This window comes from Bacteroidales bacterium (genome assembly GCA_029210725.1).
In the GTDB taxonomy this organism is placed as follows: domain Bacteria; phylum Bacteroidota; class Bacteroidia; order Bacteroidales.
Map to the genome: position 1 here is coordinate 1 of JARGFM010000007.1, position 57,671 is coordinate 57,671.

General features: G+C 50.0%; 47 protein-coding genes (1 of these 47 running past the window's edge). 24 read left to right on the forward strand and 23 right to left on the reverse strand.

Going from position 1 to position 57,671, the window contains the following annotated elements; genetic code table 11:
• The 3 genes from P1P86_05270 to P1P86_05280 all read left to right on the forward strand — a co-directional run.
• On the forward strand, positions 1-266 hold a 266-nt coding region (locus tag P1P86_05270; GenBank protein ID MDF1574583.1), incomplete at its 5' end, for a hypothetical protein.
• 166 nt (positions 267-432) lie between these two features.
• The gene (locus tag P1P86_05275; protein MDF1574584.1) at positions 433-879 is read left to right on the forward strand and encodes a radical SAM-associated putative lipoprotein; all 447 of its coding nucleotides are present in this window, start codon (positions 433-435) and stop codon (positions 877-879) included.
• Complete coding sequence (locus P1P86_05280) at positions 876-1,967, forward strand: TIGR04133 family radical SAM/SPASM protein (GenBank protein ID MDF1574585.1); 1,092 nt, start codon at positions 876-878, stop codon at positions 1,965-1,967. The genes P1P86_05275 and P1P86_05280 overlap by 4 nt, the downstream gene beginning before the upstream one ends.
• A 69-nt stretch (positions 1,968-2,036) precedes the next feature.
• On the opposite strand, the gene P1P86_05285 is transcribed toward P1P86_05280, so the two are convergent.
• The 11 genes from P1P86_05285 to P1P86_05335 form a co-directional block, all read right to left on the reverse strand.
• Complete coding sequence (locus P1P86_05285; GenBank protein ID MDF1574586.1) at positions 2,037-2,417, reverse strand: hypothetical protein; 381 nt, start codon at positions 2,415-2,417, stop codon at positions 2,037-2,039.
• Positions 2,418-2,452: 35 nt separating this feature from the next.
• On the reverse strand, positions 2,453-3,472 hold the full coding sequence (locus P1P86_05290; GenBank protein ID MDF1574587.1) for an HmuY family protein: 1,020 nt from the start codon (positions 3,470-3,472) through the stop codon (positions 2,453-2,455).
• Positions 3,473-3,478: 6 nt separating this feature from the next.
• Positions 3,479-5,725: a TonB-dependent receptor gene (locus tag P1P86_05295; protein MDF1574588.1), complete on the reverse strand. Its 2,247-nt coding sequence runs from the start codon at positions 5,723-5,725 to the stop codon at positions 3,479-3,481.
• A gap of 11 nt (positions 5,726-5,736) precedes the next feature.
• The gene (locus P1P86_05300) at positions 5,737-6,711 is read right to left on the reverse strand and encodes a hypothetical protein (protein ID MDF1574589.1); all 975 of its coding nucleotides are present in this window, start codon (positions 6,709-6,711) and stop codon (positions 5,737-5,739) included.
• A 271-nt stretch (positions 6,712-6,982) separates the two neighbouring features.
• On the reverse strand, positions 6,983-9,223 hold the full coding sequence (locus P1P86_05305) for an OmpA family protein (protein MDF1574590.1): 2,241 nt from the start codon (positions 9,221-9,223) through the stop codon (positions 6,983-6,985).
• Positions 9,224-9,355: 132 nt separating this feature from the next.
• Positions 9,356-10,093 (reverse strand): MBL fold metallo-hydrolase, encoded by a 738-nt coding sequence (locus P1P86_05310; protein MDF1574591.1) that lies wholly within the window; start codon positions 10,091-10,093, stop codon positions 9,356-9,358.
• A 50-nt stretch (positions 10,094-10,143) separates the two neighbouring features.
• On the reverse strand, positions 10,144-13,233 hold the full coding sequence (locus P1P86_05315) for an efflux RND transporter permease subunit (protein MDF1574592.1): 3,090 nt from the start codon (positions 13,231-13,233) through the stop codon (positions 10,144-10,146).
• A complete protein-coding gene (locus P1P86_05320) occupies positions 13,230-14,282 on the reverse strand; it encodes an efflux RND transporter periplasmic adaptor subunit (GenBank protein ID MDF1574593.1) in 1,053 nt (350 codons plus the stop codon). The genes P1P86_05315 and P1P86_05320 overlap by 4 nt, the downstream gene beginning before the upstream one ends.
• Positions 14,266-15,648 carry a TolC family protein gene (locus P1P86_05325; protein ID MDF1574594.1) on the reverse strand — a complete coding sequence of 461 codons (1,383 nt, stop codon included), beginning with the start codon at positions 15,646-15,648 and terminating at the stop codon, positions 14,266-14,268. The genes P1P86_05320 and P1P86_05325 overlap by 17 nt, the downstream gene beginning before the upstream one ends.
• Positions 15,645-16,277, reverse strand: coding sequence for a TetR/AcrR family transcriptional regulator (locus tag P1P86_05330; GenBank protein ID MDF1574595.1), 633 nt, complete (start codon positions 16,275-16,277; stop codon positions 15,645-15,647). The genes P1P86_05325 and P1P86_05330 overlap by 4 nt, the downstream gene beginning before the upstream one ends.
• A 122-nt stretch (positions 16,278-16,399) precedes the next feature.
• The gene (locus tag P1P86_05335; protein MDF1574596.1) at positions 16,400-16,930 is read right to left on the reverse strand and encodes a nitroreductase family protein; all 531 of its coding nucleotides are present in this window, start codon (positions 16,928-16,930) and stop codon (positions 16,400-16,402) included.
• Positions 16,931-16,967: 37 nt separating this feature from the next.
• Between P1P86_05335 and P1P86_05340 the strand changes: the two genes are divergently transcribed.
• Positions 16,968-18,302, forward strand: a complete 1,335-nt coding sequence (locus P1P86_05340; protein ID MDF1574597.1) for a sugar porter family MFS transporter — start codon at positions 16,968-16,970, stop codon at positions 18,300-18,302.
• 84 nt (positions 18,303-18,386) lie between these two features.
• On the opposite strand, the gene P1P86_05345 is transcribed toward P1P86_05340, so the two are convergent.
• Both P1P86_05345 and P1P86_05350 read right to left on the reverse strand, forming a co-directional pair.
• Positions 18,387-19,385: an ROK family protein gene (locus P1P86_05345; protein MDF1574598.1), complete on the reverse strand. Its 999-nt coding sequence runs from the start codon at positions 19,383-19,385 to the stop codon at positions 18,387-18,389.
• 146 nt (positions 19,386-19,531) lie between these two features.
• On the reverse strand, positions 19,532-20,878 hold the full coding sequence (locus tag P1P86_05350) for an MFS transporter (GenBank protein MDF1574599.1): 1,347 nt from the start codon (positions 20,876-20,878) through the stop codon (positions 19,532-19,534).
• Positions 20,879-21,180: 302 nt separating this feature from the next.
• Between P1P86_05350 and P1P86_05355 the strand changes: the two genes are divergently transcribed.
• The 6 genes from P1P86_05355 (at position 21,181) to fmt (ending at position 27,686) form a co-directional block, all read left to right on the forward strand.
• On the forward strand, positions 21,181-21,558 hold the full coding sequence (locus P1P86_05355) for an START-like domain-containing protein (GenBank protein ID MDF1574600.1): 378 nt from the start codon (positions 21,181-21,183) through the stop codon (positions 21,556-21,558).
• A gap of 68 nt (positions 21,559-21,626) precedes the next feature.
• Complete coding sequence (locus P1P86_05360; protein ID MDF1574601.1) at positions 21,627-23,120, forward strand: LptF/LptG family permease; 1,494 nt, start codon at positions 21,627-21,629, stop codon at positions 23,118-23,120.
• Positions 23,069-24,316, forward strand: coding sequence for a glycosyltransferase family 4 protein (locus P1P86_05365; GenBank protein MDF1574602.1), 1,248 nt, complete (start codon positions 23,069-23,071; stop codon positions 24,314-24,316). Before P1P86_05360 ends, P1P86_05365 begins: the two co-directional genes overlap by 52 nt.
• Complete coding sequence (locus P1P86_05370; protein ID MDF1574603.1) at positions 24,313-25,485, forward strand: glycosyltransferase; 1,173 nt, start codon at positions 24,313-24,315, stop codon at positions 25,483-25,485. The genes P1P86_05365 and P1P86_05370 overlap by 4 nt, the downstream gene beginning before the upstream one ends.
• On the forward strand, positions 25,451-26,713 hold the full coding sequence (locus tag P1P86_05375; protein ID MDF1574604.1) for a bifunctional 3,4-dihydroxy-2-butanone-4-phosphate synthase/GTP cyclohydrolase II: 1,263 nt from the start codon (positions 25,451-25,453) through the stop codon (positions 26,711-26,713). The genes P1P86_05370 and P1P86_05375 overlap by 35 nt, the downstream gene beginning before the upstream one ends.
• Positions 26,706-27,686, forward strand: coding sequence for a methionyl-tRNA formyltransferase (fmt, locus tag P1P86_05380; GenBank protein MDF1574605.1), 981 nt, complete (start codon positions 26,706-26,708; stop codon positions 27,684-27,686). Before P1P86_05375 ends, fmt begins: the two co-directional genes overlap by 8 nt.
• On the opposite strand, the gene P1P86_05385 is transcribed toward fmt, so the two are convergent.
• Together P1P86_05385 and P1P86_05390 are read right to left on the reverse strand one after the other, a co-directional pair.
• Positions 27,658-28,110, reverse strand: coding sequence for a phage integrase N-terminal SAM-like domain-containing protein (locus P1P86_05385; GenBank protein MDF1574606.1), 453 nt, complete (start codon positions 28,108-28,110; stop codon positions 27,658-27,660). The genes fmt and P1P86_05385 overlap by 29 nt on opposite strands.
• A gap of 96 nt (positions 28,111-28,206) precedes the next feature.
• Complete coding sequence (locus tag P1P86_05390) at positions 28,207-29,187, reverse strand: glucosaminidase domain-containing protein (protein ID MDF1574607.1); 981 nt, start codon at positions 29,185-29,187, stop codon at positions 28,207-28,209.
• A 196-nt stretch (positions 29,188-29,383) separates the two neighbouring features.
• Between P1P86_05390 and P1P86_05395 the strand changes: the two genes are divergently transcribed.
• Entirely contained in the window at positions 29,384-29,866 is a 483-nt protein-coding gene (locus P1P86_05395) for a cytidine deaminase (protein ID MDF1574608.1), read from the forward strand.
• On the opposite strand, the gene P1P86_05400 is transcribed toward P1P86_05395, so the two are convergent.
• Together P1P86_05400 and panB are read right to left on the reverse strand one after the other, a co-directional pair.
• Positions 29,844-30,548 (reverse strand): RluA family pseudouridine synthase, encoded by a 705-nt coding sequence (locus tag P1P86_05400; protein MDF1574609.1) that lies wholly within the window; start codon positions 30,546-30,548, stop codon positions 29,844-29,846. The two genes, P1P86_05395 and P1P86_05400, sit on opposite strands and share 23 nt — an antisense overlap.
• 33 nt (positions 30,549-30,581) lie before the next feature.
• Positions 30,582-31,397 (reverse strand): 3-methyl-2-oxobutanoate hydroxymethyltransferase, encoded by an 816-nt coding sequence (gene panB / locus P1P86_05405; GenBank protein MDF1574610.1) that lies wholly within the window; start codon positions 31,395-31,397, stop codon positions 30,582-30,584.
• A gap of 215 nt (positions 31,398-31,612) precedes the next feature.
• Here panB and dnaK point away from each other — a divergent pair, with 215 nt between their 5' ends.
• From dnaK to xseB, 5 genes are all read left to right on the forward strand, one after another.
• Positions 31,613-33,523, forward strand: a complete 1,911-nt coding sequence (dnaK, locus tag P1P86_05410; protein ID MDF1574611.1) for a molecular chaperone DnaK — start codon at positions 31,613-31,615, stop codon at positions 33,521-33,523.
• A 175-nt stretch (positions 33,524-33,698) separates the two neighbouring features.
• Positions 33,699-34,442: a toxin-antitoxin system YwqK family antitoxin gene (locus tag P1P86_05415; GenBank protein ID MDF1574612.1), complete on the forward strand. Its 744-nt coding sequence runs from the start codon at positions 33,699-33,701 to the stop codon at positions 34,440-34,442.
• A gap of 6 nt (positions 34,443-34,448) precedes the next feature.
• On the forward strand, positions 34,449-36,077 hold the full coding sequence (locus tag P1P86_05420) for a S8 family peptidase (protein MDF1574613.1): 1,629 nt from the start codon (positions 34,449-34,451) through the stop codon (positions 36,075-36,077).
• Positions 36,077-37,339, forward strand: coding sequence for an exodeoxyribonuclease VII large subunit (xseA, locus tag P1P86_05425; GenBank protein ID MDF1574614.1), 1,263 nt, complete (start codon positions 36,077-36,079; stop codon positions 37,337-37,339). Before P1P86_05420 ends, xseA begins: the two co-directional genes overlap by 1 nt.
• The gene (gene xseB / locus P1P86_05430) at positions 37,320-37,514 is read left to right on the forward strand and encodes an exodeoxyribonuclease VII small subunit (GenBank protein MDF1574615.1); all 195 of its coding nucleotides are present in this window, start codon (positions 37,320-37,322) and stop codon (positions 37,512-37,514) included. Before xseA ends, xseB begins: the two co-directional genes overlap by 20 nt.
• A gap of 30 nt (positions 37,515-37,544) precedes the next feature.
• On the opposite strand, the gene P1P86_05435 is transcribed toward xseB, so the two are convergent.
• Entirely contained in the window at positions 37,545-41,108 is a 3,564-nt protein-coding gene (locus tag P1P86_05435) for a PAS domain S-box protein (GenBank protein MDF1574616.1), read from the reverse strand.
• Between the two features lie 119 nt (positions 41,109-41,227).
• Here P1P86_05435 and P1P86_05440 point away from each other — a divergent pair, with 119 nt between their 5' ends.
• Entirely contained in the window at positions 41,228-42,664 is a 1,437-nt protein-coding gene (locus P1P86_05440) for an HD domain-containing protein (GenBank protein MDF1574617.1), read from the forward strand.
• On the opposite strand, the gene P1P86_05445 is transcribed toward P1P86_05440, so the two are convergent.
• Both P1P86_05445 and P1P86_05450 read right to left on the reverse strand, forming a co-directional pair.
• Positions 42,636-43,640: an endonuclease gene (locus tag P1P86_05445; GenBank protein ID MDF1574618.1), complete on the reverse strand. Its 1,005-nt coding sequence runs from the start codon at positions 43,638-43,640 to the stop codon at positions 42,636-42,638. The genes P1P86_05440 and P1P86_05445 overlap by 29 nt on opposite strands.
• A gap of 35 nt (positions 43,641-43,675) precedes the next feature.
• Positions 43,676-45,115, reverse strand: a complete 1,440-nt coding sequence (locus P1P86_05450) for a hypothetical protein (protein ID MDF1574619.1) — start codon at positions 45,113-45,115, stop codon at positions 43,676-43,678.
• A gap of 69 nt (positions 45,116-45,184) precedes the next feature.
• Here P1P86_05450 and P1P86_05455 point away from each other — a divergent pair, with 69 nt between their 5' ends.
• On the forward strand, positions 45,185-46,831 hold the full coding sequence (locus P1P86_05455) for an amidohydrolase (GenBank protein MDF1574620.1): 1,647 nt from the start codon (positions 45,185-45,187) through the stop codon (positions 46,829-46,831).
• A 12-nt stretch (positions 46,832-46,843) separates the two neighbouring features.
• Here P1P86_05455 and P1P86_05460 read toward each other — a convergent pair whose 3' ends face one another.
• From P1P86_05460 to P1P86_05470, 3 genes are read right to left on the reverse strand one after another with little or no spacing between them, the layout of a single operon-like run.
• Complete coding sequence (locus P1P86_05460; GenBank protein ID MDF1574621.1) at positions 46,844-47,413, reverse strand: hypothetical protein; 570 nt, start codon at positions 47,411-47,413, stop codon at positions 46,844-46,846.
• A 51-nt stretch (positions 47,414-47,464) separates the two neighbouring features.
• Positions 47,465-48,823, reverse strand: a complete 1,359-nt coding sequence (locus P1P86_05465) for a TolC family protein (GenBank protein MDF1574622.1) — start codon at positions 48,821-48,823, stop codon at positions 47,465-47,467.
• 10 nt (positions 48,824-48,833) lie between these two features.
• Entirely contained in the window at positions 48,834-50,108 is a 1,275-nt protein-coding gene (locus tag P1P86_05470) for an HlyD family efflux transporter periplasmic adaptor subunit (protein ID MDF1574623.1), read from the reverse strand.
• A gap of 263 nt (positions 50,109-50,371) precedes the next feature.
• Here P1P86_05470 and P1P86_05475 point away from each other — a divergent pair, with 263 nt between their 5' ends.
• The 6 genes from P1P86_05475 to P1P86_05500 all read left to right on the forward strand — a co-directional run.
• Positions 50,372-51,748: a sigma-54 dependent transcriptional regulator gene (locus tag P1P86_05475; GenBank protein MDF1574624.1), complete on the forward strand. Its 1,377-nt coding sequence runs from the start codon at positions 50,372-50,374 to the stop codon at positions 51,746-51,748.
• On the forward strand, positions 51,738-53,090 hold the full coding sequence (locus tag P1P86_05480; protein ID MDF1574625.1) for an ATP-binding protein: 1,353 nt from the start codon (positions 51,738-51,740) through the stop codon (positions 53,088-53,090). Before P1P86_05475 ends, P1P86_05480 begins: the two co-directional genes overlap by 11 nt.
• A gap of 80 nt (positions 53,091-53,170) precedes the next feature.
• On the forward strand, positions 53,171-54,694 hold the full coding sequence (locus P1P86_05485) for a hypothetical protein (GenBank protein MDF1574626.1): 1,524 nt from the start codon (positions 53,171-53,173) through the stop codon (positions 54,692-54,694).
• The gene (locus P1P86_05490) at positions 54,691-55,299 is read left to right on the forward strand and encodes a hypothetical protein (GenBank protein MDF1574627.1); all 609 of its coding nucleotides are present in this window, start codon (positions 54,691-54,693) and stop codon (positions 55,297-55,299) included. Before P1P86_05485 ends, P1P86_05490 begins: the two co-directional genes overlap by 4 nt.
• Positions 55,300-55,352: 53 nt before the next feature.
• Complete coding sequence (locus P1P86_05495; GenBank protein MDF1574628.1) at positions 55,353-57,140, forward strand: hypothetical protein; 1,788 nt, start codon at positions 55,353-55,355, stop codon at positions 57,138-57,140.
• 30 nt (positions 57,141-57,170) lie between these two features.
• Positions 57,171-57,671 carry the 5' portion of an alanine/glycine:cation symporter family protein gene (locus P1P86_05500; GenBank protein ID MDF1574629.1) on the forward strand. Its footprint extends 894 nt past the window's final position, so the window shows 501 of its 1,395 coding nt (coding positions 1-501); the start codon lies at positions 57,171-57,173; the stop codon falls past the right edge of the window.

Genomic DNA, 57,671 nt, shown 5'->3' on the forward strand with positions numbered 1-57,671 from the left:
GTTTTGTTGCTGCCTATGAAGAAGCATTGCGTCAGTTGGAGGTCCTGGCTCAAAAAGGATTCACTGCGCCCGGTGAAATGGCAATCAGGTATATGATGGTGGATCAGCCGGATAAAGCCATGGATTGGATCGAAAAGGGCTTTGAAGTGCGCGATCCTGTTATGCCTTATATAACGACGCAGATGTTTTTTCTCGATCCATTATTCGACAACCCTAGGTTCATTGAAATTGTTCAGAAAATGAACCTGCCTCTGCCGGAGGTATAAAGGAGATCAAAAATCAGGTGGGCTTGGATTCCAATATGACAACCAGGGCAATTGGATGCATTCTGCCAACAAGTATGGCCAGGTACATTCCGCCTCATTTAGAAGAAACAGGCTGGTAAAAGCAACCAAAACAAGAACACAGGCATCTTCTGTAAAACTGATGATAATGAAACGGACCCTGTTAAAGAAGTACAATACCTTAATAAGCTTGCTGTTATCCATACTGGGTTTTGGGGCGGCCTGCAGTTTAACTGGCTGTGAGTATGGTCCGCTCGCTGTAGAATACGGGACTCCGCATGCGTTTTTTAAAGTAAACGGGAATGTCAAGTCGGAGATGACTTCCACCAATTTGCCAAACATAAGGGTGGTTTTGGGGGTGGACACAGCTTACACCGATGAACAGGGTAACTACCAGGTTGGAACCATGGATTTTCCTGATGACCAGGCTTATCTGGTAGAGTTTAAAGATATTGACGGCGGAAGCAACGGAGCCTATCAGCCCCTGGATACGATCGTCGAATTTATTGATCCTGAATTTACAGGGGGCTCCGGAGGATGGGATCAGGGAGAGACGGAAAAAGAGTTACATGTGAAACTCAGGGACACAGAATGAGCGTCAGGAATATCCCGTTTAAAAAAAAGCTTGCATTAAAACTTCATAAGCGGTATCGCGCGAATGAAATAAAGATTCATGAACTGAGTTACATTTTTTGGGAATGTACACTGCGATGTAATTTGAATTGTATTCACTGCGGTAGCGATTGTATGAAAGACTCCTCTCTTAAAGACATGCCCAGGGAGGATTTCTTTAAAGCACTGGACGACATAAGCCCTGTAGTTACACCCCATAAAACAATGATTGTTTTAACAGGAGGAGAACCTATTTTAAGGAAAGATATCTCCGAGATTGGGACAGAACTATATAACAGGGGCTTTCCCTGGGGCTTAGTTTCCAATGGCATGGGCATGCAAAAGCCCATGATTGAGAAACTGCTTCGATCAGGAATCCGGGCAATGACCATCAGTCTGGATGGCCTGGAAGAATCACATAACTGGCTTCGTGGCAATCAAAAAAGTTTTAAGCATGCCATTAATGCCCTAAGCCTTTTAAGGAATACAGAAGGCCTGCGATACGATGTGGTGACCTGTGCTCATCAGAAAAATATCAATGAACTGCCTGAACTTTATGATTTATTGGTAAACCTGGGCTTAAAGGAGTGGAGGATCTTCACGGTATTTCCAATTGGCAGGGCAAAACAACAAAAAGAGCTTCAATTGGACCCAGGGGAGTTTAAGGGCCTGTTTGATTTCATAGAAAAAGTCCGGAAAGACGGAAAAATAAAGCTCAACTACGGTTGCGAGGGCTTTTTAGGTAATTATGAAGGCCGGGTGAGAGATAATTTCTTTTTCTGCCGGGCAGGTATTAATGTGGCTTCGATCCTGGCAGATGGTTCCATTTCTGCATGTCCGAATCTGCGGGATAATTTCATTCAGGGTAATATTTACAAAGATAGTTTCAGAGAGGTCTGGCTTAACAAATATTCGATATACAGAGATAGAAGCTGGACCAGGACAGGAGTTTGCGGGGATTGTGAGTTCTTTGCTTACTGTGAAGGAAATGGGATGCATTTGAGAGATGAAAAATCCGGTGAATTGTTATTTTGCCATTTAGAAAGAATGGAGCAAGGAGAACGGTCCTGAGTTTAAATTGCTGCAGATTCACTTCAGACGGTTGTCGGTTCACCTAAGATCCCTGTAAACGGGCCTCGCTTATTTGAGCATCACCATCAGGGTGCCTGTGATGTAGGCCGCCACCCACCAGATGTAGGCAATGCGGGAATAGAGATGCACCGGCCTGCTAACCTGTTCTTCGGGGCCCTTCTTCATGCGGAATCTCCAGAGCAGAACCGCATCGATAACCATAGCGGTCAGGGAGGAGTATCCCAGGATGCCATGCAGGGTGAAGGGACTGTTTTCGGAGACGATGATCATCATGGTGGTGGCGCAAACATCCAGGATCACTCCCAGGGTCAGAAACAAAAGTACCAGGTTGATGACCTTTCTTTTTCTCTGTTCGGTCAGGATGGCAATGGAATAGGAAATCAGGGCCAGGGTAACAACGGTTGCGGCAATCTTGGCAAGTGGTAGCATAGAGTTTAAAGAGTTAGTGAGAGAATCAAAAAGGATTATCCGGGGCTTAATCGGGCAAATTCGAAGGACGGACAGCCTTTTACACCGGATTTATTAAAATAACTTTTAAAGCGGAGTTTATACAGTTCATTATTTGCATCTCTGACCAGGTAGGTGTAGCCCGGCCGGACTTTATATTCTGCAGAGTTGCTGGCCTCATCCACCTCCACCGATTTCCAGTCGTGGCCAATGGCATCCAGAGCGGAGGAGAAGGGCATCTGAATGGCCAGTGCGTAGTTAATATCCAGAAAATGCACCAGGGTGTCCAGGGCAGCCTCCACCCCGTTTGGATTAAGCAGGACTCCTCTTACATAATAAGGAGTGGGCACCCCATCGTCGGTAAACAGGATGGTATAATATTGCTGGAACAGAAGGTCCCAGGCCTCCTTTTCCGGCTCAAGCTGGATTGTGCTGTTGCTTTCCAGGGAGAACTGGCTATAATTGTAACGCGCATCCTTTAACACCTCTATGGTATCCGGATCGCTTCCGCCGGGCTCATCGATCAGAAAGCGGTAGGCGGACTCACTTACAGAGATGAATTGCACCTTCCTGGCCAGCTTATAGGCGATCCCGTCGTATTTCCCCAGCAGGTAGACCTCGTTTGTGTAAGTGGGAATGCCTTCCTCAAAACGGACCCAGCTGCCCACCGCGGTGGAATCGGGGTTCCCGTCGGACCGGTCGGCTCTCCATACATGCCCCGGATCGGATGTGTAAACGGCTTCCAAATCCGTGGATCCTGTCCGGGCGATCCCCCAGAAATCCGAGGAATTGATCCGGATGTGGGTCCCCGTATCGGCACACTCGAAAGACAGGACCCAGTCGCTGTTCGCATTTTCAGAAACAATGCTGCCCGTACTCAGATCCACATATACCTGGTAGTCGTAAATGGAGTTCTGCAGGCTCAGGGTATCCACCCCCTCGGGCAAATTATAGGGGGGTACCGCCTCGTCTTCTTCAAAACAGGAGACGCTTCCCAGAGCCAGTATTATCCATATGCCAAAAACGCTCCACTTCATCCTTTCCTACTTGTCAAACCGCTTAAATGCATAGCTGGCCTTCAGGAAGAAGGTGCGGCCCCAGTTCATCAGGGCACTGCCATCCCCGCCTCCTGAATGGACTCCCCCGCCTCCCGAAGAGGTGATCGATTTATTATCAAAAATATTCTTCACCCCGCTGGTCAGGCGGACGGCCCCGTTGTAGAGGGGAACGCTCAGGGTGGCATCCAGATTGTGATAGGCATCCAGGTAGCTCAGCGACACATCGTAAATCTCCCCGGTCTCCATATCCATGGACCCTACGTACCTGCTGTACCGGTCGCTGTATTTATAGAAAAACGACAGTTCAAAGCGGTACTTCACATTCTTGTATTTCAGATTTGCCGTATAATCGGTGCTCTGGGTGAATTCGCTGGTATTGATGATGCTCGACAGCTTGTTATGGAATACGCCCGTATTCACCGTTAATCTGGGGTGAAGCCTGTAGGTGAGGCTGGAAGAGAATCCTTTGGAGATCATGGCCCCGGCCGGCACGTTAAAATAGACGGCCGAGGTGGCATCATCCGGATCGTAGAGCAGTTCGATCTTATTATCTATCTTATTGTAATACAGGTTGGTGGAACTGCTCAGCTGGTGGCTTTTGGAGCCCAGGTTCAGATCCATCCAGAGATTGAAATTATTGCCGGTCTCCGCCTCCAGGTCCGGGTTCCCCAGGATATTATGATTAATGTCCTGGAAGTTCAGGTAGAGCTCCTTGATGGAAGGGGCCCGGAAACCCTTGGCGTAAGATCCTCTCAGGCTCATTACTTTCAGGAGGTCCCACTTCACATTCAGGGAGTAGACCAGGGGCGCATCGAACTTGAAATTATAGATGTACCGAAATCCGGGCTGCAGGTTGAACTTATCGAAGGGGAGGAGGTTCATGCTGAGGAAAGCCGCCACATCGCCCAGGCTTTCGGTCTCAATGAGCCGTTTGCTGACCGCCGTCTCGTAGTTCACCTCGTAGCCTCCCTGAAAGGTGATCCACTCCAGTTCCTCATTGCTGTAGGTCCCCCGGCTGAAATAGTTCCGGAAGGTGGTGGTGTCATGGGCCGACGGAAAGGGAAGCAGGGTCTTCTCCAGGTTCACCAGGTCGTTCAGGTAGCTTATTTTGGATTTCCGGTAAGTGTAATAGGCCCCCGATACCTTCAGGTATTGTTTCTCACCCAGCATTCTGTTCAGGTCCAGCTTGGTATCCCATCGTTTGGTAAAATGATAATAGTCGAAGGCTCCCTCGTAGTTCAGATCCGGATTCAGATGCCCCTTGTCCCGCAATTCTTCGTCAAAGTAACTGGCCGAGAGTTTTGCCTTCCATTTCTTCAGGGTCAGGGCATAATACCCTTCCAGGTTGTACTGGACTTTGGGGTTCCACTCCTTGGCCCTGGAGGTATCCGCCTCCGAATATCCGCCGAAAAAATACCTGCCCATGGAAAGTCCGACAGCGTTTTTTCCCGTATTGATGGAAAAATTACCATCCACATCATAGACCCCCACGCTTTCGTAGTAGCCTTCTGCTCCTGCCGTTAAACTCTTGCGCTTGTTCTCCCTGGTAATAATGTTGATCACCCCGGCCATGGCATTGCTGCCATAGACCACCGACATGGGTCCCTCCACGATCTCAATGTGATCGATGGAAGAGACATTGATCTGCGAAAGGTCCAGGATGCCGTTCTGTCTTCCCACCACGGGGACCCCGTCCACCAGAATCTTTACATGTTCGCCTCCGAGGCCCTGGATCCTTACGGTCGATCCCAGGGCGGCATCCCGTTCATAGGAGAAATTCAGCTCGTTGGAGATCAGCTCCGACAAATTCGTCGCTCCCTTTTTCTCCACGATACTGTTATCGATCACCTTGACTTTATAGATGGATTGATCGATCCGCCTGGGTGAAAACTGGGCCGTGACCACCACCTCGTCAAAATCAACGGTGGAGGGTTTCAGGTAGAGATTACCGGAGCTACCCGGACCGATGGTATCGATTAAAGTCTGGTATCCGATGAACGAAACGGAGATCAGAGATCTTTTACTGACACCGTTTTCAACGACCCCGTTTCTATCCGTAAGGCTGTAGGAAGTGCTTTCCTTATCCAGGCTCTCAAAACAAACATGGGCATTGGGAAGTGTGTTTCCCGTCTCCTTGTCAATGATCACAAGCTTCGACTGCGAAAACACCGCGCAATAACTACACAAAGCAAGGACTACCGTGGTAAAAATGGCTTTCTTTCCAATGCCCATGAAATCCAACCTTAATCCAGCTTCTCTTTATCAAAGACGATCTTACCGGAGGTGCTGCCGTCGGTACCGGTAAAAGTAATCTTATAGATTTCCTCCCCACGCTTCACGAAATAGCAAAGGTCCGGTTCAATGACATAAGTGAAAGTACCCATATCAAAACTCTTCCAGTCGGAACCGATGACAGAGATATGAGTGCTGAATTCCGCAGTCGCCGCATCGGCCAGTCCCGGATCCGTATCCCTGACTTCCGCGGTCTCCAGATCCATGTTGGTCAGTACCCCCGTGACATTGTAGGGAATGGATTCATCCCAGTACTTGGTAAACAGGAGGTCCCATGAATCGGATTCCGGTTCTATATCGATGATCCCGCCACCTGTCAGCGAGTAATAAATAAAATTTTTAGCCGTATAAGAACTGCAGGAAATTTCAGCCGTCTCCCCGGCTGCTTCCAGTCCGCCGTATTTGATGCTAAAGGAGTTGGTCATGGCGGCGCGTTTCTCGATAAATAGTTTCATCAGGTCGCCGTCGCTGTTCCGGATAATAAACAGGGAGTCGCCCAGCACGTCGTGGGTCTGGGTGTTATACACGCCCCAGCCGTAGTCGGGATGGCCCAGGTCGTTCCGGTCAAAGGCTCCGTAATACCAGGAAGTGTCGGAATTAAACATGGGGGGCCACTGAGAGAGACCCGTGGTATCGATGTTATCCCAGGCAGTATGGTCCCCATTGGGATAGGTATAAAGTTCCACCCCGTAACCTTCATTGATCAGTATGGTCGAGCTCATGGGGTTGGTCGAGAAGGCAATATCCCAGGCAGAGCGAGGAGAAGTCTTTACAATGCCGTTCTCCAGGCTGTAATAGACTTCGTCGGCATAGCCGGCACCCATGCTGATGGAATCGGCCAGGCTTACGGGCGGATCGGGTTCAATGGTATTATCGCAGGAGCTTATAATAAATAAGGCAAGCAACAGGTATAACAAATTTTTCATTTTTCTTATTTTAGAAAGTTGTTTTATAGAAAACAATAGAATCCCGGGCAAACATAACTTTCAATTCTGTAGAAATTCTGTAGCTAATCCACTGAAACGGGAGCTTCCGGGGCAGGAAATATGTTCTAAAATATGCTTTGCTGGGGATAGCAGCCGGCCCTTTCTTATCCGGAATGTGTAATTCTCAAATTTAGAGGCAGTTAACGAAAGGAAAAATTCGGGAGAACTTTTATTTATTCCAAATCCATATTAGCCCCTGGTGGTAAAAAGCTTATTTCACAGAGCGCTCATACCACTCCCGGGTCTGGATAAAGGCATCTTCATAGCCCATGGCCCTGACATCCAATAAACGATTCCGGGCCTCCTGGAATGTACGGAATGTGCCTGTGGTATATCTGTAATAGCCGTCCCGGCAGGAATACTCTTTTATCTCAACAATATCTTCAAAACGGGACAGGAGGATGGGCATCCTGGCTGCATTCAATTGTATGGTATAGTGAAACTCCCTGGCAACGCGCCGTGGGGTATCTTCAACCTGGTAAAGCAGGTTCTTTGGAATATATACCCCCGAGAGCCCGGAATCGAGGGGCAGTTTACCTTTTATTTTCAAATATACCTGACGGTTCAGATATCTGCCCAGGGGTGCATCCGTACCATCCGAATAAGTGTTTATGGCCACGGGAGCAGACTCTCCCCTGCCATCGAGCCGCATCCTCTCCAGGTCAACACCCCTCATCTCGAGGTATTCTGCCACCTTCTCGGCACGATACATGGAGAGTATCATATTAAAACCCTCATCCCCAACGGAGTCTGTGTAACCGGTAAGCTCCACGACCGATTCCGGATGGTAGGCCATCAGTTCAGCCACCCTTTCGATCTCAAGCTGGGCAGCCAGAACCAGTTCATACTTATTGGTTTCAAAATGTATGGAAGTGCTGAGTTCATAGGTGAAAGCGGAAATCATCTCAGGTTCCGGTACTGGACTTTCAGTCACCGGCTCAGGCAGAGGAGGATCAAATTCGGACTCAGGCTTTCGCGCATTTAACACCATCTCAATTTCATCCGTATTGGGGGGTTCGATCACCTGCTCCACTGTAATCATCTCCGGTGCAGGCACAGGGGTTTGAACCCCGGGGGCCGACTGTGCAATGGGTGTCGGCTCCGGATCCTTTTCGTCAGCGGGACTGGTCTCTTCAGGCTCCCGGGCCATATTCTGCGCCAGCTCCTCCTCATATTCCACTTCCATCACCATATTTATGGTATTGGAGCCCGGGTCATCCACCCTTCTGACGGCATAGTAGCCTTCCAGTTCATCCCAGCCCGGATTGAAAAACAGGTCATCGCCCGGGGTATTCACCGGGTAACCCAGGTTTTCAGGTTCACTCCAGCTACCATCGCTCTGCAGCCTGGAATGAAAAACATCCGTCCCGCCGATGGAAGCATGACCCTGGGAACTGAAAAAGAGGATGGAGTCATTTTCGGAGATAAAAGGAGTATGCTCCTCATAGGGTGTATTGATGACTGGTCCCAGGTTCACCGGCTCCCCCCACTCTCCTTTCTCATTGAGACGGGATACATAAATATCAAAACTACCCTGGCCACCTCTGACGTCGCTGGTGAAATAGAGCGTTTTTCCGTCCCTGGAGATGCTGGCGTGATTTTCAGAGGTTCTTCCATTGATCTGATAACCCAGGGCCTCCGCTTCCGACCAGCGCTTCCCTTCCAGATGGGAAACGAAAATATCCGAATGAGAATAAAAATGGTGAACCAGATAGAGGTCCTTCCCGTCATAGGAGATGGATACCGGATAAGTCTCCCCTACCATTCCAATTTCTCTGTTAATAACCCTTGGCCTGGTCCACAGGCTGTCGGTGCGGGTCGACATCATGATTTTTCTGTCTGAAGGATAGTCCACCAGGAAGATGAGTATCCGGCCATCGCCTGAGATCACCGGATTGCTGCAGGAGGGCAGATCCTCGTCAAAATGTCCCAGTACCCCCTGGAATTCAAATAAGGGACGTGTAAGCTCAATGGCGGAGGCTCTTTCACAGGCTTCGATCTGCATCCTGGCATACTCCAGCTGAATCGGATCCTGGTTACTGGCGATATCCAGATACTCGGAATAATGCGCAATGGCATCTTCGAACTGGTAATTCAGGTGATAGGCCTGACCCAGCATGAAATGGCTGATAACGGGTGCTCCGGACTCTTTATGTGATTTATCTTTATAATTCATGGAGACCCCTTCTACGGCCTCCTTCAGATAGGTAATGGCCTGATCTTCGTTTCCGGGGATATTCAGACAGCAGGCTCCGCAACGAAACAGAATATTGTGGTTTCCCGGATCAAGTGTCAGTAAGTTTTTATAACGGTTTAAGGCCTCTTCATAAAAGTCGGTCTCCATCAGGTAATCAGCATCAAAAAAGATCCTCTTGAACTCTTTGGTATACTGTCCGTTCAAAATGGTACCGCCTGCCAGTAAAAGAAGCAATAATATCTGTCTGACTTTCATAGCAACATAAATATAAGTAATAGGAACAAGGCTCCGGAATGTATTTATTCACAACTGATCAACGGGGACAGACCAGGAATGTTCCTCCTGAGCTCTTTGCAGGATGATTCCTGGCCGGAATCAGCAACGGGATCATTTCAGGTCACGGATTCTTACCTCAATGCCCTTCTCATCTTTCAGCAAAGAAACCAGCTCCTCGGGATCGGTCTCCCCGTAATGATAGGGATACAGAATCCCGGGTTGAAAAGCCAAGGCAGCATCTGCCACCATCTCCGGGGTCATGGTATATGGTACATTCATGGGAAGAAAGGCTACAGCGATATCCTCTTTCAGATTCCTGAGCTCCGGGATATTTTCGGTATCACCGGCTATCAGCACTTTGGTATTTCCAAATTCAAGAATATACCCGTTTCCGACCCCTTTGGGATGATAAGGGCTCCCGTTGGGGCGCTTATGTAACAGGTTATAAGCCGGGATGGCTTTGATCTTTATACCTTGAATGGTTTCCGAATCTCCGTTTTTCATTACCATGGCCTCGAAATCCTCCAGCTGTTCCAGGCATGTTTCTGTCAATATAAGCTGCGTATTCTCTTTCATGATATGTCCGATGGCAGACATATCCAGATGATCGCCATGCTCGTGGGTGACCAGGACCAGGTCGGCATCCGGCTGGCTGGCATAATCGGCCTCCCTCATAACGGGATCAATGTGGATCACCAGACCATTGATTTTAAACATCAGGGTGCAGTGTCCGATAAAGAACATTTCCAGCTCCCCTACGCTGGTTTGAATGATGTCGCTTTTAAACTGTCCGGCAAGGGGAGCGGTGAACAGGATTCCCGCCACCAAACATATGAGCATTGATTTCATAATCCTTCCTTTTATATTTCCTGACAAGTTATAACGAAGTTCTAAAACAATCAAGCCATATCTGCATCCCTGCTCTTTTGCTCCAGCAATTTATAAATCACCGGAACAATCACCAGGGTCAGCAGGGTGGATACAAACAATCCTCCGATAATGGTCCATCCCATTGGAGCCCAGAGGGTCCCGCCCCTCAGGGTGAGTGGCAGGAGTCCCCCAATAGTGGTCAAAGCAGTAAGCAGGATGGGAGTGAACCTGGTTTCAGCCGCCAGTTGCAGGGCCTTGTGGAGGGGCTCCCCCCTCTCCCGGAGTTTATTGATATAATCGACCAGGATGATCGAATTATTAACCACAATGCCCACCAGGCTGGTCAGACCAATAAAGGCTGTAAAGGAAAAAGTATTTCCCGTGATCCAGAGGGCCCATATCATCCCGGTTACAGCAAAGGGAATAGCCAGGAAAACAATCAGCGGCTGCCTGAAGGATCTGAACTGCAATACCAGAACCGACAGGATGGAGACCAGGGCAATGATCACGGCATTGGTCACCCCCCCGAACGCATCCGATCTTCCTTCCAGTTCGCCCCCTATGGTATAAGAGTAAGCTGTTGGCATTTCGTATTTTTCCAGCTGTTCCAGCACGGGGTCCATGATCTCATCCAGGGTGTAACCACGCTCCACATCGGCCAGGATCTCCGCAGTCCGTTCCATATCATATCTGGATATGGAGCTTGGAGCCTGTTGCAGTTCCAACTCCACGAATTGTTTCAAAGGGTGCTGCCGGCCCGACAGTGAAGATACATAGATCCGTTCCAGCACCTCCTCACCAAAGCGATCTCCCCGGTCCATTTTCAACACCACCGGATAGTCCTTTCCGGAAGGATCCCTGAAACTGGAAACAGCCATGCCGGCCACTGCTGTACGGATGGTTCTGTCAATCTCAATGACCGGAACACCCAGCATATTGGCCTTCTCCTTATTGATATTCAGCAGCAACTCGGTATTGGTCTTTACAAAACGATTATCAATATTGATAGCCCCGGGTTGCTCCCGTATCATTTGCTCCACATCGGCGGAAATCCCCTTCAATACTTCCAGGTCCTCTCCGCTCAGGTAAATCTGCACCGGGGCATCGAAGGGGGGCCCCTGCTCAAATTCCTTCACCCGGATACCTGCCCCGGGATAAGACTCAAAGGTCCGGCGCAGGCGTTCAATCAAATCAGCAAACTCTTCACTATCATAATGATATAACTGGACATATACCTCTGCATAGCATTTATCAAAACGTTTTGGGAACACATTGTAATAGATCCTGGGATTTCCATGACCCACATTGGTGGCATAGTACCTGACCTCGGGCATGGTATCAAGAACCGATTCAATATGACGTGTCACCTGATCGGTCCGGTCGAGACTGGACCCTTCGGGAAGAGTGGCCTGTATCATCAGGTTAGCCTGTTCGGCCTTGGGAAAGAAGCTGATGCCCACCAAAGGAAACATCGCCAGCGATCCCATTAAGAACAAGGTGGCGAGCAGCATGGTCCATCCGGGTCTGTGCAATGCTGTCAGAAGGATTTTCCTGAAAGAGTGTTCAATCACCCAGTTTAGTATAGCACTGATTCCGCGTGACTTATGAGCCTCTTTTTCTTTTGGCTGTAAAAACTTGCTGGTTATCATCGGGGTAAAGGCCAGGGCAATGAGGAGGCTTACACTTAGGGTAAGCGAAATGGTTACCGGAAGTGATTTAATAAATTCCCCGGCCTTGCCCGGCATGGCGGCAATGGGAACAAATGCCAGCACGGTAGTCAGCGTTGCTGTGACCACAGGCCAGCCAATCTCTGAGGCTGCATGGATAGAAGCTTCCCGCCGGGAGTGCCCCATCTGAAGGTAGCGGTTGATATTCTCCACCATGACAATGGAATTATCTACCAGGAGCCCAAGCACCACCACCAGTCCACCGATGGAGATCTGCTGAAGGCCAAAACCGGAGAGGTCCACAAATCCCAGACCGATGGTCAGTGACAAGGGAATGGCAATCACCACCACCACGGAGGAACGGAAGCCCAGTGAGAAAAATATCACCAGGCCGACCAGCACAATGCCCTGGAGCAGATTGCTCATAAAGCCATTGATCCTGCTACGGACCGTCTGGGGCTGGTTGTAGATTACTTCAAGACGCATGTTTGAGGGCAGTTGCTTTTTGAATGCTACGAGAACCGGATCCAGTTCCCGGCCGGTTTCCAGAACATTCAGGCCCTCTTTTTGGCTAATTCCCAAAAAAATGCATCGCCCTCCGCGGACGCTGTCCCTGCGAAATGATTTGGCCCCGAAACGGGCCCGGTAGTTCTGATCCTCGTAGCCGTAACCCAGGGTGGCCACATCCTTCAGATGAATCAGTCTTCCCATATGAGAATTAACCACCATATTCCTGATCTCCTCCAGGTCTTTAAAGGATCCCGATGACTTCACGTTCAGGTTGTTATTACCCAGAGAGATATCTCCCCCGGGAATATTCATGTTGTTACTTTGGATGGCCCTGGTGATCTGGTCCAGGCTTGTATTGACCAGGGCCATCTTCTCAAAATCCAGGTGAATGTGCACCTCCTGACCAGGAAGTGCATAAGCTGTCACCTTTCGTATACTCCGGATCTTTTCGAAACGTTTTGCCAGCTCGTCCGATACCTGTTCCATCTCCTTAAAAGGGGCATCCTCAGAGATCAGGGCCATCAGCATCATAGACATATCGGAAATGGACCATTGCCAGGTCTCCAGCTGAAGGATCTCGTCGGGCAGGGTGCCCCGGATGCTGTTTACCTGCCGGACCACCTCCTCATATTTCTCATCGGCATCGGTTTCAAAATCAAATTCCACGGAGATCACCGCAATGCCGTCCCGCACATCGGTGATAATCCGTTCGATATCATCCAGCTCATTCATGGCCTCCTCCAGGGGGAGCGCTACCAGAGATTCCATGTCCAGGGGACCTGCCCCCGGCATCAGGACGATGATGGAGGAACCGGGCACGGTCACTTCCGGATTCTCGGTCCGGGGCATGGTAATCAAGGACCTGACACCAAATACCGTCAGGAAGATGAAGACCATCCAGGTAAAGGAGCGATTATCTATGGCCAGTTGGGGCAGTCTCATTGATCAGAGCCTTTATCAAGGTTCACGGGATCGACCCTGGAATCCTGCAGGATATACTTGGCACCTTCCGTAACCACCAGTTCGCCCGGTTCAACACCCTGGGTCACCATCATCAGATCGCCCATCAAACGGCCTGTGCGAATTCTTCTCCTGCTCACTTCCCCATCCCGGTAGACATAGATAAAGGCGCTATGATCGCTGGCCTCAAGCAGCGACTCCAGGGGAACCACAGCAGCAGTGGTGGTCTGTGTGGGAAAAATATCAGCACGGGCAATAAAACCTGTTCTGAAACGGGGGTTCGTTTCGATCAGGGTCAGATCCACCTCATAGGTCCCCGTAAGGGGATCTGCAATGCTTCCCAGTTTTGTAATTCGCGCAGCAAAACGCTCATCTGGAAAGGGATCCATCTCCACCAGGGCCGAGTCGCCCAGGGAAAACTTTACAATATCCTTGTCTGTCAGTGCCACACACACCACCCAGTCATTCTCCATAGATGCAAAAAGAATGGCCGGATACCCGGGAGCAATGAACTCATTGGTCTCCACCAGAACCTTCTGGATCCTTCCATGGGATGGTGCCTTGATACTGGAGTACTCCTGGTTAAAATCGGCAATCCGGAGTTGTGACTGAGCCAGCTCGAATGCAGATCTGGCATTCTGCAGTTGCTCCAGGGTGGCAACGCTGTCCTGGTAAAGATTATTTGCCCGGGTCAGGTCTCTTTTTGCCTTTTCCAGGCTAATGCGCGCCTGGTTTACCCGGGCATCTATTTCAGAAAGATCCAGCTCTGCCAGAATTTCACCCCCTTTCACAGAAACCCCCTCCTTCACATTCAGTTTCCTTACGATCCCACCGGTTTTAAAGCCCAGTTTCATTTCCGTGGTGGTGCTCAGCATACCTGCGGCCCTGACAGCTAACTTATATTCCCGGAGCTCTACTTCCCAGAGCTTTACCTGAAGCACTTTGCTTTCTTTGGTTTCCCTCCTGATATCGGGCCTGCACCCGGCCAGCAGCAGGATTGCTGCGAAAATCAAGCTATTCAGTGTTCTCATATTTTCCACTTTTTTCAGGTCTGTTTGCTCCCATGGCACATTCAAAACCGGCCAGTCTGCTATAGTATTCACTCCTTGCTATAATGACATTGGCTCCCGCACCTGTCATACTGGTGCGGGCATCAATCAGTTCCAGCAGGGAAGACTGGCCTTCCATGTATTTCCGCTTAATCAGCTCATAGGCCCGCCTGGCTGAACGGATCTGCTGGTTCGCCGATTCGACCGACTCATAAGCAGCCTGCAGTCCATAGAAATGGTCAATCAGCTCCATGCTGATCTGCTGCTGAGTCTCCAGGTAGAGTTCATCGAGCTTCTCCCCGTCTATCCTGCTTTGCTGAACCTTCTGATGGTTTGTCACTCCCTGAAACAGGTTCCATCTCATAACCAGCGATGCCAGCATAAAATCATCCTCATTGGTAAAGCGGTACTGCTCTCCCTGAAAACCATAATCCACCACCCCGAACAGGCCCGGGATATTCTTTCCCCGGTGCAGAGCCCTGAGATGTTTATTGAGCTCCATATACTGCTCGATCTGATGTAATTCGTCCCTGTTTTGGAGGGCCAGCAAAGTAGCTTCTTCCAGAGATACAACAGGGGGTAAGGGCGATTCGGTCATCAGCTCGATGGAAGCATCCAGTGAACGGTTCAGAAGGAAATTGAAATAAGCCCTGGATGCCTCCTTAATGTTTTTTGCCTGAGCCCGCTGAACCTCCACCTTGCTGAGTTCCGATTCCGACCGGTAAACCGCATCGATGGTCACTTTATCGTTCTCAAAAAGGCTCTTGCTTACCCGCAGATTCTCAGCGACCAGGCTCAGGGAAGTGTCGGACAGAAGCACCAGATTGTGTGCTTTCTTGTAAGCATAGTATGCCTGGGTGATCTCCCGGATTAATTCCCTCTTATACCGTTCCACATCTATGCGGGTTATTTCGGCCTGCTGCTTCCGGATCCGGTAGTTCTGAATAAGATCCGAATTAAAGATGGGTTGCACCAGGGAGACCTTGGTCTCCTGTTCGGTGGGCCGGTAAAACGGAAAGGTTTCATTTTCAATCTGAGGAAACATTTCGGATGCGGTCAGCATATTGAGGGTAGAGTAAACCGGATTCAGCAGATCCCCTACAGGGAATTCAATGATCCGGCCTCCATCGGCTACCGTATATCTGGCATTCAGGCTGATATCCGGAAAAAACAGTCCTTTTGCCTCCTTTAGCGCAGCCAGATCGCCGTTATAATCCAGTTGTTTCTGCCTGAGTCCCGTATTAGACTCCAGACCCTGCCTGATATAGTCCTCCAGATAGGGATTCTGGGCCGGGAGACAGGCACATGCCAGGCTGTACAAAAGGATTAAAATGAGTTTTTGCTTCATGATCTGATACCGTTTAATACCAGGGCAAAATGACTGTCAAGTATCTGGTCCTGGGTAAGCTCCAGGACCTCAAGAAGGGCAGGTTTCATGGTCACAAAGCGCACCACACTGAGTACGGTCATCCACAGGGTATGCGCAATCAGCAGGGCCGGCACATCTGCCCGGATCAGCTTCTCTTTCACACCCTGTTCTACCAGCTGGATCACTGTTTCCACGGTCGATTCCTTATAGATCATCTCTTGTACGTCGCTCGTGCTGACACTCAAAGTCTGTGGCTCCATCTCTTCCAGGGTCATAATGGCTCTCATACGATCGGGATCCGATCTGGAGAACTCAATGGTGGCACGTCCCATCCTTCCCAGTTTCTCCAGGGCAGTGCCCCCCCCCTCTGTGGCCTTCAGGGTTACCGATCTGAGAAGGCGGATAGACCTGCGGGCCACGGCCATGTGCAGGTCCTCCTTGCTTTTAAAATAGAGGTATAGCGTCCCCTTGCTCAGCTCCGCTTCCTCTGCAATATCGTCCATGGTGGCGAGGTCAAAGCCTTTGCTAAAGAAGACCTTCTCTGCGGCCAGAACAATCTCATCTTTGCGCTGCTGTTTCTCACGCTCTTTTCTTTCGGCTATTCCCATAACTGACTATTATTTTATTTAATGAACATTAGTCATTTAATAGACGAAATTAATTATTTTTATACTATTCAGTAAAAAAAAGGCTTCAAATATCCCCGGATTGTTGTTTTGGGCAAAGGACGCTACAGGCCGTAGCTGACAATCTCCGACAGGGGCTTGCGTTTATCACGGTGCCTCTCCGGATCTGCACGGTCCAGCGGGTATCCCAGAGGTAAAATAACCACCGGTTCCCGGTGACCGGGAAGCTTCAGCAATTCCCTGGTCTTTTCCACATTAAAATTACAGATCCAGCAGGTGGCCAGACCGAGTTCGGCAGCCTGCAGGGTCATATGATCGGTGGCAATGGCAATGTCCACATCTGCGTGATCCTTCCCATCGTCCTTTCTTTTCCAGGACCTGGAATGATCAGCACAGACCACAATCACACAGGGGGCGGTCCTGAACCACTCCCGGTGATAGGCTTCATAAAAGCGTTCCAGATCGTGTTTCTCCCGGATCACATAAAAGTGCCAGGGCTGGAAATTTACGGCCGAGGGGGCCACCCTGCCAGCCTCCAGGATAAGAGTGAGTTTCTCCTGTTCCACGGGTCGGGCCTCGTAACTGCGGCAGGAATATCGTGACTTTGCCAGTTCGATGAAGTGATTTGAATGCATGGAATAAAAATATACATTTGTTTCAAAATAGCCATATATGAAACATCATCGTATTTTATTCTGGTCGATCACCGTTGCCCTGGGGGGATTTCTTTTTGGATTCGATACGGCTGTCATTTCAGGGGCTGAACAGTATATTCAAAAGATTTGGGGACTGAATTCCGTTCAGCATGGATTTACCGTCTCCATCGCACTTATAGGTACGGTGATTGGTGCACTGTTCGGAGGAATTCCTTCTGACCGGATCGGCCGGAAAATGACTCTGTTCTGGATCGCGGTGCTTTATTTAATATCTGCCCTGGGATCTGCCCTTTCCACAAACTGGTATTTGTTCATGATATTCCGTTTCCTTGGCGGGCTTGGAGTTGGAGCATCCTCGGTGGCAGCACCCATGTATATATCCGAGATTTCCCCTGCAGACAGAAGGGGTCAGTTGGTAGCCATGTTTCAGTTCAATGTGGTCTTTGGAATTGTCATTGCCTATATCTCCAATTATTTTATCGCCGGGACAGGTCCAAACTCCTGGAGATGGATGCTGGGCGTCGAAGCCATCCCCGCGATCCTCTTCCTCGTCCTGGTACTCCGGATCCCAAGGAGTCCGAGATGGCTTATCCTGAAAAGGAACCTGGTGGACGAGGCCAGGGCTGTCCTGGAACTGATCAACCCGGCCAACGTGGAGGAGACGCTTAAAAACATTCAACAGTCCAGACATGAAACGAATACGGATCAGCATCTGTTTAAGTCCAGGATCTACCGCCTTCCCATTCTGCTGGCAGTTCTGATTGCCTTCTTTAACCAGGTATCCGGGATTAACGCCATTATTTATTATGCTCCCCGGATATTTGAGATGACCGGATTAGGAGAAAGCTCCGCATTGCTGTCCACCGCGGGGATCGGAATTGTAAATTTCATATTTACCCTCCTGGCGATGCGCTTTATCGATAAAATCGGCCGAAGGACCCTGATGCTTATCGGATCCATAGGCCTGATCATCACTCTTGGACTGGTATCCAGAGCCTTTTACTCAGAATCTTTTGGTGGTCTGGCGGTACCCATATTCCTTTTCATATATATCGCCTTCTTTGCTTTCTCACAGGGTGCAGTCATCTGGGTATTTATCTCAGAGGTGTTTCCCAATGAAGTCAGGGCTGGCGGCCAGGCCCTGGGAAGCTTTACACACTGGTTCATGGCAGCCCTGATTGCTTTCTCCTTCCCTGCTATCGCTGCAAAACTCGGGGGAGGCACCACCTTCCTGATTTTCGCAATCATGATGGTGCTTCAGCTGCTTTTCGTGCTTCGACTGATGCCCGAAACAAAAGGTAAGTCGCTCGAAATGATCCAGGGTGAGCTGGCAAACAGGAAAAAAAAGTGATGTAATTCCGGTTCGATGAAGAACAGTCCCACCCTCAGATTCTAAAATCTGAGATTGTAAAATACGGTGTCCTTATTGGAGAATTTAATTGTTCCACACCAGCGCACTGGCTCCGAGTATCGCTGCATGTCCAAGATCCAACTCAGAGACAAGTATGGGAATATTTCTTTTCCGAAAGACAGGCAATAAGCTGTTCTCCAGACTTTCTTTTATTGGTTTGAGAATTAAATCACCTGCAGCAACGGGGCCACCGAAGAGAAAGATGGCTTCCGGACTCAAATGGTGTACCGTAGTAGCCAAAGCCATCCCCAAATATTTACCCGTGATCTCGAATACTTCCAGGGCGATCTTATCACCCTGAACTGCCGCCTCAAAAATATGTTTGGATGTCATCTCTTTGTAGCTGTAAGCGGACAGTAAGCTATCCTCCGCGTGGTCTCTCAGCAGAAGTTCAAAAGCCGTTCTTTTCATACCCGGAGCAGAACAATACGCTTCCAGATGACCTCTTCCGCCACATCCGCACAAGCGGCCATCGGCAACGATGGTGTTATGCCCGCATTCCCCGGCAAAACCGTCGACACCATATACGACATCCCCATTGTAAAAAAGCCCGCTACCTACCCCCGTTCCCAGGGTGAACATCACAAAGTTGTCCATATTTCGTGCACCACCATAGGCCTTTTCACCCAATGCCGCTGCATTTGCATCATTGGTTATACGTATCTTCGGCATGTCAGGAAACTTTTCAGCCAGTATTTTACAAAAAGGCACTTTCCCGGTAAATGGCAGATTAGGGGCAAATTCTATGGTACCTTCATTGTAGTTGGCATTAGGTGCTCCTATTCCGATACCCACAACCTCATAATCAAGATTAATTTTTGTAAGTAAAGAATTGGTTATTCTGCTGATTTCCAAAATAAAATTTTGCAGCAGTTTATCTGAAACCTGCTGATCAGCCCTGGGATTTAATTTTTTGGGAGGCGTGGGTAAAGAGTCTTCCAGTAATATCTTCCCGTCCTGGTTTACAACTCCAATAACCGTATTGGTTCCTCCTATATCGATTCCGATTGATAATTTGACCATTATTTAGATTAATTAAATTTCATTAATTACATACATATTTAAACGCTCGTTTTGACTTTTTTGAGCTTCGCTTAAGCTTGCTTTGTGAAGCGAAAAGTTCCTCGCAGCAAAGCTGCGGGGAACTTTAATTACCTATTTCAGTAAGATTACCTTCGGATCATACTTCCTTTTACGGCATAAAAGAATATGTAAAGGTAACACATGGCCGGAACAATAAAGGCCCAGGTATAACCAGCGCCATCAGCAATGGCTCCCATAAGTGGAGGTATAAGTGCTCCACCTAAAATCAAGGCATTGATTAAGCCGGAAGCAGAACTTAGTTCTGCCTTATCCAGGTCTCTGACTGCCAGTGCGAAAATATTGGGGAACATAATGGAGTTGAATAATCCGATGGAAATGATCGTCCAAAGCGCTATGTCTCCGCCTGTAAAGGTCGTTGTAAGATCGAGCGCAGCTGCTGCCAGGGCAAAAATGGCCAGTGTACGGGCTGCTTTTCCGCGGCCAACCAGCATAATGACAAAGTTAAGCATTGCAGCTCCGGTAAAGGTGGCTCCGATCGCCCAGTTCCAATCAGTCACAAACGAACCTGAAATAAAAGCCAGAATCAATACAGGAATCACAAACAAAAGTTTTTTCGACATTTTCCGGTCGGTGAACATAAAGGATCCGAAGAAACGTCCAACCATTGCCCCTCCCCAGTAAATGGCCGCATAGGTAGAAGCCATTTCAGAAGAGATATTGATTGAATTCCGGAGGTAATTAACAATCAGCCCGGCGTTGCCAGCCTCAGCACCAACATACACGAATATGGCAATAGCACCCAGAACCACATGAGGATATTTCCATACACTTTTCTTTTTGCCGGTACTTTCTTCCGTTTTAATAACAGGCAATTTGATCGAGAACAAAGCAATGGCAACGATAATTACAAAAACACCCATCACAATAAAGGGCAGAGGTACCCTGTCTGCAGCTACCATATTATCCTGAGGGAATTGTAATCCTTTGAAAATAGCCACTGAAATCAACCAGGGAGCAATCATGGTAGCAACGGAGTTCAGTGCCTGTGTCAAATTTAAACGGCTCGAAGCGGAAGAATCAGGCCCAAGTGCAGTAACATAGGGATTTGCTGCGACCTGCAACAAAACAACACCGGTTGCCAGGATAAAGGTTCCTATCAAAAAGATAGGGAATGAGGGTAATTTAGCTGCCGGTATAAAAATAAAACTGCCAAGCGCCATTAAAAACAGACCGGTAATTACGGTATATTTATAGCCTATTTTATCAATCAGTTTCCCGGCCGGGATTGACATAATCGGATAGGTTATAAAAAACGCCGAGGTGATTAACTGGGCAGCAAGCTCCGATAAACCAAAAATCTCCTTAACCGGAGCAGTTAAGGTAATAATAAATGTAGTGGCAAAACCAAAAATGAAAAATATGGAGCCGAAAACCGACATACCCACTACCATGTTATTGCGTTTGTTGTCCATTTGATTATTTTTTAATTTATAAAATGCTTATTCGTATTTAATGATTTCAAAGCGCCAAATTTCTCATCCGTTTTATCTTACTGTATATCAATCCCATACACTCTTTAGGGAATATCTTAACCTTACAGCAGCGAAGTCATAAATATAATCACTTTCAACAAAACTGTATCTCAGAAGGCTTTTTTATATTGATTCTAGGTATTTGAATCCCTGAAGATTGCTCAGAGGTCCCGGGCTTTGAAATATGCAGATTTTTATTATATTGCAAGTAGGACTGAATTATGAACTAATTCTATATCCGAATGAAGATTAAATACGAACTGGAATATACCTTCAATACCTCCCCCAATTTCTTATATGCAAGATTAAGTACTCCGGAGGGTCTTTCCGAATGGTTTGCCGATGATGTGAATCTGAGAAGGGGCAAATTTAATTTTGTGTGGGAAGGAACCGAACATACGGCCACTGTGGTGCAGAAGAAGGCCAATAAGTTTATACGCTTTCAATGGGAGGATGATGAAAACCAGGAACAGTTTTTTGAGTTCAGGATTCATACCGATGAACTGACAGGGGATGTGGCACTTCTGATCACGGATTTCGCTGAAGAGAATGAAAAGGACGATGCTGTAGATTTGTGGGACAGCCAGATCTCCGAATTGAAACATGCTATTGGGCTCTGAAGCTTTCCCTGTTTCCAAAATAAGTTAACTTTGTTTCCGTTCAAATCTTAGCTAGAAATGGGAGAGGTGTGAAAAAACTTCATCTGCTGGTCATTAAGTCATTTATAGGTCCGCTCATCCTGACATTCTTTTTTGTCGTTTTTATACTCCTGATGCAGTTTCTCTGGAAGTATATCGATGACCTTATCGGGAAGGGGCTGGAAATGAGTGTTATATCAGAATTCCTGCTGTATACCAGTGCCAGCCTGGTTCCACTGGCCATGCCCCTGGCCGTGCTTCTGGCCAGCCTGATGACCTTTGGAAACCTGGCAGAAAACCTGGAACTGCTGGCTTTTAAATCCTCCGGTATCTCGCTTATCCGCATCATGGCTCCGGTCATGGTTATTTCTGCGACCATAGCTATCGGAGCATTTTTGTTTGCCAATTATGTGATGCCTGTCACCAACCTGAAGATGAGGGCTCTGCTCTACGATATTCAGCAGCAGAGGCCCGAACTTACCATTAAACCGGGAGTATTCGACAACACCCTGGAAGGCTACTCCATCCGCATCGGATCCCGCGACAGCAAGACCAGTCTACTCAGTGACATTCTGATTTTTGATCATACCAAGAAGCAGGGAAACACACGGGTTACCATTGCCGATTCGGGTTACATGAAAATATCGGCCGACGAGAAACACCTCCTGCTCACCCTTTACAACGGTCGCACGTATGAGGAGATGCAAAAGCAGAAAAAAGAGAAAAAAAACATTAAAAGCTATCCCCATCAGAGGGACCATTTTGAACAACAGGAGATGATCATTGAGATGACCGGATTTGGACTGAACCGGTCCGATGAGAACCTGTTCCGTAATGCATACTCCATGCTGAACATCGATCAGCTGCATCATTTTGAAGACTCACTTACCCAGGATCTGGACACCATGCTTCTTATGTTCCATTCGACCATTGAGAAAACCCTGGTGGATAAACCAAAGAACCTGCTTATCAAAAGAGAAAGGATCCTTCCCGATTCCCTGAAGAGTTCGCGCTCCGCAGAAGAAATGGAAATCATACAGCTTCATGTGGACTCCATGTTTCAGGAACTCAATAAACTGGAACAACGCCGGGCGCTCACACAGGCTATCAACTTTGCAAGAAGCAATAAAAGTGTCACTTCTTCCAATGCGGGAACGACCGACTGGAAGATCGCAAAACTTCGCAGGTATCAGATAGAGATTCAACGCAAGTATACGCTTTCCCTCCTCTGCCTGATTTTCTTTTTCATCGGTGCTCCCCTGGGGGCCATTATTCGAAAGGGGGGGCTTGGTATACCAGTGATTGTCAGTGTTTTGATGTTCCTGATCTATTACGTGATCTCTATAATTGGAGAGAAATTTGTCCGGGAAAACATCCTTCCGCCCTTCGCGGGAATGTGGCTATCCACATTTATCCTGGTTCCCATCAGCATCCTGCTGACCTATAAAGCTGCCAATGATTCTGTCATCATGAATATCGATACCTATTTTATATGGGTAAAAAATATCTGGCAGAGCTCACAGAAATTCTTCCGGAGAAAATGAAGATCCTGGTCCTGAGCAATAAACTTCCTTATCCACGCAGGGACGGGGGGTCCATTGCCACATTAAATATGATGACCGGTCTTCACGCAGCAGGAAATCAGATTACCTGCCTGGCACTGAATACAGCCAAACACCCCTGTCCCACGGATCAGATTCCGGGAGATATCCGGGAAAAAATCCGCTTCATAGGCGTGGATTGCAACTGCTCCGTCAGACCACTGCGGCTGGGATTAAACCTGTTCTTCTCCCGGACTCCGTATATTGCAGAACGTTTTAATATCCCTTCCTACAGAACAGCGCTTACAGAGCTCCTGCGGCAGGAGATCTTTGATATTATCCAGCTGGAAGGGCCCTATCCGGGACTTTACCTGGATCTGATCAGGAGCCTGAGCGAAGCGAAACTGGTCCTAAGGGCCCATAACGTGGAACATCTCATCTGGGAAAGAAAAGCTATCCATGAAGGATCGGTCCTGAAAACATGGTACCTGAACAATATGGCCCGGAGGCTGAAACGCTTCGAGCTGGAGCTGGCGCACCGGGCCGATATGCTGATCCCTATCAGTGACTATGATTCCGCTTATTTCAGGAAACAGGGCCTTCAAATCCCCATGCTAACCATTCCCGCCGGATTGACCATGGAGGACTACCCCCTGACTGAACTCCCCGCTGAACCCAGCATCTTTTATATCGGGGCGCTGGACTGGCTCCCCAATCAGGAGGGGCTTAACTGGTTCATCGAAAAGGTTTTTCCCCTTTTGCTTTCAAAGCTTCCTGCCCTCAGATTCCATGTGGCCGGAAGAAATGCATCCCGACAATTTGAGAAAAAACTCAATCACCCCAACATTAGCTACCATGGAGAGGTTGAAGATGCCGTGGGTTTCATGCAGGCTTACCGGGTCATGCTTGCACCCCTTTTGTCCGGAAGCGGTATCAGAATAAAAATTCTGGAAGGAATGGCGCTGGGAAGGCCGGTGGTAACCACCTCCGCCGGAATCGAGGGAATTGAGCTCAGGGATCATCAGCTGGTAAAAGTGGAAGATGATCCTTATAGATTTAACAGTCAGATACTTAGATTACTCAACGATGCACATTTTCCAGACCGGATGCTTTCCGGTGCTCGCACATTTGTTCGCCGTAATTATGATACCTTTGAACTCTCTAAGCGCTTAAGTCAGTTTTATTACACAGAGGTATGATCATACTTCAAATCATATTCTGGATCTGCCTCGGACTCTTTATCTACTCCTACCTGCTTTTTCCATTTATTCTTCGTCTGCTCGCGGGAAACAGAGAGATAAAGGCCCGCTTCTTCTCTGCCGGGGAAAGGCCCCTTGTTTCGATGTTAATTGCAGCCTACAATGAAGAGTTGGTTATTGGTGAAAAGATCCGGAGCGTTCTGGAGAGTGATTACCCCCGGGAGAAACTGGAGATTCTTGTGGGCTCGGATGCTTCCACGGACCAGACCAACCAGATACTCCGGCAGCTTTCTGAAGCAAATCCGTCCATTCAGCTTTTCCTTTTCGATGAGAGGAAAGGAAAACCGGAAATTGTCAACCTGCTTGCCAGAGAGGCGCGGGGAGAAATCCTGGTGATAAGCGATGCCAACGTGATGCTGGAGGAACACACCCTCTTTGAACTGGTCCGTTACTTCAAAGAGGAGCGTATCGGCCTGGTGGACTCCGGAATTATCAGCACGGGGATCAAAGAGGACGGCATATCCCGTCAGGAGAAATATTATACCAGCCGTGAAGTCCGGATAAAACAGCATGAGAGTGTGCTCTGGGGTTCCATGATGGGACCTTCCGGAGGATGTTATGCGGTCCGGAAATCTCTCTACAGGCCTGTTCCGGGGCACTTTCTGGTGGATGATTTCTTTATCAATATGAGCGTTCTTGAGCAGGGGGGGCAGTGTATCAGCAACATTCATGCAAAGGTCTATGAAGATGTTTCCAATAACCCTCGTGAAGAGTTCAGAAGGAAAAAGCGCATCTCAGCAGGAAACTATCAAAACCTGCTTAGATTCCGTTCCATGCTTTTCCGGGGAAACAAAGGGATCGGATTTTGTTTTTTTTCCCATAAAGTAATCCGGTGGATCGTCCCCTTCCTGGTGCTCCTTACCTTGACCATCTCCTTTATTCTCGGGATGAGTTCGTCTTTCTATCTCTGCCTGGCCCTCCTGCAGGTGCTGGTGCTTTTAATCCCCCTTATTGATCATTTGCTGAGGAAAATTAAAATCCAAACCATACCTTTGCGCTTTATCTCACATTTTGTTCTGATGAACCTGGCCCTCACAGCCGGTTTTATCAGGTATTTAGGAGGAATTAAAAACAATGTCTGGCAACCAACAAGCAGGAAACAGGATTAAACTCAACTCCATTGAGGAGGCGATGGAAGATATCAGGAACGGTAAAATCGTTATTGTTGTTGATGATGAAGACAGGGAGAACGAAGGAGATTTTGTCTGTGCGGCCGAGCTGGTCACCCCGGAAACAGTCAATTTTATGGCCACCTGGGGCAAGGGCCTGATCTGTGCTTCTCTTACCGATGAACGCTGCGAGCAACTGGACCTGCCCATGATGGTAAGTAATAATACCAGCAGTCATACCACTGCCTTCACCGTTTCCGTCGACCTGCTGGGACAGGGATGCACTACCGGGATTTCAGCTTCGGACCGTGCCAAAACAATACGTGCCCTGGTGGATCCCTCCACCATGCCGGAGGATCTCGCCCGGCCCGGGCATATCTTCCCCTTAAAATCGAGGCGTCAGGGGGTGCTCAGGCGGGCCGGTCACACCGAAGCCGCGGTGGACCTGACCCGGCTTTCCGGATTAAAACCCGGCGGGGTCCTGGTGGAAATTATGAGTGACGACGGGACCATGGCACGGCTTCCGGAACTCTATCGCCTGGCCCGGCAACATAAGCTGAAGCTGATCACCATCAAAGATCTGATTGCCTACCGGCTGAACTTTGACTCCATCCTCATCCAGGGTGCCAGGGTGAAACTCCCCACTGAGTACGGGGACTTCAACCTGATCCCCTTTATTCAGAAATCCAATGGCCTGGAACATGTCGCGCTTGTTAAAGGGGAATGGTCCGAAGATGAAAGTCTGCTGGTCCGGGTTCATTCCTCCTGTGTGACCGGTGATATTTTTGGAAGCTACCGCTGCGATTGCGGCGAACAGCTGCACGAAGCCATGAGAATGGTTCAGAAAGAGGGTAAGGGCGTGATCATCTATCTCAACCAGGAGGGCCGCGGGATTGGTCTGTATAACAAAATGAAGGCCTATAAACTCCAGGAAGAGGGCCGCGACACTGTGGAAGCCAATGTGGAACTGGGATTCAGGGATGATGAGCGCGATTACGGAGTGGGCGCCGGAATACTGCACTCGCTTGGGGTCAGGAAAATAAGGCTGATCACCAACAATCCGGTGAAGAAGGCCGGACTGGAAGGATATGGAATGACCATCGTGGAGTCCATCCGGCTGGAGATTCCTTCAAACAAACACAATCAGTTTTATCTGGAGACCAAGCGGGACAAAATGGGGCATTTTCTCAATATTGCACATTATAAAAACTCCCGCATAGATGAGTAAGCAGCATCCGAGAATCGTCTATATGGGCAGTCCGGGCTTTGCGGTTCCTCCCCTGCAGCTTCTGCTGGAGTCGGGGTGTCACGTGGTGGGAGTCATTACCGCTCCCGACAGGCCGGCAGGACGTGGCAGGAAGATCCGGTATTCCGCCATCAAAGAATTCCTCCTCCGGGAAAAAATGAATATTCCCATTCTTCAACCGGAGAATCTGAGATCCGGAACCTTTCTGGATGAGCTCGCCGCATTAAATCCTGAGCTTCAGGTGGTGGTGGCATTCAGAATGCTACCCGAGGTGGTCTGGAGCATGCCCAGCCTGGGCACCTTTAACCTGCACGCCTCTTTATTGCCTCAATACCGGGGTGCAGCGCCCATCAATCATGTCCTGATTAATGGGGAAGAAGAAACGGGAGTTACTACTTTTTTTATTGATGATCAGATCGATACGGGAAATATTCTACTTCAGAAACGAACCGGTATCGGACCTAAGGAGACAGCCGGAGAACTGCACGACCGGCTGATGGTCCTCGGAGCCGGACTGGTGCTGGAAACAGTCGGACTGATCAGCAGTGGAGAGCTGAAGGCAAAATCCCAGGAGTTATTCCTGGAGGCCGGCAGCAACTTAAAGAAAGCTCCGAAAATATTCAAGGAAGACTGCCAGATTGACTGGAACCTTCCGGGACAGGCCCTCCACAACCTGATCCGGGGACTCAGTCCCCATCCGGGTGCCTATACCTTCCTGGAAAGAGACGGAGGCAAGCCTGTGCTTTGCAAGATCTTAACGGCTGCCTTTGAGCCTGCCACGCAGGGTTTGGCTCCGGGCACCATCTCTTCAGACGGAAAAAGTGCATTGAAAGTAGCCCTTAAAGATGGAGTGCTTCATATTTACTCCATTCAGCAGGAAGGAAAAAGGAAAATGGATATTAAGGATTTTCTCGCCGGGTTCAGGCTTAAGAGCGGCTTATCCCGGTTTTCCTGAGTTGTTTCAGATTCAGATCAATCCCCTCTGTCAACTGGTAATACAGCCTGAGCGCATTGATAAACTGCAACTGGTAGGAACGGGAGTACCTTCCCGAAACAAAAAACTCAAAATTATAATCCTCAATGGCCCCCATGCTGATCTTCCGTGGTTCAACTCCTTTAAAATACTCAAAGAACCTCCTGACCATAAAGCGGTAAGTTTTTCTTGATTTTTCAGAGTAGCCCTCCTTTTCCAGTTGTCTCTCGTAGAAGTCGAGATCCACCCCCTCTTCCCTGGTGTGAAGCCTGAAAAGAGATGAAATGGAATGCCACCATTCCGGAGGCTGTCTTCTGGAAGTGCTCTCGCCAAAAAAATCAATCCGGGTTTGCCGGCCATCGGGGGGCAGGATCATTCTGACTGGCTCTGTTTCTGCTTCGGCCATGCTTCTGTTTTCTGACAAATTTAAACTTCCCGGCAGTCAATGTAAAGTTTTGACAGTCAAAATGATTAACATGTTTTGAACAATTTGGGCCGGCGACTAGTATTCGAAGCGGAACTGCATCTCCTCCTCCTCATACTTCTCCCGGGAGGGCTCCGGATTTAGTACAGGTTCGCGCTTCTTTCTTCTGAGATAAATCTCTGTCCCTTCCATGGGTTGCTCCCCTTCCATCATATGGTTCTTGCTGTAAAGATGTTTCAGCTTCACCCCGTATAGTTGTGAAATATCATACATGGTCTGTCCCTCTTCCACCACGTGCATCTCATTGCCTGCGGCCGCCTTTCTGCGTTTTGGCTGAAGGTAGATGAAGGTTCCCGGTTCAAGTTTTGCACCCCGATACAGGTTGTTGTACCTGTAGATCTCATTCTTGTACATTCCCAGCTCAGCCCTAAGCGATTCCGGGGTATCCCCCGGTTCTGATACTATGTATTCGATCCGGTTGTTCAGCAGAACAGCTCTTTGGGCCCCTGATCCCTGTCCGGCCATATAGGAGCTTGTATCCGCCTCACTGCCCATGCTCCCGTCAAGCACCAGCAGATCGTACTTATAGAGTTCATTCTCCTCAATGATCCTGATCAGAAGGGTGGCATAGTTATCGGCCGTGGCATATCCGGCCCTTTTCAGTCCCCTGGCCCAGCCGCGGTAGTCGTGCGGACTGATCTCAAACAGGGGAGCATACCTGGGTTTTGAGCTAAGAAATTCGGAGTGATCCATATAGGACTCATAGGCGGAGGAATAGGACCTGAAGCACTCCTGCCAGCTGTCGTCATTATGATGGATTTTCTTCCCGGTCCAGTCATGACACTTGATCCCAAAATGATTGTTCCCCCTGACCGCCAGCCGGCTGTTTCCATTGTTTGATTCCAGGCATCCCTGGGCCAGGGTGATGCTTGCGGGGATTCCCACCCTGATCATCTCCCGCATAGCCAGGTCCGAAAAGGTCCTGATATATTCCTCCCGGGTGTATTTCTTCTGTCCGTCCGCCTGTTTAACAGGGGCCGACAAGAGCAGGATAAACACGACTGCTTTTATATGGCCTGAACATTTCAACAACAATTCCCTCCTTTTCTAAAATTACCTGGTGCTTAAAAATAGATATAAGCAAAACAGTTCCTTAAGGGAGTTTTAAACAATTCCTTTACCATGAACGGCCGTTAATAACAAAATCTTATATCAGCGATATAATCTGTAACTTTATTTTAAATAAGCTTACACTATGAAACAGAGGGCATATACGGTAAGGTTGTATGAATTTGACCAACTTGAGGAACTGTCGGAAGAACAGGCTCTATTAGTGAACAGCGCCATCCGGGCAGCCGGGGATGCCTATGCACCCTATTCGGAGTTCCATGTGGGTGCCGCAGTCCGCCTGGCAAATGGAGAAATTGTGATTGGCAGCAACCAGGAAAATGCGGCCTATCCATCCGGACTATGTGCCGAACGGGTGGCCATTTATTATGCCGGGGCCCGGCACCCGGGTGTAGCTGTCCGGTCCATCGCTATAGCCGCCATACGTGAAGGGATCGTTCAGGAAGAACCGGTTGCACCCTGCGGTGCCTGCAGACAGGTACTGTATGAAAAAGAAAGCCAGGGGGAAGCTCCCATGGAACTCATCCTTTACGGCAGTAAGAAAATTCAGGTTCTATCAAAGGTTACCGACCTGCTGCCACTTCCCTTTAAGCTTTCGAACCTGGCTTAAAAAAAACCGGAAAAATATCCATCCTGGGGTAAGGGGCCACCACCTCTATCTGCTCCATTTTTACAGGATGGATAAATGAGATCCTCCTTGCGTGCAGGCTGATACCCCCGTTTGGATTGCTTCTTTTGGCACCATACTTCCGGTCGCCCTTTATTACGCTGCCAATGCCTGCCAGCTGGGCCCTGATCTGGTGGTGACGGCCGGTTTCCAGCACTACTTCAAGCAAGTGATACCGGTCTGATGAGGCCAGCCTGCGGTAGTGGAGCCGGGCATGCTTTGAACCTTCTACCTGGCTGTCGTGTACATAGCTTTTGTTCTGCCTGGTGTTACGGGTAAGATAATGGTCCAGGATACCGGAATCAGGCTTCGGACACTTCTCCACAATAGCATGGTAGATCTTCTCCACCTTCTTCTCCTTAAACAGGGCAGCCATCCGGCTGAGGGCCTTGCTGGTTTTCGCAAATACCACCGCTCCGCTGACCGGGCGATCCAGCCGGTGGGGTATTCCAAGGAATACCTCCCCCGGTTTATGATCACGCTCCCTGATAAAATCCTTCAGCAGTCTGTCCAGCGAGGCATCGCCGGTTTTATCTCCCTGCACAATCTGGGAAACACGTTTGTTGACAACCATCAGGTGATTATCCTCATATAAAATCGTAGCAGGAGGTTTCAGTAAATTCATCTCACCGGGGCCTGTCCAAAAAGTCGGCAGGGACTAGTACTGTTCGCTTTCGTTCGGGAAGGAGACCGATCTCACATCGTCAATATAATTTTTAACCGCTCCTTTTACCTCCATTTGCAGATTGTGATAACGTCGCAGGAAACGGGGAGAAAACTCCTGAGTAATGCCCAGCATATCGTGCAGGACCAGCACCTGTCCGCTCACATTGGACCCGGCACCAATGCCTATAGTGGGAATCTTAATGGACTCGGTCACCTCCCCGGCCAGCCTGGCCGGGATCTTTTCCAGGACCACGGCAAAACAGCCTGCCTCTGAAAGGGCTATGGCATCTGACTTCAGCTTGTCGGCCTCCTCCTTATCCGTAGCCCGGACCACATAGGTCCCGAATTTATGAATGGCCTGTGGCGTAAGCCCCAGATGTCCCATAACAGGGATCCCCGCCGAGAGGATCCGCTCAATGGATTCTCTGATTTCCACTCCTCCTTCCACCTTGATGGCACTGGCTCCTGTCTCCTTCATGATCCGGATGGCCGACACCAATGCCTCCTTCGAGTCGCCCTGATAGGTCCCGAAGGGCAGATCGACCACCACCAGTGCCCTGCTGGTGGCCCGGACTACCGAGGCGGCATGGTAGATCATATTGTCGAGAGTAATGGGCAGCGTAGTCTCATAACCGGCCATGACATTGGATGCCGAGTCGCCCACCAGGATCACATCAATGCCAGCCTGGTCCAACAGGCGTGCAAAAGAGTAATCATAAGCGGTTAACATGGCTATTTTCTCCCCTTTTAGCTTCATGGCAAAAAGCACATGGGTAGTGACTCGTTTTACATTGCTGTGCAGCGACATGATGTTTACATTAGAATTTCCTGTAAAGTTTACAATAAATTTCCTATTGGCGGTCAATTTGTCAGTAAACCTGACATGCGACCGGCAGATATTTGCAGAAAATGGTGCCAATATAACATCCGGGACCTGAAAATCCCGATTGGCATAATCTTCGTTAAGTCATAGGTATCATTATAAAATGATCGATTACAGAAAAAAACAAACAGATAAGAGTCATGAGTAAAATTATTGGAATTGATTTAGGTACAACAAACTCCTGTGTATCGGTAATGGAAGGCAACGAACCTGTTGTGATACCCAACAGCGAGGGAAAAAGGACCACCCCCTCCATGGTGGCTTTTGTTGAGAACGGAGAGCGCAAAGTAGGAGACCCGGCCAAAAGGCAGGCAATTACCAATCCTACCAAGACGGTATCCTCCATCAAGCGGTTTATGGGGGAGACCTTTGACCGGATGAGCAAGGAGATTGCCAGGGTTCCCTATAAGGTGGTCAAAGGTGAGAATAACACCCCGCGGGTTCAGATTGACGACCGGAAATACTCTCCACAGGAGATTTCTGCCATGGTGCTTCAGAAGATGAAGAAGACTGCAGAGGATTACCTGGGTCATGAAGTTAAAGAGGCTGTTATTACGGTCCCGGCTTATTTCAGCGACTCCCAGCGCCAGGCCACTAAAGAGGCCGGTGAAATTGCCGGTCTTCAGGTAAAGAGGATCATTAATGAGCCTACCGCTGCCTCGCTGGCCTACGGGCTGGATAAGAAGACTTCGGACCTGAAAATTGCCGTTTTCGACCTGGGTGGCGGTACCTTCGATATTTCCATACTAGAACTTGGTGACGGTGTTTTTGAGGTTAAATCGACCAACGGGGACACCCACCTGGGTGGAGACGATTTCGACCAGGTGATCATCGACTGGCTGGCCGATGAATTCAAGAAAGACGAAGGGCTCGATCTGAAAAAGGATCCCATGGCTCTGCAGCGGCTTAAGGAGGCTGCCGAAAAAGCCAAGATTGAATTGTCAAGTGCTACACAGACCGAAATCAACCTCCCCTATATCATGCCGGTCGACGGTGTGCCCAAACACCTGGTAAAGAGTCTCAGCAGGGCTAAATTTGAAAGCCTGGCCGACAAACTGATCCAGGCCACCATCGAACCCTGTAAAAAGGCCCTGAAAGATTCCGGCCTTAAAAGCAGTGAAATCAACGAGGTTATCCTGGTGGGAGGTTCCACCCGGATTCCTGCCATCCAGAAAGTGGTGGAGGATTTCTTCAGCAGAACCCCTTCCAAAGGGGTGAACCCGGACGAAGTCGTTGCCGTGGGAGCTGCCATCCAGGGTGGTGTGCTTACCGGGGAGGTGAAAGACGTTCTCCTTCTTGATGTCACTCCCCTTTCACTGGGTATTGAGACCATGGGAAGTGTCAACACCAAACTTATCGAGTCGAATACCACCATTCCCACAAAGAAAACACAAACCTTTACCACGGCGGCCGATAACCAGCCATCGGTTGAGATCCATGTGCTTCAGGGCGAACGGGCTATGGCCAAGGATAACAAGACCATCGGACGCTTCCATCTCGATGGTATTCCGCCGGCACCCCGTGGCATTCCGCAAATTGAGGTTACCTTTGATATTGATGCCAACGGTATCCTGAACGTAAGTGCAAAGGACAAAGGGACCGGGAAAGAGCAGAGTATCCGTATTGAAGCCTCATCGGGTCTGTCCGATAGTGAGATCGAAAGAATGAAGCAGGAGGCCAAAGAGAATGAAGCAACTGATAAAGCTGCCAAGGAACGTATCGACAAGCTTAACACAGCCGACAGTCTCATCTTCCAGTCGGAAAAACAGCTGAAAGAGTTTGGAGAAAAAATCCCTGCCGAAAAGAGGGCTCCCATCGAAGAGGCTTTAACCAGCCTGAAAGAGGCTCATAAATCGGAGGATATCGCCGCCATCGATCAGGCCAGTGAAAGACTGAACACTGCCTGGCAGGCAGCTTCACAGGATATCTATAATGCACAGCAGCAAAGTGGCGAAGGCGATCAGCCCGGCCCTGAAGCAGAAGGCGAACCTGCTCCCGGGAAAGGGAGTGATGACGAGGTGACTGATGTGGATTTTGAAGAGGTGAAATAAAACGCAGATTATGTGAATGATAAAAAGAGGGTGTCTCACAAGGGCATCCTCTTTTTATTTAGCCTGTTGTTGCTGTACATGTAAACCGAAACAGACTTTCCGTGAGCTGAGAACACAGCCGCTGCATTTGGATAAACATGAAACTATATGTAGGTTTGGAACTATGTTCAGGACTTTGATCAGCTGTATATGGATTTGCACGGCCATCACCCTGCAGGCTCAGAACCTGGTGGATGAAGAAGGACGGAAAACCGGCCACTGGAAAGTGGAGTATCCCAGTGGAAAGACCCTCTATGAGGCTGATTTCGTGGAGGGGCAGCCGGTGGGCGAAATGGTGCGCTACTATGAGACCGGTGCCGCAAGGGCCCGCATGTGTTTTGAACCCGGAGGGAGCCGCAGTGCTGCCAGACTGTATTACAGCAATGGCAAACTGGCAGCAGAAGGCTGGTACCTCAAGCAAATGAAGGATTCCGTATGGACCTATTATTCAGAATTTGATGGTTCTGTTAGAATCCGGGAACCCTACCAGGCTGGTAAACTCCATGGAGTGGTACGAAGCTATTATGCCAGCGGAGAGATTTCCGAAGAAGTGGAGTGGAAACAGGATGTCAAGGAGGGTCCCTGGATACAATACTTTAAAAACGGGGCTTTGAGGCTTTCAGCCACCCATAAAAACGGACTGCTGGAGGGCCCCTACAAGGTCTTCCTTTCCGACCGAACCATTCAGATCAGGGGCCTGTACCGGGAGAACAAGGCGCATGGCACCTGGATCTTTTATGATGAAAGCGGAAAAGAGGCCTATTCATTGGAATACAGGAACGGTTCACCGGTCGACCGGGAGAAATATGAGGAATGGATGGAAGATTCACTGAAGAATTATTTAATCCTTACCGAACCGGAATCCCTTCAACAACCCTGATCACTGATGAAGAAATTCAAACTGCTGGTCTTTCTTTTACTCTTTTTACCTGGCTTACAGGCACAGGAGATAGCCGATGGTGTTTACTGGATCTATTTCCGGGATAAGGCAGAAAGCCCTTACCGGACCGACCAGCCGGATCAGTTTCTCTCCCTCCGTTCTATAAACAGAAGGGCGATGCAGGGCCTGAGTGTGGATCAACTGGATCTTCCGGTCAATCCGGATTATCTGCAGGAGATCAGGGATATGGGTGCAGAGATCAGGCATATCTCCAGGTGGTTAAACGGAATCGCCATGATCAACCTGAATGAGGCCGCCTTTCAGGAGATTGTGCAACTTCCCTTCACGGATACACTTCCCTGGGAGCCGGCAAAGGACGGTCTTTTCTTTCCCGGGAGAAGTGGACAGCCGAGATTTGAAGCGCCCCTGGAGCCGGCTCCCGGATTCGATTACGGGGTGGCAAAAGAACAGGTGGAGATGGTCGGAACCGATCACCTGCACGAACTTGGATATACTGGCGCAGGCGTATGGATCGGGGTTCTGGATGCCGGATTTTATAACGTGGACAGCCTGCCCTCATTTATCACCTTGTTCGGGGAGGGACGGATCCTGGAGACAAGGAATTATGTCAATGAGGCTTCCGTTTACCGTCAGAGCAGCTCCCACGGCATGTCTGTCCTTTCCATTATGGCGGGCGAGTGGGACGGGAATATGGTAGGAAGCGCTCCACACGCCAGCTACCTGCTCTGTATGACTGAAAATCCGGACCAGGAGACCCGGATCGAGGAGATTGCCTGGATTGAAGCAGCCGAATATGCCGATAGCCTGGGAGTGGATGTGCTTAACACCTCCCTGGGATATTCCCGGTTCGACGGCACTCTGTATGACTATAGCTACCGCGATATGGACGGCTTTACCACTTATATCTCCAGGGCTGCCTCCCTGACCGCCTCCCGTGGAATGGTCCTCTGCAACAGTGCGGGGAATTCGGGGAACGATGCTTGGTTTTACATCACTGCCCCGGCCGATGCAGCGGATATCCTGGCTGTTGGAGCGGTCGACAGCAGCAACCAGCTGGCCGGCTTCAGTTCCAGGGGACCCACTTTTGATGCCCGCATTAAGCCGGATGTGACCGCCATGGGAAAGGCTGCGGGACTGCAGTCCCCCAGAGGCGGATTGGCCAGGGGCGATGGAACCTCTTTTGCTTCCCCGGTTTTGGCCGGTTCTGTGGCAGCCCTCTGGCAAGCCTTTCCGGAACTGCCGGCCAGGGAGTTGATTTACAGGATCAGACAGAGCGGTCACCGCTCCGGGAGGCCCGATTCCTATTATGGATACGGGACTCCAAATATACTCTACGCCTACCATAGCATTACCGGCATCCCGGCCCGTATCAAAACAGGCAGTATGGAAATATGGCCCAATCCGGCCACAGACTACATCAGAATCAGGATCCCCGAAGCTGTATCGGGTTTACAGAGGATACAGCTGTATGATATAAGCGGGAAAATGACTGCTTCAAAGGAACTGGAATTGCCAGGGGATCTGGTTCTGCCGGAAAGCATAAAAAGCGGGATCTATATCCTGGAGGTACGGACTGCCGGAGGTGTTTACCGGGGCCGGCTAATTATTCAGTAATGCCGGAAAAATTCTGTTCATTATCGCAGTTGCTCGGTCAGGTCAAAGGGGTCCTTGAGAAAGGGCTCCCGGAACATTACTGGGTTATCGCAGAGATCATGGAACTCCATGAACGGCGCCACTGCTATCTGGAACTTATCGAAAAGAGCGAAGAGAACGACACCCTGCTGGCCAGGATCAGAGCCACCATCTGGGCCTCCCGTTACAGCATGCTGCGGCCTTTTTTTGAAAGCTCGACCGGAACTACCCTGAAAAGCGGGATCAAAATCCTGTGCAAGGCCTCTGTGGAGTTCCATCCCCTGTACGGACTAAGCCTGAATATCTCGGATATTGATCCCTCCTATACCCTGGGGGATCTGGCCCGCAAAAAACAGGAAGTGATACAGCGCCTTCGTTCAGAGGGTGTATTCGATATGAACAGAGAACTGACTTTCCCTCTGGTTCCCCAGCGCATTGCAGTGATCTCCTCCGAAAGTGCTGCCGGTTACGGGGACTTTATGAACTCCATGGAACAGAACAGGCATGCTTTTCTCTTTTACTGCACCCTCTTCCCTTCGGTGATGCAGGGCGAAGAGGCACCCGGATCCATTATATCCGCACTGGAACAAATCTATGAATCGGAGTCCGCTTTCGATTGCGTGGTTCTTATCCGGGGGGGCGGGTCGAAAGCTGATCTGGAGAGTTTTAATAATTACGAACTTGCCTATTTCATTACCCAGTTTCCACTTCCGGTTCTTACCGGGATCGGGCATGAAAGAGATGAATCGGTGGCCGATATGGTGGCACATCACGGATTAAAGACCCCCACCGCTGTAGCTGAATTCCTGGTGGACCGGCTGCTGGCCTTTCAATTCAGTCTCTCTGCCCTGCTGGACAGGCTTTCTACCCTGGTAAATATCAGGGTTCAGGCAGATCTGGCCCGTCTCGACAGGTACCAGGGCGACCTGGTTCATTTAAGCAAAAGCCTGGTTCAGAAACATTCCGAAAATCTCCACCGTACAGAACAAGGCCTGCGCAGAGAGCTCACCAATCTAATGCACAGGAACAAGGATTATCTCTCCCTGTTGAAAAAACGCACCGAACTGGTGGATCCTGAGAATATCCTCCGAAGGGGCTACTCCATTACCCTGCTGAAGGGCAAAGCTCTTCGGTCGGTGAAAGATCTAAAACCGGGCGACATTCTGGAAACCAGGCTCCAAGAGGGGAAAATTTTAAGTAAAGTTGAAAACACCTCCAAACACCATGACAAAAGCGAAGATTAGTTACCGGGATGCAATCGCTGAGATTGAATCGATCCTTCAAAAAATCGAAGACGGCAATCTCCATGTGGATGAGCTCGCCGAAAAGGTGAGCCGCGTCACCGATCTGCTAAAGATCTGCCGGGACAGGCTCTATCAGACCGAAAAACAGATTCATAAAATTCTGGAAGAAGAATAGTGCATCCGGGATCGCCCCCGCAGGAATGCATTAAATATGACGCGCCATGGTATCAAGCAGTTCACTCACCTTTATGGGTTTGACCAGGTAATCATCACAGCTCGCTTCCCGGCTGATCTCCCGCTCACCTGACATGGCATAGGCAGTCTGGGCAATCACCGGCAGACCGGGCCGCTCTTTCTTGATCATCCTGGTACAATCATAGCCATTTACATGCGGCATATTGATATCCATCAGGACCAGGTCCAGGTCCTGATGTTTCCGGAACAGCTCCATGGTCTCCTCCCCATCCTTCGACCAGACCACCTGGATCCCGGTCTCTTTCAGGGCCTCGAAAAGGAAGTAGTAATTGGAGTGGTCGTCCTCGGCTATCAGAACCTTCTTGTCCTCCCATAACCTCAGATTGTTGGAGGGGGTTCTCAGGGCTGCCTCGTACTTCAGGGGAACCTCATTCCTTGGAAGAGTAAACCAGAAAGTGGAGCCCTCTCCCGGCCTGGAATGAACCCCGATCTCCCCACCCAGGATCTCGGTCAGGTTTTTAGAAATGGCCAGGCCCAGTCCCGTTCCGCCATAGAGTTTGGTCTTGGTCTCATGACCCTGCATAAAACGGTGAAAGATCACCTTTTGTTTCTCCTCCCGGATCCCTATACCCGAGTCTTTTACATAAAAGTATACCCCCTCGGGATCTTCCCTCATACCCAGGACAATCTCTCCATCTTCGGTAAATTTGACTGCATTGCTCAAGAGGTTCACCAGGATCTGTTTCAGGCGGAAAGGATCGGTGTAGATGGCCAGTTCATTCAGGGGCCAGTCCCACTGTATTCTGATAGACACATTTTCTTTTCCGGACCGTTTCACATTCTGGAGGAACATCAGGTGCAACTCTTTAAATAACTCCCTGACAAAGCATTCCGCAATATGAACATTAACCTGTCCGGCCTCGATCTTGGCAATATCGATGATATCATCGATCAGGCGCATCAGATCATCCGCCCCCTGGTTGATCTGAGCAATAAAGTCCCTTCGCTCCTCCGGGCTTAATTGTTCGTCGGTCAGAAGATCCGAAAATCCCACGATGGCATTCATCGGGGTTCGAATCTCATGCGACATGTTGGAAAGAAATGCGGTTTTGAGCTTATCCGATTCTTCTGCTTTATACTTGGCCTCCAGGATACTGCGCTCCGCCTCCTTCCGTTTGGAAATATCCTTGAGGATCAACACCATGGATTCGGGTTTCCCGTCACTGCTGTAGATGGCCCCGGTGGAAACTTCGGCATCGAATCTGAGGCCGTCGGGACGAACCACCTGGTACTCCAGGTTCTTCAGATAACCGGTTTCCCAGGTCTTATAAAAATCCTTGATGGAAGTGCGCCACTGAGACTTATCGATGAACCTGAATATCTTCTGCCCGTAGACCAGTTTAGCTTTTACATTGAAAGCTTCCAGGAAAGCGCTGTTAAAATCCTGGATCAGGGCACCGGGATCAACCACGATCATAGGGTCGGGCGAGGATTCAAAAACACGCCTCTGCCGCTCCTGGTTCAGCCTGATCCGGTCCTGGTGCCTGCGCCTGTCGATGGCCAGGGCGATCTGGTCACTGGCAAACTCCAGAAGTTCAGCATCCGATTGGGTATAAATGATCTGGTCCGTATAGGACTGAACAGCAAATACCCCGATGGTCTTTCCTTCATGTTTCAGTGGAACTCCCAGCCAGCTCACACAGGGAGCCCCAACCGGTTCTATATCTCCCTTTCTGGTCAACTCTTTTTCACGCTCGATATCCACCAGCTGGGCTCCGCCGGTCCGGATCACAAAACTGGTCAGGGTTTTCCTGGCCGGGAATTCGGTAAAGGCATCTTTTTCATCCTCCATAAACGGAAGGGTCAGAGTATCTGATTCCTCGTTGTAAAGCGCCAGAAAACAATTGGTAGTATCCACCACCCGGCCCAGTGACTTCCTGATCAGGCCATACAATTCATCCAGGCTATGGGTGTTGTTCACAGCATTGGAGATATCGAACAGCACCTGCCTGACCAGATCGCCCCGTTTGCGCTCATTGATGTCCTCATGGGTCCCAGTAAGCCGCACGGTATTGCAGTCGGCATCGAAACTAACCGCTTTCCCCTGGCTCCTTATCCATACCCAGGAATCATTTTTGTGCCTGAGCCTGAATTCTATATCGAAAGAATCCTCCCGGTTCTTTATCACTTCCCGGACCGTGTTGTTGGATTTATCTTTATCCTCCGGATGAAGCAGGGAAATCAAGGTTTCCAGTTCCTGGGTCAATTCGTCAGGTTCGTAACCCAGCATTCTGCACCATATGGGGGAATAGTAGACCTCGCCGGTGGCCAGGTTCCAGTCCCACAATCCCAGATCCGTGGCCGAAAGAGCCAGGTTCAGCCGCTCCTCACTTTTGCGGAGGGCATCCTCCGAATTCCTGGATTCGGTAATATCCCTGGCGACCCCGATGACAGAACCGATGGCTTCAGAAGTACCAAGCTCGGGATAGAGCCGCCATTCATAGGTGGTTATCCTGTCTGCCAGCTCCATATCAAAAACAAGGGTCCGGGGTTTTCCGGTCCTGAACACCTCCTCCAGCGCCTGCTCCCAGAGTTCCAGCTGGTCCTTGGGAAAAATTCCAATTTCACGATGACTCTTATTTATAAACCGGTCTGCGGATAAACCGGTCTGGGCCACCACGGTACTGTTCACATAGAGGTGCCGGTGCTGCCGGTCGAAATGCATGATCACATCGGGCGAGTTTTCGGCCAGTGCCCTGAAATGCTCCTGCGATTCGATCAGTGATCTTTCCAGTTTTTTCTGCTCGTCAATGGTCCTGGTTACCAGCAGGATGTAAGGGCTATTGTTAATCTTAACCACTGAGATTGAATTCAGGGTCCATATCCGCTCCCCCGATTTCTTAATGTTTCTCCATTCGAAGGATACGGGATCACCATCCATCGCCTGTTGGATATACTCCCTGGCACGATCCATGGTATATCCCTCATCTAAGGCAGAGTGAAGATTCAGGTCCAGGTTCTCCATATCCTTGTCCGATAAACCGAAAATCTCCAGGACTCTGGGGTTATAATCCGTAATCTGTCTGGAATTGAAATCAAAAAGCAGGATGCCGTCACTAACCGAATTAAAGATGGACATGTACCGGTCGCGCGACTCTGTCAGAGCCTGTTCGGCTTCCTTTCGCTTTTTGAACAGTCGTGTATATTTCTGTGAAGAGTAGACCGAGGGAACCAGTTTATAGAGCTGTTCCTTCTGCACAAAGTCCCAGATCCCTGATTTCAGCGTATGGGCTGCCCTCCTGGCATTCCTCTCCCCGACCAGATAGATGAGCGGTATTTCCGAGAGGAAAGGCTCCATGATCTCTTCGATGGCTTTACGCAAAGAATCCGGCAGATCAAAATCCGAGATCACCACATCGGGTGGATTCTCGCTCAATCTCTCTTTTACCTTTTCACGCTCTTTACAGTCAAAGTGATGCACATCAAATTTCCCCTCTTTCAGGGTTGCCAGCACATCATCCGACACTTGAGGGTCCAGGTACCAAAAACAGGCACTAAGTTTCAGACCGGCCATCGGGTAAGGTTCATTCCATGGTTATCCTTCGAAAAATAGCTAAAAAATATGGAAACTCCATGGTTTATAATGCACTGTTATTACGTATTTGATTGTATTTTTGTTGCAGTTTAAACGGCATGAACCTTTCGGACCAACTTCACCATAAAGTCTTTCAGATCATTGCATCACTATCTGCAGTTGACAGGACCCCGTCCTATGTGATAGGTGGTTTTGTACGAGACCTGCTGCTCCGGGGTCCCGGAAATACTCCCAAAGATATTGATATCCTCGTCATTGGAAGCGGAATTGCACTGGCCCGGAAAGTTCAGCTCACCATAGGTACAGAGGTAAAGCTCACCGTATTCAGGAATTTCGGAACCGCCATGTTGAAATGGGAGGATACGGAGATTGAATTTGTGGGCGCCCGGAAAGAATCTTACAGGCGAAACTCCCGTAAACCCCTGGTGGAGAACGGCACCCTGGAGGATGATCAGAACCGGAGAGACTTCACGATCAACGCCCTGGCCATTTCCCTGAACCGGGAGAATTATGGAGAGCTTCTGGATCCCTTTGGCGGGATCAGGCACCTGGAGGAGAAACTGATTAAAACACCCCTGGAACCGGGCCGGACTTTTTCGGATGATCCGCTGAGGATGCTGCGGGGAATCCGTTTTGCCACCAGGCTCGGTTTCGATATCGAAGCGGAAACGCTGAAGGCCATGTCCCTGAACCGTGAAAGGATCACCATTGTTTCCCAGGAACGGATCAGCGATGAACTCAACAAGATCCTTGAATCAAAGCAACCGGGAAGAGGCTTCCTGCTGCTGGATCAAACCGGACTTCTCGAACTTGTTTTTCCAGAACTACACCAGATGAAGGGAGTGGAAGAAGTGAATGAACAGCGTCATAAGGATAACTTCCTGCATACCCTTCAGGTACTGGATAACATCTCTCTGAAGACAGACAAGCTCTGGCTCCGGTGGGCCGCCCTGCTCCACGATATCGCCAAACCCCGCACCAGGAAATACGAGCCGGGCACCGGGTGGACTTTTCACGCTCATGAGTTTATCGGGGCCAGAATGGTCCCGGGCATCTTCAGAAGGATGAAACTGCCGCTCAATGAGAAGATGAAATATGTGCAGAAACTGGTTCAGCTCCATCTTCGCCCCATAGTGCTCTCCATGGATATCGTCACCGATGCGGCCGTCAGACGATTGATCTTCGATGCCGGAGAGGACCTGGAGGACCTGATGATGCTTTGTGAAGCGGATATTACTTCCAAAAACGAAAGGACTGTCAAACGGCATCTGAAAAATTTTCAGATTGTCAGGGAGAAGATCCAGGAGCTGGAGGAGAAGGATTCCATACGCAACTTCCAGCCTCCGATTTCAGGCGATGATATTCAGCAGGCATTCGGCATCCCGCCTTCCCGTCCGGTGGGGGTAATTAAGAACGCCATCAAAGAGGCCATTCTGGATGGTGAGATCCCCAATAGTTATGAAGCTGCGCGCAGGAAGATGCTTGAAGTGGGAAAAGAGCTGGGACTCACCGTCCGCCGGGACCTGAAGAACTAGGGAGAAAGAAATGCAGCACCAGCGGCAGGTGATCGCTGATCCCTCCCTGGTATCTGTAGCCCTCGTAGCATCTTCCGGGTTTTAGCCCCCCGTATTGCCGGTCCTCCGTCAGGAGCGGATGGAGCGTCAGGGTGTTCAGTCCTGGTGTGCCAGGCCTGAAGGCGGAGCTTACCAGGACCTGGTCGATGAAAGTCCATCTCCCCCTGTATTTATAACTGGCTTGCCTGTTCACTGCTTTCAAAGATATAAGGGAATCGCCGCCGGAGAGCAGCGATGCCAGCGGCTCCAGCGAGTAGGCCCCGGGTTCATCGTTAAAATCGCCTGCAGCCATGATCAGGCCCCGGTTCCGGATCCGGTACACCGAATCCATACAGCTCATCAGTTGTGCGGCCTGTTCTCTCCTTAAAAGGGCAGTAGCACCGGCTCCGCTGTACCTGGATAGCAGGTGCACCAGAAACAGATCCAGGGTATCATTCCCCCGGCTCAGAGCAAGATGCAGGATATCCCTGGTCGCAGAAACAGGGGACTTGAACGGAATATACTCCCATAGAACAGATTCCAGGCTCCCTGACCGGCAAAGGCAGGCCACCTCCATGCCACGGTGGTCGGTCCCCTCCCTGTGAAAATAGCTGTATCGATAGGGAGCCAGAATGGGATGAGCAAGCAGGTCATCCAGCACCCGGGCATTTTCCACTTCGCAGAGGCCCACCAGATCAGGGACTTCTTCTCCACCTGCCGCAACAATCACCTTGGCCAGCGCTGTGATCTTCTTCCGGTATCTGGACCAGGTCCAGTAGCGAAGTCCGCCCGGAGTAAACTCATCATCTCCCGGGAGGGTATCGTCCTCCGGATAAAACAGATTCTCTACGTTATACCATACAAAACACAGATCGCCCCGGTTCGTACTTTGGGCAGAAGGGCCTCTAAGCAGGCCCTGCCAGAGAAACAGCAGCGGCCACCATGCCATAAGCTTCATATGGACTTGATGTGCCAAGCAGCATCAGGATCAGCCTAAAGCCCGGTCCTTTCCAGGGCCCCCAGGTCGGGGGCCTCATCATCCAGCCTGCTGCTCCCTTTCAGATCCAGCGGAAACCCGGAGGCATGTGCAGGAAGTCCGGCATCGATGGCCGGAGACAGACTGTCCAGTTCATAAACCACCGGAATGGAATCGAACAGGGGATTTTCATTGAAGATGAGATTGGTGATCAGGGGATCCTCCAGGTAACGAAGACTGTCCTCATGAATACTGGTCAGACAATAGTCCATCAGGTAATTAAGCTGCAGGCCGTCATAACTCTCGATAAGCAGCTCCGTGGCGTGCGACCCGTAAATAATGGAATTCAGAAAGATGGCATTTTCAAATTCCCCGCCCGTATAGAGCAACAGCTCTCCCTCTTCATTGTAAGTGCCAAAGTAATCGGAGAGAAAAAGAGCCGGCATGGAACGGCGGGAAAATCCGGAGGGCCAGAAATTGGCCAGCGTACAGTGGGTAAAGTGGTAATCTCCCCCGTAATTCAGGGCCACACAGCTTCCCCCGCAATCGCCCACCACCAGGTTGCTTCCCCTGACCACAGCATTCAGTGCATAAAGCCCGCTGGAACTCATCCGGTTAATGACGCTGCCGGAGATCTCCAGATCGGGCAATAATCCCGATTCGGGAGTGGCACTGATCAGTACCCCGATGGTTCCGTTATGTATCTCTGTATGAATGATCCGGTTGTTGTGACTGCTTCCCGATAAGTAGATCAGGCCCCATTGTCCGGGAATGTGCTTATAAAACTCCTCCAGCCGGTCCCCGCCAAACCAGACCGGTTCCTCCAGGCTTCCGTTTACCTGCAGAGAACCATCTACAAATATGGAAGCATCCTTATGCAAATAAACCCTTACCCCCGGATCAATGGTCAGGGAGGCCAGTGAATCCACATAGAGATAATCAATAATCAGGTAAGGTTTACCGGCCGGCCAGGTAGTGGACTGAGCGATAGTCTCTCCTGCAATCATATGCACATCCTGCCCCCAGGCCACCAGGTCAATATCCTGGACCTTCCCGTTGGTCTCGAATACAATGGAGTCCTGGATCCTGAGAATATCATCAGAACCATTGGGATCCAGGGTGGCCTCCACAAAAACATACATGCTGTCGCGGGGAGCAATCTCCAGATCGGTGAAGCGGAGGCCCGGGGCTCCATCCACGTTGATCCTGAACACCGAGAAGGCTCCACCGGCCAGTCTGATCTCATCGATCCGGATAAACTGCCTGTTCGGATTCTTCACCCTGAATGCCCTGGTCACTGTCCCGACGGTGGTAAATACCGTATCAAAAAAGAGCGTGTCCAGGGTAAATTCAAGCCGGGCCACAGGATCTTCCGTATAGCTCCGTTCCGGCTGACATGAAAAGAAGAGTGCTGCCGGAATAATGACAAAAAAAAGAAAGCTGCGTATACCCATCATCCTGGTGTTCTTAACGCAAAAATGGGGAAAATAATATGAGAATGCTATTTTTGTTGCAAACCTACGGCTATGTATAAACACACGATTCTTTCAGTAGCAGTATTATTGATCCTGATAAGTTGCAACTCCCAGAAGAACCAGGCAGATCTGATTCTCACTAATGGACTGATCTATACGGTGGATGAGGACTTTAGCACGGCCGATGCGCTGGCCATAAAGAACCACCGGATCCTTGCTGTGGGGAGCAGGGAGGAGATTTTAAAGAGCTTCAGCTCCGATGAAATTCGCGACCTGGAAGGAAAGTATGTTTACCCCGGCTGGATTGATGCCCACTGTCACTTTTTTGGTTACGGGATGAACCTGAATGCAGTGGATGTGGCGGGAACGGCCTCCGTGGAGGAGATCATTGAGGTTCTGAAAGCCTTCCGGGAACAAAATCAGGGAGCCTGGATTACAGGAAGGGGCTGGGACCAGAACGATTGGGAGGTGAAGGAGTTTCCCGACAGATTTATGCTGGACAGGCACTTCCCGGATACTCCCGTCCTTCTGAGACGTATCGACGGCCATGCAGCCTGGGCCAACTCCCTGGCCCTGGAGCTGGCCGGTGTAAATGCCCAATCCAGGGTGGATGGAGGCAGTGTGATACTGAGCCAGGGGGAGCCAAGCGGGATCCTCCTCGACAACGCCATTGAACTGGTGGCTTCCAAAATCCCTCCCCCCACAAAAAAAGAAATGATGCAGGCGCTTCAGGAGGCCGAAAAGAACTGTTTTAGTGTGGGATTAACCTCTGTGCATGATGCCGGTCTGTCAAAAACGGTGGTGCAGCTGATCGATTCGCTGCATCAGGCAGGAGCTCTGAAGATCCGGATGAATACCTGGCTCTCCCCTTCCGGGGAGAACTTCAACTACTACGTGGAAAAAGGCCCCTGGCGCAGCGATTATCTTTCGGTAAATACCATTAAGCTGTTTGCTGACGGAGCCCTGGGATCGAGAGGGGCCCGGTTGATAGAACCCTACTCGGATGATCCCGGGAATCATGGCCTCTTTGTGACCCCCCCTGAAGTACTGGAACAGTACTGTGAACAGGCCTATAAGCACGGTTTTGCTGTGGCCACGCACTGCATTGGTGACGGAGCCAACCGGGAAACCCTGAAGATATATGCCAGGATCCTGGGGGGAGAAAACGACCGGCGCTGGCGAATCGAGCACGCTCAGATCATACATCCCGAAGATTTTCACTATTTCGGGGATTACAGTATTATCCCCTCCGTACAGACCACCCATGCCACTTCCGATATGTACTGGGCCAGCGACCGGGTGGGCAGTGAACGAATCAAAGGGGCCTATGCCTACAAACAGTTGCTCGAAGAGAACGGGTGGCTGCCCAATGGAAGTGATTTTCCGGTGGAGCAGATCAATCCCCTCTTCGGCTTTTACGCCGGAGTAGTCCGGAAGGACCAGACCTTTTACCCGGAAGCAGGATTCCAGACGGAGAATGCTATCAACAGAGAGGAAGCGCTGCGTGCCATGACCATCTGGGCAGCCCGTTCGGGCTTCGAGGAAGATCTCAAAGGGAGTATTGAGCCAGGCAAACTGGCCGATCTGGTCATCACCGGCACCGACCTGATGAGTGCTCCGGAAAATGAGCTCTTTGGCATCCGGGTACTGGAGACCTATTCCGGAGGAGAACTGGTTTACAAAGCCGGAAAAGAGTAAGGACGGAGTGTCTCAGCGCAGTACCAGGTTGACACCTACGGCCACAATATCCCAGGCACGTTCGCTCACCGGCAGGTTATATTCGGCGAAAAGGAAAACCATCTCATTGATATTGAAACCCACATTCAGGGGCACCCACATCCGGGGATTCATCTCAGAGGCAAAACTCAGATCCAGGTCGAGCCCCAGGGACAGGTTGATCTCGTAACGGGGCATATAGGTGAAAAGTCCCGTCAGATCCATACCAAACTCATCCCACTTATGCAATCCGCCGATGACCGAAAAATAACTCCGCCGGGCTTCATGGATCAGGTACTGCAAATCGATGCCCATATAGTCACTGCCGTTCATGAAATAAACATAGCGGGCATTCAGATCCAGTGAGTACAGAAGACCGTAGCCTCCATTGAGAGCAAAGGAGGCACCACCGGCATCAAAGAGAATGACGTTCCTGTCCGCATGCCAGGCAGGGGTGAAACCTATGCTCCAGGCGCGTTCAGGAAGTGTTTTGGCAAAATTGACCACCTGTCCGGAACCAGACACAGACAGAAAAAACAGCAGCAGGAAAAGTAATCTCTTCATAATGACAGCATTGGATGACTGTTACAAAAATAAAACTTCCTGGATAAACTCCTAAAACAGAATGTCCCGTCCCATATAAAAGTCGAGGATCCTGGTGTAAAAAATCAACACATACTTAGAGGTGATCATATCGGAGGTAGATTCAAAAAGCTGATTACGGGCCTCCTGAAGTTCCAGCGCTGTACCTGTGCCCACTTTAAAGCGCTCCTCGGCAAAGCGGAAAGCCTCATCACTGTTGGCCACCGCTTCCAGGGCCGATTTGTAATTATCAGCAGCTGCCACCGCTTCGGTATGATATTGCTGCAGAGTTTGCTCCAGAAGGAGTACCGCATTGTCGTATTGGTACTCTGCATCCTGAAGGTCAATCCTGGCCTTGTTGATGCTGGTCTGAACCTGCCAGCGGTTGAAGATAGGGATGGACAGGCTCATGGAGACCTGCTTGTAATGGTTGTTCCTGATCTGCTCATCCAGCGGGTAATCCAGGCTAGGGTTGAATGGATCCGGATCCAGGGGATTGACCAGCCCGTCACTGTAATTCGAGTACAGCAGTCCCCGGGCATAAAGCCTGGGAGAGCGCTGGCCCCTCTGGACGGCCAGATAACGTTCCATGGCCTCCACTCCGTACTCCTTGCTTTTGATTTGTGGCAAATTGACCAGGGCATACCGGAACACCGAATCCAGTTCAGGGATATCGACCGTAGATGGTTCAGGCAGCAGAGGGGTCTTTATATCAAATGCTTTCTCCTCCGTCAGATTCATCACATGCATCAGCTTCAGCTTGGAAATGTCCCTGGCATTCACCGCCTGGGTATAGGCTAGTTTTACAGCGGAGAGCTGGGCATTTACCTCCAGCAATTTTCCCCGGGGCTCGTTCCCAACCTCCACCAGCCGTTCCATCCGCTCCACCTGGTTCCGGGTCACCTCCACCTTCATCTCTGCCACATCCACCAGCTCCCGGTTCCTGAGCAGATCCAGGTAGCCGGTCATCACCTGAATGGTAATGTTGTCCACCATGGCCTCCATATCCTCCAGGCTCATCTGGTAACTGGCCTTATACATCTTCATGCTGTTAAGCCCCTGAAGTCCGTTAAACAGGGTCAGATCACTCTGCATACCCAGGTCACCCTGGCTCACATTGGTATTTTTCCACTCATAGGTACCCCGGTCCAGTACACGCCCCGATCCCAGCTGGTGTTCTATCATACCGTTCAGGTTGGGCAGCAGGTCGAGCTTGCTCTGACGATGGTCCTGTCCGGTCGATTTCATCAGCAGTTCCTGCCTTTTCACCTGGAGGTTGTACTCAATTGCCTGATCAATACACTGCTCGAGGCTCCAGAGAGATTCTGACTGGCCCCGGGCCATGGACGAAACGACCAGAAGGGCGCATGCTATTTGGAATATTTTCTTCATCTCTTCTGGATTAACGGTTGTGTTTCAAAATCAGTTTATCATGATCAGCATAGTTCTGGTAGGAGGAGACAATCACCTTCTCGCCCGGCTCCAGGCCATCCAGCACCTCATAATACCTGGGATTCTGACGTCCGATACTGATATCACGTTTCACGGCAAACTCCTCAGATTCATCCAGTACAAAAACCCACTGTCCGCCAGTGGTCTGGTAGAATCCGCCCTTGGTCAGCAACACTCCCTCTTTGGATTCACCCAGTTGCAGCCTGATCCTGGAAGTCTGCCCGATGCGGATCTGGGCAGGGATCTCTTCCGTAAAAACCATATCCACCGAAAAACGGCCATTCTGTACTTCGGGATATATCTTGGTTATCACCCCGGAATAAGAGGTACTGGCAAAGTCGCACTCCCCGGTGAGTCCACGCTGGATACGGGCAATATAATGTTCGTCAATATCGACCCTTAACTTATAAGAATCCAGGATATTGATGGTCCCTACCCGGGTACCGTAGATGATCACCTCGCCGATCTCCGGATTCAGGGTGGCCAGTTCTCCGTCCACCGAGGCCTTGATGTTCAGATTGTCCAGCCTGCGGCGTATGATCCGCATGCTCTCTTCCATGCTTTGCACCGAGGATTCCATGGAACTGAGCTGAATGGACTGGGTGATGGAGTCGTTGCGAAAGTTCTCCTTCACCAGAGCGAGCAACTGTTGATTGGCGCTGTAGTTCTCGCGTGACTGATCGAACTCCTCCCTGGAGACATGTTTCTGATCATACAGGATCTTGTTGTTCTCATATAGCCTTTTACTCTGTGCCACCTGGGTTTCCAGCTCGATGATCTGCTGCTTGTACCTGACCCTGGTCTGATCCATTGTCAGCTGGACAGTCCTCAGCTCGTTGATGGCCCTCACCACCCCTGCCTCGCCATTGGTGATCTCGAGCAGCAGGTTGTTGTTACTGAGGCGGAGTATCACATCCCCCTTCTTCACCATGTTTCCTTCATCGATCAGAATCTCTTCCACCCTGCCCCCTTCAACGGCATCCAGGTAGACGGTGGTAATCGGTTCCACGGTTCCCTGCAAGGTGATATAGTCCTGGAAAACATCCTGCTTCACCTCCTCGATGGTGATGCGCGAAACATCTACATTATACTTGGAACTCTTGTCTCCAAAAATTATTATCCCCAGTACAGCAAGCATCACTGCTCCAAATACAAGGTACCAGATCATTTTACGGGAGAGTCCCTTTTTTTCAATTCTACGGTCCATGCCGTCCATTTCAGTCATAACAGAAGATTTTTATACGCCACAAATAATGCACTTTTTGTGCCAAAAAATATAATAAACTGTTTTTCTGCAACTTAGCTTTTCTTTCTTTTCCGGGAGCAAAAAAAAAGTGTCCGATTTTGGGATTCCTATGTACGATTTCGTACATTTCATCCTGGTTTCTCCGGGAAGTTTTTTATCTATTTCTCTGGCTTTGAATTAATTAACAATTAAGGCACTTTTTTTGAAATATTGCAAGCTCAAATAGTTATTACATTTTTAAAATGGAACAGAAAATAGGCAGAATCCTGGCAGTGGATGATAACGAAGACATCCTTTTTGCCCTGAAATTGTTATTGCGCCCCCATGTGGAAATTATTGAAACCCTGTCGGGACCGGAACGGCTTCCTGAGATGATGAAGAAACAGGATTGGGATGTGATCCTGCTGGATATGAACTTCACCAAGGATGCCATAAGCGGTCAGGAGGGATATGATGCTCTTTCGCAGATCCTGGAAATTGACAATCAGGCTGTGGTGGTTTTTATCACCGCATACGGGGATGCTGAAAAAGCTGTGAAAGCCATTAAGATGGGGGCCACCGACTTTATTCTGAAGCCCTGGCAGAATGAAAAGATCCTGGCCACCATCAACTCCGCAATCAGCCTCCGGCGCACGCGTATCCAGGCACAGAACCTGAAACTCAAGCAGCAGGAGATCAGCGCCGTACTGGACCAGCCCTACACCGACTTTGTGGGCCAGTCGCCCGAGATGTACGAAGTATTCAACACCATTAAAAAAGTGGCGGCAACGGATGCCAATGTGCTGATCCTTGGGGAGAACGGGACAGGGAAGGAACTGGTAGCCAGGGCGCTCTACCGGAACTCTCTTCGAAAGGATGAGGTGTTCATCAGCGTGGACCTGGGCTCCATTCCGGAGACCCTTTTTGAAAGTGAATTGTTCGGTCATGAAAAAGGAGCCTTTACCGATGCTCATAAGATGAAACAGGGGCGTTTCGAAATTGCTTCCTCGGGAACCCTGTTTCTGGATGAAATTGGCAACCTCACCTACACTCTGCAATCAAAACTGCTAACGGTACTCGAGCGCCGCGAAATCATGCGGGTGGGCTCCACCAAGTCCATTCCGATCGACGTGAGAATGATCTGTGCCACCAACAACAACATACACCAGGATGTGGCCGACGGCGTTTTCCGTCAGGACCTTCTCTACCGCATCAATACGGTGGAGGTTCATCTGCCGGCACTCAGGGACCGCACAGGCGACGTGCCCCTGCTGGCCGATCATTTCCTGAAAATCTACAGCCGGAAATACAGAAAACCGATCCGGAACATCCAGTCTTCAGCCATTAAAAGGCTGAACCAGTACAACTGGCCCGGTAACGTCAGAGAACTCCAGCATGCCATTGAACGGGCCGTAATTATGTGCGACGGAAGCAGTCTGGGTCCGGAAGATTTCATCCTTTCCTCAGGCGTAAAAAGCAGGGGAGGACTGGAGCTGGAGTCCTATAACCTCGAGGATATTGAAAAAACAATTATTGAGAAAGTTCTGAAAACAAACCAGGGCAATGTGACCCAGGCGGCTACACAACTTGGTCTGACACGAACCTCCCTCTACAGAAGAATGGAAAAGCATGGCCTTTAAACAGTTCCGCTTTAATATCGTCCTGAGGGTACTTTTGCTTACCGTTACCTGCCTTGCCCTGTTTATCACGCTGAACAGCACCTTTACCTTTACGCCCATACTGGTGGCCGGACTGATTATCTACCAGGTGTGGTCGCTGATAAAATATGTGGACCGAACCAACAGGGAGCTGGCAAGTTTTCTCGAATCGATCCGTTATTCCGAATTCACCCGTACTTTTCAGATCAGCGACGGAGGCAGCTCCTTCGATGAACTTAATGCTGCCTTTAACGATGTGATGAAAGACTTTCAGCAGGTACGTTCGGAACGGGAAGAGCATTTCCATTACCTGCAAAGCATCGTGCAGAACATTGATGTGAGTATTCTGGCCTATCAGCGTGACGGAACCGTGGAGATGATCAATCCCGCGGCCAAAAAACTGTTCCAGATCAACAGCCTGAGAAATATTCATTCGCTCAGCTCGCTCAGCAAGAAACTGACCAATACCCTGCTCACCATTAATCCGGGCGAAAATAAGCTGGTGAAGGTCCAGGATGAAGAAGATATTCTTCAACTGGCCATCTTTGCCACGGAATTCAAAGTGAAAGATAAGGTCATTCTTCTGAGTACCATCAAGAATATACAGAATGTGCTGGAAGAGCAGGAGACCGCGGCCTGGCAGAAGCTGATCCGGGTACTTACCCATGAGATCATGAATTCCATTGCCCCCATTTCTTCCCTTTCCTCCACGGTGGAAAATATGGTCAAGCCCTATACTTCGGGCGAAAAAGAGATGCAGGAGGTCGACAGGGAGACCATTTTTGAGATCCAGGGGGCTCTGCAGACCATTAATAAACGAAGCACCGGGCTGATGAATTTCGTGGAAACTTATCGCAGTCTGACAAAAATACCGGAACCCAACTTTTCCGTGGTAAAAATGAGCGAGCTGATTGGCCATGTGCATACCCTGATGAAGAAAGATGTGGAGCGGAAAAATATCAGGATTCACAGCTATGTGGAACCGGATACCATTGAATTACAGATTGATGAACAGATGATTGAACAGGTCCTGATCAACCTGATCAAGAATTCCGTTCAGGCCCTGAAAGGGCGGCTGGGTGCGGAGATACAAATCAGGGGCTTCTATAACAAAAGGGGCCGGCCCACCATCCAGGTCATTGATAATGGACAGGGAATCCTGGATGAGGTGATCGACAAAATCTTTATCCCTTTTTTTACCACCAAGCAGAGCGGTTCAGGGATCGGCTTAAGCCTCTCCAAACAGATTATGCGACTGCACGGAGGTACCATTACAGCCCAGTCGAAGCCCAATGAAGAGACCATCTTCAATATGACCTTCTGAGAGATTTTCCATATCTTGAATCCCGGTAAACAATGATACCCGGACTGTTTCGTTTTACAAAGAAACAAGATACCCTTAGAATGAAGATCCAAAAAATACTTCTTCTGCTAAGCTTAATCAGCTTGCAAAGCATCCAGGCGGGTGCTCAGCTCAGAACCTGGCTAAGCCTTGAATCAGGCCCACAGTGGAGCCTGACCAAAGTGAGCGATCCGGGGGGCTATTTCCAGGGGGCCAATGTACAGAGCTATATGGCCGGCGTCACGATCGGACAGGAGATTCTTCCCAATCTCTCCCTGTTTACCGGGATCCTCTATGTACCCGGGACCGATGGCATCAATATGAGCGACGACCGCCCCCACCTGTCCAGCTGGCCGGCCTACACCTCCGTATTAATTCCACTGAGGGCTGAATACATCGTTCAGCCCACCGAATACCCCGTAACTTTTACCCCCAGGATCGGATATGTGTACCACCTGGATCTGCAAGCGGACGAACTCTATTCGGCCGGCAGCCTTCTTTCTGCTCCCGACGGGACGGCACTGTCCTACGAAATTCAACAGCTTGGCGAACAGCCTGTGTCGCATCTGCTGGAAATTGGAATAGGCATGAATCTGCGTTTCCCCAACGCCTGGCAGGCCTCTCTGAACCTCTCCTATATGACCGGTCTGACGGGTTCACCCTCCTCCCGGTACTCCCTCGACTATACAAGGGGTGACGGAAGTACTTCCTCAACAAGCTACACCTCAAAGGGAAACTCCCTGCTAAGCTCCCTGGCACTGAACATACCCTTAAGCAATATCTGGCAAAACAAGGATTACCGGGTACGGTCGCGGATCGAAAACTCCATCTACGACGGAAAGGCTGTAAGCCGGAGAGGAGAGCTGTACCTGGGGGCTGAACTGGGTTCTCTGTGGCGAAGTTTCAGCACTACGAATCCGGCGATTGGAGCCAGACCGATGGAGGAGCGTGGGATCTTCCGCTACGCCAATCTGCATACCGGTTTATATGCCGGCTACATGCTCAGCGATGAACTGGGGATCGATATCGGGGCCTACTACCAGCGATCCAGTACCTTTTATGCGCTTTTGTACAACCACGATGTGGATCTTGTGAGCAGAATGCCGGCCCCGCTCTACCTGGAGATCCCTCTGCGCTTCAGATATTTTTACAATGTTTATAAGGAAAAAGTTCATCTGGTTTTTTATGCCGGAGGATCCCTGCTGGCCACCTTCTCCGAAGGAGTATACAGCCAGGGATCGGCGCCCTTCACTTACACCCCTGCGGGGAGCACGGCACCGGTCACTGCGACCAGCACTTACGAAGCATCTGCCCTGCACCAGGTCGCTCCCGTTCTGCGTGCCGGAACAGGGGTGGAATACAGACTTTCCATGGAATTCCCGCTGATCGCAACGATCTATCTGAACTATATGCAGGGTTACCGGGATATGGCACAGATCGGGGTCACGAATACCCTGACTGAAACCCCTCCCCGGTCCACCATCACCTACCGGGGAAGTGGATGGAGTGTGGACCTGGGGGTAAAAATCCCCTTCCGCTTTGGAAAAACCAAATGCGGACAACTGCCCGAAAGAGAAACAAAATGAAAAATAAAACAACTTTCATAGCCTTCCTGTTTTTCCTGTGGGTCTTCACAGGCACAGTTCCGGTCGGGGCACAGGAAGAAATCTTCCAGGTGGTGGATCAAACAGTTTTACCGGCCGGGCTGAACAACCGGCATAACGATTCCTGCCTGATAGAATTCCATGAGCAGTGGACCATTGATGCCAGGCGCTTATCCATCTCCAAGCAGGTAGAGAAATACAGGGTCTCCTGTGCCGGGGAAAACGAAGATTTGCCGCCGCTTCAAGAAGCCCTCAGACTCAGAGATATCAGCTATGAATTTTCATTTCCGGATCCCCATCAGACAGATTCGCACAGGCTCCAGGCAGCTATCATTGCCCTGATAGATGTCCGCTATCCGGTGAATAAGATCTATAACATGCCGGCACAATTGCTTTCCGTCCTTTTCCACGAAGAGTGGGTCCTGGAACCCGCCGGGGGGGAGCTCCGGAAAAAAGTGACCGGGATAACCCCGCTAATCTGGCAGCAGAGACGGACCGAAGAGGGAGAGCCGGTAAATGACGGCGACACAGGTTTGCCTGTCTATTTTAAATTGAAATTAGAAAAGATAAACCTTAGCCATCCTTAAGCAGCACCCTGCATTTAGCGGGTTTTTCTATCTTTGGGCAAATCCGCAAATCAATGACCAGGGAGGAGCTTTTACAGATCTATAAAGAAAGAATCCGGCTTTATCAGGAAGCCATCCACCGTCAGACCAGGCGGATCAGTCTTTTATCCCTGGCCAGGCTCGCCGTCCTGGTGGCCCTGGTCTGGTTCCTGGTAGCGGGCATCAGGGACCAACAGCTCCTCTTCTACCTCCTCTCCCTGGGGATGCTCTTTTTCTTCCTCAGCCTGGTCAGTTTGTTTAACAGGCACCAGGGCAAACGCGAGTTGCTAAGGCAGCTGCTGGTGCTGAATGAGAAGGAGCTGGCCTGCCTGAACCACGATTTCCACCACCTGCCCGATGGATCGGAATACGCCGACACCCTGCATCCCTGGTCTCATGACCTGGACCTTTTTGGAAAGGGATCGCTCTACCAGTACCTCAGTCGCACGGCCACCCGGGAGGGAAGCCGGATACTGGCCGGAATGCTCACCACAGAACCCTCCTCGGCCCGGGAGATCCTGGAGCGGCAGAAGATCGTGGAGGATCTGAAGCAGCGTATTGATTTCAGGCAGACCTACACGGCATCGGGGCAGCTGGTGCAGGAGAACGCAGGCGACCTGCCGGATTTATCCCGGTGGCTGAACAGTTCTGCCTACATCAGCAAGCACCGCTGGCTCTTTTTTGTGGCCCTGGGAGTATCGCTGCTGTCTGTATCCCTGATCATCTGGGGAATCTTCGACAGCTCCCGTTTCTGGTTCCTGCTCTACCTCGTTCTGCTGAATCTCTTGCTGCTCTCCCCCTTCTTTGCACGTACGCAAAAATACCAGCAGGACATTTCCAGAAAACATGAACTCCTGGAGGGTTATGCCGGACTGCTGAAACAAATGGCCCTTAACTCTTTTAAACATCCTGAACTGCTCAGCAGAAGCCATAAAGCCGGAAAAGGAATGCGGGAAGTGTCCAGGCTTTCCAGGCTGATGCACATCTTTGACCAGCGGCTCAATATGCTGTTGGGATCTGTTCTGAATGGCCTGTTCCTGTTTGATTTTATCATGCTCCACCTGCTGGAGCGATGGAAAAACAAGAACCGGAAGGAGATCCTGGAATGGATCGGGATCACGGGCTGGATGGACGCCATGACCAGCCTGGCCGGGTTTGCCTGGAACCACCCGGCTTATGTCCTCCCTGTGATCGAAGATTCCCTGGAAAACATGAAGTTTCAGGGGCTGGGACATCCGCTGATCGCCGATACCAAAAGAGTAAACAACGATCTGATAATCAGCTCCGAAAAGGTGGTGGTCATTACCGGGGCCAATATGGCAGGCAAATCCACTTTCCTGCGTTCCACCGGGGTTAACATGGTTCTGTGCTATACAGGCTGTCCGGTATGCGCCTCGGAGTTCCGGAGCGGATTTATGGGTCTGCGCTCCAGCATGCGAACAGCCGATTCCCTGAAAGACGAGGAGTCCTATTTCCTGGCAGAGATCCGGAAGCTGCAGGGGATCGTTCAGGAAATGGAGAGCGGCAAGCCCATGCTGATCCTGCTGGACGAGGTGCTGAAAGGCACCAATACCACCGATAAAAAGCTGGGATCGGTCGGATTGATAAAAAAGGCGCTCAAATATCCGGTACGCTGCCTGATTGCCACCCATGACCTGTCCCTGGGGGAACTGGAAAAGATACATGGCGGCGAGGTGGTCAACTACTGTTTTGAAAGCTACATTAAAGAGATGGAGCTCAGCTTTGACTATACCATCCGCAAGGGGATCGCCACCAATATGAATGCCTCTTTCCTGATGAAAAAAATGGGAATTGTGGATTAAGCCGGAGCAATTACAGAACAGACCGATGTCATGACTCAAACGGAAGCCATTTCCCTGACAGAAAGGATCATCACCGGGTTTTCAGACCTGGCCTGGGGAACACCCCTGCTGGTCCTTTTACTGGGAGGGGGACTCTTCTTTTTGCTTTACTCCAGGATGCTTCCCTTCCGGTATTTCCGCCATGCATTTGCCATTCTGCTGGGACGCTACGACGACCCCGATGAACCCGGACAGATCAACCATTACCAGGCCCTCTCCACGGCCCTGGCAGCCACCGTTGGAATGGGGAACATTACCGGGGTGGCCCTGGCCATCACCATGGGGGGGCCCGGAGCCATATTCTGGATGTGGGTCAGTGCCCTGCTGGGAGTAAGCACCAAGTATTTTACCTGTACCCTGGCGATTTTGTTCAGGGGGCGCGACTCCAACGGGGTCCTGCAGGGCGGACCCATGTACGTGATTGTGGAGGGACTGGGACGCCACTGGAGGCCCCTGGCTGTCTTCTTTTCACTCCTGGGAATGATCGGCGTA

Excerpts from the sequence above, each read along its gene's own strand:
- P1P86_05375 (MDF1574604.1), top strand. The coding sequence starts at position 25,451 with ATGTCTGGCAACCAACAAGCAGGAAACAGGATTAAACTCAACTCCATT.
- panB (MDF1574610.1), bottom strand. The coding sequence starts at position 31,397 with ATGTCGCTGCACAGCAATGTAAAACGAGTCACTACCCATGTGCTTTTT.
- P1P86_05285 (MDF1574586.1), bottom strand. The coding sequence starts at position 2,417 with ATGCTACCACTTGCCAAGATTGCCGCAACCGTTGTTACCCTGGCCCTG.
- xseA (MDF1574614.1), top strand. The coding sequence starts at position 36,077 with ATGCCGGAAAAATTCTGTTCATTATCGCAGTTGCTCGGTCAGGTCAAA.
- P1P86_05305 (MDF1574590.1), bottom strand. The coding sequence starts at position 9,223 with ATGAAAGTCAGACAGATATTATTGCTTCTTTTACTGGCAGGCGGTACC.
- fmt (MDF1574605.1), top strand. The coding sequence starts at position 26,706 with ATGAGTAAGCAGCATCCGAGAATCGTCTATATGGGCAGTCCGGGCTTT.
- P1P86_05385 (MDF1574606.1), bottom strand. The coding sequence starts at position 28,110 with ATGGCCGAAGCAGAAACAGAGCCAGTCAGAATGATCCTGCCCCCCGAT.
- P1P86_05455 (MDF1574620.1), top strand. The coding sequence starts at position 45,185 with ATGTATAAACACACGATTCTTTCAGTAGCAGTATTATTGATCCTGATA.
- P1P86_05420 (MDF1574613.1), top strand. The coding sequence starts at position 34,449 with ATGAAGAAATTCAAACTGCTGGTCTTTCTTTTACTCTTTTTACCTGGC.
- P1P86_05480 (MDF1574625.1), top strand. The coding sequence starts at position 51,738 with ATGGCCTTTAAACAGTTCCGCTTTAATATCGTCCTGAGGGTACTTTTG.
- P1P86_05460 (MDF1574621.1), bottom strand. The coding sequence starts at position 47,413 with ATGAAGAGATTACTTTTCCTGCTGCTGTTTTTTCTGTCTGTGTCTGGT.
- P1P86_05325 (MDF1574594.1), bottom strand. The coding sequence starts at position 15,648 with ATGAAGCAAAAACTCATTTTAATCCTTTTGTACAGCCTGGCATGTGCC.
- dnaK (MDF1574611.1), top strand. The coding sequence starts at position 31,613 with ATGAGTAAAATTATTGGAATTGATTTAGGTACAACAAACTCCTGTGTA.
- P1P86_05450 (MDF1574619.1), bottom strand. The coding sequence starts at position 45,115 with ATGATGGGTATACGCAGCTTTCTTTTTTTTGTCATTATTCCGGCAGCA.
- P1P86_05345 (MDF1574598.1), bottom strand. The coding sequence starts at position 19,385 with ATGGTCAAATTATCAATCGGAATCGATATAGGAGGAACCAATACGGTT.
- P1P86_05465 (MDF1574622.1), bottom strand. The coding sequence starts at position 48,823 with ATGAAGAAAATATTCCAAATAGCATGCGCCCTTCTGGTCGTTTCGTCC.
- P1P86_05280 (MDF1574585.1), top strand. The coding sequence starts at position 876 with ATGAGCGTCAGGAATATCCCGTTTAAAAAAAAGCTTGCATTAAAACTT.
- P1P86_05350 (MDF1574599.1), bottom strand. The coding sequence starts at position 20,878 with ATGGACAACAAACGCAATAACATGGTAGTGGGTATGTCGGTTTTCGGC.
- P1P86_05315 (MDF1574592.1), bottom strand. The coding sequence starts at position 13,233 with ATGAGACTGCCCCAACTGGCCATAGATAATCGCTCCTTTACCTGGATG.
- P1P86_05435 (MDF1574616.1), bottom strand. The coding sequence starts at position 41,108 with ATGGCCGGTCTGAAACTTAGTGCCTGTTTTTGGTACCTGGACCCTCAA.
- P1P86_05275 (MDF1574584.1), top strand. The coding sequence starts at position 433 with ATGAAACGGACCCTGTTAAAGAAGTACAATACCTTAATAAGCTTGCTG.
- P1P86_05340 (MDF1574597.1), top strand. The coding sequence starts at position 16,968 with ATGAAACATCATCGTATTTTATTCTGGTCGATCACCGTTGCCCTGGGG.
- P1P86_05290 (MDF1574587.1), bottom strand. The coding sequence starts at position 3,472 with ATGAAGTGGAGCGTTTTTGGCATATGGATAATACTGGCTCTGGGAAGC.
- P1P86_05365 (MDF1574602.1), top strand. The coding sequence starts at position 23,069 with ATGGGTAAAAAATATCTGGCAGAGCTCACAGAAATTCTTCCGGAGAAA.
- P1P86_05310 (MDF1574591.1), bottom strand. The coding sequence starts at position 10,093 with ATGAAATCAATGCTCATATGTTTGGTGGCGGGAATCCTGTTCACCGCT.
- P1P86_05485 (MDF1574626.1), top strand. The coding sequence starts at position 53,171 with ATGAAGATCCAAAAAATACTTCTTCTGCTAAGCTTAATCAGCTTGCAA.
- P1P86_05300 (MDF1574589.1), bottom strand. The coding sequence starts at position 6,711 with ATGAAAAATTTGTTATACCTGTTGCTTGCCTTATTTATTATAAGCTCC.
- P1P86_05355 (MDF1574600.1), top strand. The coding sequence starts at position 21,181 with ATGAAGATTAAATACGAACTGGAATATACCTTCAATACCTCCCCCAAT.
- P1P86_05395 (MDF1574608.1), top strand. The coding sequence starts at position 29,384 with ATGAAACAGAGGGCATATACGGTAAGGTTGTATGAATTTGACCAACTT.
- P1P86_05475 (MDF1574624.1), top strand. The coding sequence starts at position 50,372 with ATGGAACAGAAAATAGGCAGAATCCTGGCAGTGGATGATAACGAAGAC.
- P1P86_05330 (MDF1574595.1), bottom strand. The coding sequence starts at position 16,277 with ATGGGAATAGCCGAAAGAAAAGAGCGTGAGAAACAGCAGCGCAAAGAT.
- P1P86_05470 (MDF1574623.1), bottom strand. The coding sequence starts at position 50,108 with ATGACTGAAATGGACGGCATGGACCGTAGAATTGAAAAAAAGGGACTC.
- P1P86_05335 (MDF1574596.1), bottom strand. The coding sequence starts at position 16,930 with ATGCATTCAAATCACTTCATCGAACTGGCAAAGTCACGATATTCCTGC.
- P1P86_05445 (MDF1574618.1), bottom strand. The coding sequence starts at position 43,640 with ATGAAGCTTATGGCATGGTGGCCGCTGCTGTTTCTCTGGCAGGGCCTG.
- P1P86_05295 (MDF1574588.1), bottom strand. The coding sequence starts at position 5,725 with ATGGGCATTGGAAAGAAAGCCATTTTTACCACGGTAGTCCTTGCTTTG.
- P1P86_05370 (MDF1574603.1), top strand. The coding sequence starts at position 24,313 with ATGATCATACTTCAAATCATATTCTGGATCTGCCTCGGACTCTTTATC.
- xseB (MDF1574615.1), top strand. The coding sequence starts at position 37,320 with ATGACAAAAGCGAAGATTAGTTACCGGGATGCAATCGCTGAGATTGAA.
- P1P86_05495 (MDF1574628.1), top strand. The coding sequence starts at position 55,353 with ATGACCAGGGAGGAGCTTTTACAGATCTATAAAGAAAGAATCCGGCTT.
- P1P86_05320 (MDF1574593.1), bottom strand. The coding sequence starts at position 14,282 with ATGAGAACACTGAATAGCTTGATTTTCGCAGCAATCCTGCTGCTGGCC.
- P1P86_05440 (MDF1574617.1), top strand. The coding sequence starts at position 41,228 with ATGAACCTTTCGGACCAACTTCACCATAAAGTCTTTCAGATCATTGCA.
- P1P86_05490 (MDF1574627.1), top strand. The coding sequence starts at position 54,691 with ATGAAAAATAAAACAACTTTCATAGCCTTCCTGTTTTTCCTGTGGGTC.
- P1P86_05400 (MDF1574609.1), bottom strand. The coding sequence starts at position 30,548 with ATGAATTTACTGAAACCTCCTGCTACGATTTTATATGAGGATAATCAC.